General features: G+C 32.1%; 56 protein-coding genes. 41 read left to right on the top strand and 15 right to left on the bottom strand.

Annotated features, from left to right (window positions below; all coding sequences use genetic code 11):
• Window positions 1-225 precede the first annotated feature (225 nt).
• The 4 genes from pcrB to LQ673_RS10860 are packed head-to-tail and all read left to right on the top strand — an operon-like array spanning window position 226 to window position 6,308.
• A complete protein-coding gene (gene pcrB, locus LQ673_RS10875) occupies window positions 226-909 on the top strand; it encodes a heptaprenylglyceryl phosphate synthase (protein WP_191836598.1) in 684 nt (227 codons plus the stop codon).
• Between the two features lie 12 nt (window positions 910-921).
• Window positions 922-3,102: a DNA helicase PcrA gene (gene pcrA, locus LQ673_RS10870; protein ID WP_049320401.1), complete on the top strand. Its 2,181-nt coding sequence runs from the start codon at window positions 922-924 to the stop codon at window positions 3,100-3,102.
• Window positions 3,103-3,105: 3 nt separating this feature from the next.
• Window positions 3,106-5,109 carry an NAD-dependent DNA ligase LigA gene (ligA, locus tag LQ673_RS10865; protein WP_191836597.1) on the top strand — a complete coding sequence of 668 codons (2,004 nt, stop codon included), beginning with the start codon at window positions 3,106-3,108 and terminating at the stop codon, window positions 5,107-5,109.
• An 11-nt stretch (window positions 5,110-5,120) separates the two neighbouring features.
• Window positions 5,121-6,308: a CamS family sex pheromone protein gene (locus tag LQ673_RS10860; protein WP_191836596.1), complete on the top strand. Its 1,188-nt coding sequence runs from the start codon at window positions 5,121-5,123 to the stop codon at window positions 6,306-6,308.
• Between the two features lie 783 nt (window positions 6,309-7,091).
• Here the strand turns inward: LQ673_RS10860 and putP (LQ673_RS10855) are convergent.
• Window positions 7,092-8,624: a sodium/proline symporter PutP gene (gene putP, locus LQ673_RS10855; RefSeq protein ID WP_037590582.1), complete on the bottom strand. Its 1,533-nt coding sequence runs from the start codon at window positions 8,622-8,624 to the stop codon at window positions 7,092-7,094.
• Between the two features lie 241 nt (window positions 8,625-8,865).
• Window positions 8,866-10,395 carry a sodium/proline symporter PutP gene (gene putP, locus LQ673_RS10850; protein ID WP_037590581.1) on the bottom strand — a complete coding sequence of 510 codons (1,530 nt, stop codon included), beginning with the start codon at window positions 10,393-10,395 and terminating at the stop codon, window positions 8,866-8,868.
• A gap of 165 nt (window positions 10,396-10,560) precedes the next feature.
• Here putP (LQ673_RS10850) and gatC point away from each other — a divergent pair, with 165 nt between their 5' ends.
• From gatC to LQ673_RS10800, 10 genes are all read left to right on the top strand, one after another.
• Window positions 10,561-10,860, top strand: coding sequence for an Asp-tRNA(Asn)/Glu-tRNA(Gln) amidotransferase subunit GatC (gene gatC / locus LQ673_RS10845; protein ID WP_025905135.1), 300 nt, complete (start codon window positions 10,561-10,563; stop codon window positions 10,858-10,860).
• Window positions 10,861-10,863: 3 nt separating this feature from the next.
• The gene (gatA, locus tag LQ673_RS10840) at window positions 10,864-12,330 is read left to right on the top strand and encodes an Asp-tRNA(Asn)/Glu-tRNA(Gln) amidotransferase subunit GatA (RefSeq protein WP_037590580.1); all 1,467 of its coding nucleotides are present in this window, start codon (window positions 10,864-10,866) and stop codon (window positions 12,328-12,330) included.
• A 6-nt stretch (window positions 12,331-12,336) separates the two neighbouring features.
• Window positions 12,337-13,764, top strand: coding sequence for an Asp-tRNA(Asn)/Glu-tRNA(Gln) amidotransferase subunit GatB (gene gatB, locus LQ673_RS10835; RefSeq protein ID WP_037590579.1), 1,428 nt, complete (start codon window positions 12,337-12,339; stop codon window positions 13,762-13,764).
• Between the two features lie 472 nt (window positions 13,765-14,236).
• Window positions 14,237-15,688 (top strand): helicase HerA-like domain-containing protein, encoded by a 1,452-nt coding sequence (locus tag LQ673_RS10830; protein ID WP_191835826.1) that lies wholly within the window; start codon window positions 14,237-14,239, stop codon window positions 15,686-15,688.
• A 71-nt stretch (window positions 15,689-15,759) separates the two neighbouring features.
• The gene (locus tag LQ673_RS10825; RefSeq protein WP_025905139.1) at window positions 15,760-16,725 is read left to right on the top strand and encodes a diacylglycerol kinase; all 966 of its coding nucleotides are present in this window, start codon (window positions 15,760-15,762) and stop codon (window positions 16,723-16,725) included.
• Window positions 16,726-16,785: 60 nt separating this feature from the next.
• Window positions 16,786-18,159 carry a 23S rRNA (uracil(1939)-C(5))-methyltransferase RlmD gene (rlmD, locus tag LQ673_RS10820; RefSeq protein ID WP_239705793.1) on the top strand — a complete coding sequence of 458 codons (1,374 nt, stop codon included), beginning with the start codon at window positions 16,786-16,788 and terminating at the stop codon, window positions 18,157-18,159.
• 106 nt (window positions 18,160-18,265) lie between these two features.
• Complete coding sequence (locus tag LQ673_RS10815; protein WP_191835828.1) at window positions 18,266-19,390, top strand: PQQ-dependent sugar dehydrogenase; 1,125 nt, start codon at window positions 18,266-18,268, stop codon at window positions 19,388-19,390.
• 95 nt (window positions 19,391-19,485) lie between these two features.
• Window positions 19,486-20,031: a DUF3267 domain-containing protein gene (locus tag LQ673_RS10810; RefSeq protein WP_037590444.1), complete on the top strand. Its 546-nt coding sequence runs from the start codon at window positions 19,486-19,488 to the stop codon at window positions 20,029-20,031.
• 69 nt (window positions 20,032-20,100) lie between these two features.
• The gene (dinB, locus tag LQ673_RS10805) at window positions 20,101-21,168 is read left to right on the top strand and encodes a DNA polymerase IV (protein WP_191835829.1); all 1,068 of its coding nucleotides are present in this window, start codon (window positions 20,101-20,103) and stop codon (window positions 21,166-21,168) included.
• Between the two features lie 118 nt (window positions 21,169-21,286).
• A complete protein-coding gene (locus LQ673_RS10800) occupies window positions 21,287-21,502 on the top strand; it encodes a hypothetical protein (RefSeq protein WP_025905144.1) in 216 nt (71 codons plus the stop codon).
• A 49-nt stretch (window positions 21,503-21,551) separates the two neighbouring features.
• On the opposite strand, the gene LQ673_RS10795 is transcribed toward LQ673_RS10800, so the two are convergent.
• Both LQ673_RS10795 and LQ673_RS10790 read right to left on the bottom strand, forming a co-directional pair.
• Window positions 21,552-22,106 carry a 3'-5' exonuclease gene (locus LQ673_RS10795; RefSeq protein ID WP_126477100.1) on the bottom strand — a complete coding sequence of 185 codons (555 nt, stop codon included), beginning with the start codon at window positions 22,104-22,106 and terminating at the stop codon, window positions 21,552-21,554.
• 142 nt (window positions 22,107-22,248) lie between these two features.
• A complete protein-coding gene (locus LQ673_RS10790; RefSeq protein ID WP_025905146.1) occupies window positions 22,249-22,755 on the bottom strand; it encodes a ferritin in 507 nt (168 codons plus the stop codon).
• Window positions 22,756-22,901: 146 nt separating this feature from the next.
• Between LQ673_RS10790 and murT the strand changes: the two genes are divergently transcribed.
• Window positions 22,902-24,212, top strand: a complete 1,311-nt coding sequence (gene murT, locus LQ673_RS10785) for a lipid II isoglutaminyl synthase subunit MurT (protein WP_191835830.1) — start codon at window positions 22,902-22,904, stop codon at window positions 24,210-24,212.
• Window positions 24,212-24,934 (top strand): lipid II isoglutaminyl synthase subunit GatD, encoded by a 723-nt coding sequence (gene gatD / locus LQ673_RS10780; RefSeq protein ID WP_037590448.1) that lies wholly within the window; start codon window positions 24,212-24,214, stop codon window positions 24,932-24,934. Before murT ends, gatD begins: the two co-directional genes overlap by 1 nt.
• Before the next feature lie 58 nt (window positions 24,935-24,992).
• Here the strand turns inward: gatD and LQ673_RS10775 are convergent, their stop codons facing one another.
• Window positions 24,993-25,988 carry an FUSC family protein gene (locus LQ673_RS10775; protein WP_191835831.1) on the bottom strand — a complete coding sequence of 332 codons (996 nt, stop codon included), beginning with the start codon at window positions 25,986-25,988 and terminating at the stop codon, window positions 24,993-24,995.
• Window positions 25,989-26,085: 97 nt separating this feature from the next.
• Here LQ673_RS10775 and map point away from each other — a divergent pair, with 97 nt between their 5' ends.
• The 5 genes from map to LQ673_RS10750 all read left to right on the top strand — a co-directional run bounded on the left by map (window position 26,086) and on the right by LQ673_RS10750 (window position 29,782).
• Complete coding sequence (gene map / locus LQ673_RS10770) at window positions 26,086-26,841, top strand: type I methionyl aminopeptidase (protein WP_025905150.1); 756 nt, start codon at window positions 26,086-26,088, stop codon at window positions 26,839-26,841.
• 145 nt (window positions 26,842-26,986) lie between these two features.
• Window positions 26,987-27,397, top strand: coding sequence for a hypothetical protein (locus tag LQ673_RS10765; RefSeq protein ID WP_224658943.1), 411 nt, complete (start codon window positions 26,987-26,989; stop codon window positions 27,395-27,397).
• A 15-nt stretch (window positions 27,398-27,412) separates the two neighbouring features.
• Complete coding sequence (gene liaF / locus LQ673_RS10760; protein ID WP_191835832.1) at window positions 27,413-28,123, top strand: cell wall-active antibiotics response protein LiaF; 711 nt, start codon at window positions 27,413-27,415, stop codon at window positions 28,121-28,123.
• Window positions 28,120-29,163: a sensor histidine kinase gene (locus LQ673_RS10755; protein ID WP_037590451.1), complete on the top strand. Its 1,044-nt coding sequence runs from the start codon at window positions 28,120-28,122 to the stop codon at window positions 29,161-29,163. The genes liaF and LQ673_RS10755 overlap by 4 nt, the downstream gene beginning before the upstream one ends.
• A complete protein-coding gene (locus LQ673_RS10750; protein WP_025905154.1) occupies window positions 29,153-29,782 on the top strand; it encodes a response regulator transcription factor in 630 nt (209 codons plus the stop codon). Before LQ673_RS10755 ends, LQ673_RS10750 begins: the two co-directional genes overlap by 11 nt.
• 39 nt (window positions 29,783-29,821) lie before the next feature.
• Here LQ673_RS10750 and LQ673_RS10745 read toward each other — a convergent pair whose 3' ends face one another.
• The 4 genes from LQ673_RS10745 to LQ673_RS10730 all read right to left on the bottom strand — a co-directional run bounded on the left by LQ673_RS10745 (window position 29,822) and on the right by LQ673_RS10730 (window position 32,342).
• Entirely contained in the window at window positions 29,822-30,391 is a 570-nt protein-coding gene (locus LQ673_RS10745) for a beta-class carbonic anhydrase (protein ID WP_037590452.1), read from the bottom strand.
• The gene (locus tag LQ673_RS10740; protein WP_025905156.1) at window positions 30,375-31,442 is read right to left on the bottom strand and encodes a YihY/virulence factor BrkB family protein; all 1,068 of its coding nucleotides are present in this window, start codon (window positions 31,440-31,442) and stop codon (window positions 30,375-30,377) included. The genes LQ673_RS10745 and LQ673_RS10740 overlap by 17 nt, the downstream gene beginning before the upstream one ends.
• Before the next feature lie 72 nt (window positions 31,443-31,514).
• The gene (locus LQ673_RS10735) at window positions 31,515-31,814 is read right to left on the bottom strand and encodes a YtxH domain-containing protein (protein ID WP_025905157.1); all 300 of its coding nucleotides are present in this window, start codon (window positions 31,812-31,814) and stop codon (window positions 31,515-31,517) included.
• 162 nt (window positions 31,815-31,976) lie between these two features.
• Entirely contained in the window at window positions 31,977-32,342 is a 366-nt protein-coding gene (locus tag LQ673_RS10730; protein WP_025905158.1) for a PH domain-containing protein, read from the bottom strand.
• A gap of 137 nt (window positions 32,343-32,479) precedes the next feature.
• On the opposite strand from LQ673_RS10730, the gene LQ673_RS10725 reads away from it, so the two are divergent.
• The 4 genes from LQ673_RS10725 to LQ673_RS10710 all read left to right on the top strand — a co-directional run bounded on the left by LQ673_RS10725 (window position 32,480) and on the right by LQ673_RS10710 (window position 34,774).
• A complete protein-coding gene (locus LQ673_RS10725; RefSeq protein ID WP_025905159.1) occupies window positions 32,480-32,683 on the top strand; it encodes a DUF1128 family protein in 204 nt (67 codons plus the stop codon).
• An 18-nt stretch (window positions 32,684-32,701) separates the two neighbouring features.
• On the top strand, window positions 32,702-33,931 hold the full coding sequence (locus LQ673_RS10720; protein WP_126477098.1) for an aminopeptidase: 1,230 nt from the start codon (window positions 32,702-32,704) through the stop codon (window positions 33,929-33,931).
• A 77-nt stretch (window positions 33,932-34,008) separates the two neighbouring features.
• Window positions 34,009-34,188 (top strand): hypothetical protein, encoded by a 180-nt coding sequence (locus LQ673_RS10715; RefSeq protein WP_037590455.1) that lies wholly within the window; start codon window positions 34,009-34,011, stop codon window positions 34,186-34,188.
• 73 nt (window positions 34,189-34,261) lie between these two features.
• Window positions 34,262-34,774 carry an acyl-CoA thioesterase gene (locus tag LQ673_RS10710; protein ID WP_037590456.1) on the top strand — a complete coding sequence of 171 codons (513 nt, stop codon included), beginning with the start codon at window positions 34,262-34,264 and terminating at the stop codon, window positions 34,772-34,774.
• Window positions 34,775-34,823: 49 nt separating this feature from the next.
• On the opposite strand, the gene yfkAB is transcribed toward LQ673_RS10710, so the two are convergent.
• A complete protein-coding gene (gene yfkAB / locus LQ673_RS10705) occupies window positions 34,824-35,951 on the bottom strand; it encodes a radical SAM/CxCxxxxC motif protein YfkAB (protein ID WP_025905632.1) in 1,128 nt (375 codons plus the stop codon).
• Between the two features lie 136 nt (window positions 35,952-36,087).
• Between yfkAB and LQ673_RS10700 the strand changes: the two genes are divergently transcribed.
• The 4 genes from LQ673_RS10700 (at window position 36,088) to LQ673_RS10685 (ending at window position 39,180) form a co-directional block, all read left to right on the top strand.
• Window positions 36,088-36,249, top strand: a complete 162-nt coding sequence (locus LQ673_RS10700) for an SE1561 family protein (protein ID WP_049320382.1) — start codon at window positions 36,088-36,090, stop codon at window positions 36,247-36,249.
• Between the two features lie 12 nt (window positions 36,250-36,261).
• Complete coding sequence (rlmD, locus tag LQ673_RS10695; protein ID WP_126477096.1) at window positions 36,262-37,623, top strand: 23S rRNA (uracil(1939)-C(5))-methyltransferase RlmD; 1,362 nt, start codon at window positions 36,262-36,264, stop codon at window positions 37,621-37,623.
• A 65-nt stretch (window positions 37,624-37,688) separates the two neighbouring features.
• Window positions 37,689-38,204: a type 1 glutamine amidotransferase domain-containing protein gene (locus tag LQ673_RS10690; RefSeq protein WP_025905630.1), complete on the top strand. Its 516-nt coding sequence runs from the start codon at window positions 37,689-37,691 to the stop codon at window positions 38,202-38,204.
• A gap of 91 nt (window positions 38,205-38,295) precedes the next feature.
• On the top strand, window positions 38,296-39,180 hold the full coding sequence (locus LQ673_RS10685; RefSeq protein ID WP_191835833.1) for a nuclease-related domain-containing protein: 885 nt from the start codon (window positions 38,296-38,298) through the stop codon (window positions 39,178-39,180).
• A gap of 540 nt (window positions 39,181-39,720) precedes the next feature.
• On the opposite strand, the gene LQ673_RS10680 is transcribed toward LQ673_RS10685, so the two are convergent.
• The gene (locus LQ673_RS10680) at window positions 39,721-41,454 is read right to left on the bottom strand and encodes a pyruvate oxidase (RefSeq protein WP_191835834.1); all 1,734 of its coding nucleotides are present in this window, start codon (window positions 41,452-41,454) and stop codon (window positions 39,721-39,723) included.
• A 161-nt stretch (window positions 41,455-41,615) separates the two neighbouring features.
• Between LQ673_RS10680 and sgtB the strand changes: the two genes are divergently transcribed.
• The 5 genes from sgtB (at window position 41,616) to LQ673_RS10655 (ending at window position 45,967) form a co-directional block, all read left to right on the top strand.
• On the top strand, window positions 41,616-42,431 hold the full coding sequence (gene sgtB, locus LQ673_RS10675; RefSeq protein ID WP_126477093.1) for a monofunctional peptidoglycan glycosyltransferase SgtB: 816 nt from the start codon (window positions 41,616-41,618) through the stop codon (window positions 42,429-42,431).
• A gap of 82 nt (window positions 42,432-42,513) precedes the next feature.
• The gene (recX, locus tag LQ673_RS10670; protein WP_126477092.1) at window positions 42,514-43,317 is read left to right on the top strand and encodes a recombination regulator RecX; all 804 of its coding nucleotides are present in this window, start codon (window positions 42,514-42,516) and stop codon (window positions 43,315-43,317) included.
• Window positions 43,310-43,627 (top strand): YfhH family protein, encoded by a 318-nt coding sequence (locus tag LQ673_RS10665; protein WP_126477091.1) that lies wholly within the window; start codon window positions 43,310-43,312, stop codon window positions 43,625-43,627. Before recX ends, LQ673_RS10665 begins: the two co-directional genes overlap by 8 nt.
• Window positions 43,628-43,639: 12 nt before the next feature.
• Window positions 43,640-45,187 carry an ABC transporter ATP-binding protein gene (locus LQ673_RS10660; RefSeq protein WP_025905624.1) on the top strand — a complete coding sequence of 516 codons (1,548 nt, stop codon included), beginning with the start codon at window positions 43,640-43,642 and terminating at the stop codon, window positions 45,185-45,187.
• A 9-nt stretch (window positions 45,188-45,196) separates the two neighbouring features.
• A complete protein-coding gene (locus tag LQ673_RS10655) occupies window positions 45,197-45,967 on the top strand; it encodes an ABC transporter permease (protein ID WP_058611102.1) in 771 nt (256 codons plus the stop codon).
• Between the two features lie 48 nt (window positions 45,968-46,015).
• Here LQ673_RS10655 and LQ673_RS10650 read toward each other — a convergent pair whose 3' ends face one another.
• Window positions 46,016-46,990 carry a metal-dependent hydrolase gene (locus tag LQ673_RS10650; protein ID WP_025907185.1) on the bottom strand — a complete coding sequence of 325 codons (975 nt, stop codon included), beginning with the start codon at window positions 46,988-46,990 and terminating at the stop codon, window positions 46,016-46,018.
• Between the two features lie 93 nt (window positions 46,991-47,083).
• On the opposite strand from LQ673_RS10650, the gene mutY reads away from it, so the two are divergent.
• The 4 genes from mutY (at window position 47,084) to LQ673_RS10630 (ending at window position 52,203) form a co-directional block, all read left to right on the top strand.
• The gene (gene mutY, locus LQ673_RS10645; protein ID WP_159315341.1) at window positions 47,084-48,115 is read left to right on the top strand and encodes an A/G-specific adenine glycosylase; all 1,032 of its coding nucleotides are present in this window, start codon (window positions 47,084-47,086) and stop codon (window positions 48,113-48,115) included.
• Between the two features lie 79 nt (window positions 48,116-48,194).
• Window positions 48,195-48,743: a nucleoside tri-diphosphate phosphatase gene (ntdP, locus tag LQ673_RS10640; RefSeq protein WP_025907189.1), complete on the top strand. Its 549-nt coding sequence runs from the start codon at window positions 48,195-48,197 to the stop codon at window positions 48,741-48,743.
• Window positions 48,744-48,810: 67 nt separating this feature from the next.
• Window positions 48,811-50,550, top strand: coding sequence for an ABC transporter ATP-binding protein (locus LQ673_RS10635; RefSeq protein ID WP_037590537.1), 1,740 nt, complete (start codon window positions 48,811-48,813; stop codon window positions 50,548-50,550).
• A gap of 66 nt (window positions 50,551-50,616) precedes the next feature.
• On the top strand, window positions 50,617-52,203 hold the full coding sequence (locus LQ673_RS10630; RefSeq protein ID WP_191835836.1) for an FMN-binding glutamate synthase family protein: 1,587 nt from the start codon (window positions 50,617-50,619) through the stop codon (window positions 52,201-52,203).
• 36 nt (window positions 52,204-52,239) lie between these two features.
• On the opposite strand, the gene LQ673_RS10625 is transcribed toward LQ673_RS10630, so the two are convergent.
• Window positions 52,240-53,334: an FUSC family protein gene (locus LQ673_RS10625; protein ID WP_191835837.1), complete on the bottom strand. Its 1,095-nt coding sequence runs from the start codon at window positions 53,332-53,334 to the stop codon at window positions 52,240-52,242.
• 95 nt (window positions 53,335-53,429) lie between these two features.
• Entirely contained in the window at window positions 53,430-54,716 is a 1,287-nt protein-coding gene (locus tag LQ673_RS10620) for a glutamate-1-semialdehyde 2,1-aminomutase (protein ID WP_191835838.1), read from the bottom strand.
• Window positions 54,717-54,800: 84 nt separating this feature from the next.
• On the opposite strand from LQ673_RS10620, the gene bcp reads away from it, so the two are divergent.
• From bcp to perR, 3 genes are all read left to right on the top strand, one after another.
• The gene (bcp, locus tag LQ673_RS10615; protein ID WP_037590541.1) at window positions 54,801-55,259 is read left to right on the top strand and encodes a thioredoxin-dependent thiol peroxidase; all 459 of its coding nucleotides are present in this window, start codon (window positions 54,801-54,803) and stop codon (window positions 55,257-55,259) included.
• Between the two features lie 5 nt (window positions 55,260-55,264).
• Window positions 55,265-56,218, top strand: coding sequence for a phosphoglycerate dehydrogenase (locus LQ673_RS10610; RefSeq protein ID WP_191835839.1), 954 nt, complete (start codon window positions 55,265-55,267; stop codon window positions 56,216-56,218).
• Window positions 56,219-56,296: 78 nt separating this feature from the next.
• Entirely contained in the window at window positions 56,297-56,749 is a 453-nt protein-coding gene (gene perR / locus LQ673_RS10605; RefSeq protein ID WP_025907200.1) for a peroxide-responsive transcriptional repressor PerR, read from the top strand.
• A gap of 25 nt (window positions 56,750-56,774) precedes the next feature.
• Here perR and LQ673_RS10600 read toward each other — a convergent pair whose 3' ends face one another.
• The gene (locus LQ673_RS10600; RefSeq protein ID WP_037590543.1) at window positions 56,775-57,215 is read right to left on the bottom strand and encodes a YgzB family protein; all 441 of its coding nucleotides are present in this window, start codon (window positions 57,213-57,215) and stop codon (window positions 56,775-56,777) included.
• Window positions 57,216-57,671: the final 456 nt, after the last annotated feature.

The raw sequence follows: 57,671 nt of genomic DNA, 5'->3' as shown, positions 1-57,671 counted from the left end.
CAAGAGATCGACTAAGTCGTGGCTTAAGTGGTGAATAAAGCCAAGAGATAGCTAAACTCACACCTCAAAACTTCACAAACATACATCTTCACCTTAACCGTAATTCAAACATCGTAAGAAGCGAAATTTTTCGCTTCTTTTTTTATGATAATTGTCCTATTTCATTTCGGAATTTAATCTTAAAAATGCTATAATTAATCTTATGATAATTAAAGGAGTTTAAGTATGTACGATATAAATTTGTGGAGTCACGTATTTAAATTAGATCCAGCGAAATCTATATCAGATGAGGACTTAATGAAAATATGTGAATCTGGTACGGATGCTATTATAATTGGCGGTACTGATAATGTTACGGAAGATAATGTACTAAATTTAATGAGTAGAATTAGACGTTATCCGCTACCTTGCGCACTTGAAATTTCTAATATTGAAAGTGTTGTGCCTGGTTTTGATTTTTATTTTGTACCGAGTGTTTTAAATAGTAATAATGTTGACTTCCATAATGGCCTGCTTCAAAAAGCCGTTAAGGAATATGGCTATATGATGGATTTTGATGAAATTTTCTTAGAAGGCTATGTTGTCATGAATGAAGACAGTAAAGTAGCGCAATTGACAGGCGCGAATACAGATTTAGATGAAGACGATTTAATCAGTTATGCAAGAATGGTGGATAAACTTTATCATTTACCTATTTTTTATTTAGAATACAGTGGTAAGTATGGAAAAGTGGAAGAGATTAAAGCTGTTAAAGAACATTTAGAAAACGCCCGACTTATTTATGGTGGCGGTATAGATAATTTAGAAAAAGCGAAAGAAATGGCAGAATATGCTGACATAATTGTAGTCGGTAATGCCATTTATGAAGATTTGAAAAAAGCTTTACAAACAGTAAAAGTAAAACAATAAAGGAAGGTTTTTATGAACGCATTGTTAGATAGAATGAATGACGAACAGAAACAAGCAGTCAAAACAACTCAAGGGCCATTACTGATTATGGCAGGTGCAGGTAGTGGTAAAACGAGAGTATTAACGCACAGAATTGCGTATTTATTAGATGAGAAAGATGTTTCTCCTTATAATGTTTTGGCAATTACATTTACTAATAAAGCAGCTAAAGAGATGAAAGAAAGAATTAGCCATTTAGTTGGTCCTGAAGCTGAAAGTATTTGGATATCTACATTCCACTCAATGTGTGTAAGAATCTTAAGAAGAGACATTGACCGTATTGGAATTGAAAGAAACTTTACAATTATAGATCCGACTGACCAAAAATCAGTGATTAAAGAAATATTGAAAAAGCAAAATATAGATAGTAAAAAATATGACCCAAGAACATTTATTGGTGCGATTTCTAATTTAAAAAATGAATTAAAAACAGCAGAAGATGCTGAAAAAGAAGCTAGTGATTTTCATGCCAATATGGTTGCTAGTGTATACAAAGGCTACCAAGAAAAATTACTTAGAAATCACGCATTGGACTTTGATGATTTAATCATGATGACGATTCAATTATTTAATAGAGTGCCTGAAGTATTGGAGTACTACCAAAATAAATTCCAATATATTCATGTCGACGAATATCAAGATACTAACAAAGCACAATATACGCTCGTTAATTTATTAGCAAGTAAATTTGAAAATATATGTGTCGTAGGTGACTCTGACCAATCTATTTATGGTTGGAGAGGTGCAGACATTAAAAATATTTTATCATTTGAAGAAGACTATCCAAATGCACAAACAATTTTCTTGGAGCGTAACTATAGATCAACTAAGACGATTTTAACTGCAGCAAACGAAGTGATTCGTAATAATGCTGAACGTAAACCTAAAGCATTATGGACGGATAATAACTCAGGCGAAAAGATAAAATATTATGAAGCGACAACTGAAAGAGATGAAGCAGAATATGTCATCCGTCAAATATTAAAGAAAAAACAAGAAGGCTATAAAAACCAAGATATAGCTGTGTTATATCGAACAAATGCGCAATCACGTGTACTTGAAGAAACGTTCTTGAAATCTAATATTCCTTATACAATGGTTGGCGGAACAAAGTTCTATGACAGAAAAGAAATTAAAGACATTTTGAGTTATTTAAGATTAATTTCAAATAGTAATGATGATATTAGTTTTGAAAGAATCATTAACGTACCTAAAAGAGGTATTGGACCGACATCAGTTCAAAAAATTGCTCAATATGCAGCGATGAATCAATTGAGTTACTTTGATGCATTAGGAGAAGTTGATTTTATCGGTTTATCTAAAAAAGTTACTGAAGAAGGCGCAGCATTTTATGAGATGATGAACAACTTTATGCAACAACAAGAGTTCTTATCAGTAACTGAAATTGTAGAACAAATACTAGAAAAATCTGGTTATAGACGTATGTTAGAGAACGAACAAACGATTGAATCACAAAGTAGACTTGAGAATATTGATGAGTTCTTATCAGTACCAAGAGACTATGAGAAAAACACACCAGTTGAAGAGCAATCATTGATGAACTTCTTAACAGATTTATCACTCGTTGCAGATGTTGATGATGCAGATTTAGAAGCCGGTGTAACATTGATGACAATGCACTCAGCGAAAGGTCTAGAGTTCAAAGTTGTATTTATCATTGGTATGGAGGAAAGTATTTTTCCACACTTTAGAAGTCTTCAATCAGGTGAAGAACATGAAATGGAAGAAGAACGCCGAATTGCATATGTGGCTATTACGAGAGCCGAAGAAGAGTTACACTTATCTCATGCGACAACTCGTACATTGTTTGGTAGATCTCAAGCGAACTTAAAATCAAGATTTTTAAAAGAAATTCCAGAAGATTTACTGGATGGCGTGAAACCAAAAACATCATTCAAGCAAAAACAAACATCAACACCTAAACGTAGTTTTGCAGGGCGTATGAATACGAAGCAGAAACCAGAAACATCATGGAATGTTGGGGATAAAGTAACTCATAAATCATGGGGTGAAGGAATGGTAAGTGCTGTGAATGATAAAAATGGTTCTGTTGAATTAGATATCATTTTCAAAAAAGAAGGACCAAAACGTCTATTAGCGCAATTTGCACCTATTGAGAAGAAAGGGGAGTAAACTATGGAAGATTTAAAATCAAGAGTTAATGAACTTCATCAATTGTTACATCGTTATAACCATGAATATCATGTGTTAGATAATCCAACTGTTCCGGACAGTGAATATGATCAATTATTGCATGAGTTAATCTCTATAGAAGAAAAGCACCCTGAACTAAAAACGGACGATTCACCAACAGTTAGAGTTGGTGGACCACCGTTATCTCAATTTGAAAAAATTAATCATGACACACCTATGTTGTCATTAGGTAATGCTTTTAATGAAGAAGATTTAAGAAGATTTGATCAAAGAGTTAGAGAAAAAGTAGACAATGTTCGCTACACTTGTGAATTAAAAATTGATGGCTTAGCGGTATCGTTAAAGTATGTAAACGGACGATTTGTTCAAGGATTAACGCGTGGAGATGGTACAACTGGTGAGAATATCACTGAAAATTTAAAAACGATCCATGCGATTCCTTTAACAATTAAAGAACCTCTTTCTATTGAAGTTCGTGGTGAAGCATATATGCCAAGAAAATCTTTTGTTTCTTTAAATGAACAAAAAGAACAAAATGGTGAACAACTATTTGCTAACCCTAGAAATGCCGCTGCTGGTTCATTAAGACAGCTTGATTCAAAATTAACTGCTAAAAGAAAGCTCGATATTTTCTTATATAGTGTTAATGACTTAACTGAAATAGAAGCGGATAGTCAATCAGAGGCATTAAATAATTTAGATGAACTTGGCTTTAAGACAAATAAAGAAAGAGAAACATTTGATGATATAGAAGGTGTATTATCTTTTATAAGTAAGTGGACTGAACAACGCAATAATTTATCATATGATATAGATGGTATTGTCATTAAAGTTGACGATTTAAGTCAGCAAGAAGAACTTGGATTTACTCAGAAATCACCAAGATGGGCAATTGCGTATAAGTTCCCAGCTGAAGAAGTCTTAACTACATTAACAGATATTGAATTAAGTATAGGTAGAACGGGTGTTGTGACGCCAACAGCGATATTAGAGCCTGTTAAAGTGGCAGGAACTACTGTTTCTCGTGCATCATTACATAACGAAGACTTAATCCATGAAAAAGATATCCGTATAGGGGATAAAGTTGTCATCAAAAAAGCAGGTGACATTATACCTGAAGTCGTTAAAAGTATTGCTGAAGAAAGAAGCGAAGATAGTGAAGTTTATCATATGCCAACACACTGTCCAAGTTGTGAGCATGAATTGGTTAGAATAGAAGGCGAAGTTGCTTTAAGATGTATTAACCCTAAATGTTCTGCTCAATTAGTAGAAGGTATGATTCATTTCGTATCACGACAAGCAATGAATATTGACGGTTTAGGAGATAAAATCATCGAGCAACTTTATCAAAATGATAAAATTAAAGACGTTGCGGATTTATATTATTTAACTAAAGATGATTTACTACCATTGGAAAGAATGGGCGAGAAGAAAGTTCATAAATTATTAACAGCAATCGAAGCTTCTAAAGAAAAATCACTTGAACATTTATTATTTGGTTTAGGTGTGAGACATTTAGGTACGAAAGCAAGTCGTGTAATAGCTGAAAAATATGAAACAATTGATCGTTTATTCGAAGTAACGATAGAAGATTTAACTGAAATTCCAGATGTTGGGCATAAGATGGCTCAATCACTTGTTACGTATATGGAAAATGATGATATAAAAGTATTAATCGATAAACTTAAACAGAAAAATGTTAACATGACTTATACAGGTATTAAGCAATCTGAAATCGAAGGTCATCCAGATTTTACTGGAAAAACATTCGTCTTAACTGGTAAAATGACAGAGATGACAAGACCTGAAGCAACAAAAGTAATCCAATCATTAGGTGCAAAAGTAACAGGAAGTGTCACTAAAAATACAGATGTTGTTATTGCTGGTGAAGATGCTGGATCCAAACTTGAAAAAGCTGAAAAATTAAATATAGAAGTTTGGTCAGAAGAAGATTGGTTAAACAAATATCGTAATATCAATGAATAGAGGTTAAAGATATGAAAAAAGGATTTCTTATTTTAGCGTCTGTAATATTGCTTACAGCATGTTCATCAGATACTACTCAAAAAGATAATCAAGATAAATCGGATAAAGAAAAAGAGCAAACAAAGCAAATTTCTACAGGTATGCAAATTTCCAGTGATTATTATCGAACATTACTACCTTTTAAAGTAAGTGCTGCTAGAGGATTAACTCAAGATAATATGATTTCTAGTTATAACAGTGAAGCATTTGAAAGTGGATTGTTAGATATAAGTAAACAAACATTTTCACCTGATGATTACTTATACAGAGATGGCCAATTCTTAGATAAAGATACTGTGAGGGCATATTTAGCACCTAAATTTACTAAAGCAGAAATCAAAGATATGAGTGATGATGAAAAAGAACAAAATAATGCTAGAGAAAACTTAGGATTGAATCCAACTCATAATGGAGAAACAGATCCTGAAAAAATAGCTGAGAATTCACCTACATATTTATCACATATCATCGAACAAGATTACTTCACAGAAAGTGATGCTAAAAAACAAAAGATTTCTGGTATGACGATTGGTTTAGCAATGAATAGTGAATATGTTTACCAAAAAGAAGAATATGGTGAAACATATACGAAGAAACTTGATAACAAAGAAGTAGAGAAAAAAGGTAAAGAAATGGCTGAAGAAATCCTTTCACGACTTCGTGTAAGAGATGACCTTAAAAATATTCCAATTAACTTTGGTATCTTTATACAGTCTGGAGAAGGTGACATCAAACCAGGTAAATTTGTTTCTTATGCTTCTAGTGAAGGCGGTAAGCGTAACGTTAAAAGTTGGGAAAAAATGAATCAAAAATATGTCACAATCCCATCAAACGATGCAGCAGATTTAGATGAAAATTTAAATTCTAATTTTGAACAGTTCAATCAAGACTTACAAAAATACTTCCCGAACTTTACACAATCAGTAGGAACAGGTAAATTTGATGACGATAAACTGACAGAACTAGAAATAAAAGTACCACTTGATTATTATGGAAAAGCAGAAGTAATTGGTGTGACTCAGTACGTAGCAGACCTATCTCAAAAATACTTTAAAGGTATAGATGATTTAGAAATCTCTATCGTAGACGGAGAAGAACCACAAGCATTAATTACGAAGACTAAAGACGATGACGAACCACAAATTCATATTTATAAATAATTAAAAAGAGAGTCTGGAACAGAGGAATGTTCCAGACTCTTTTCGTATTTTCGGAAATATGGGCCTGAACATTGCAAGTGGGGTGTGACAAGCAATGTTCAGGAGCTCGAATTTATCAAGACTGCCCAAACAAGATAAATATGAGCCCTGTATTTATCAAGATTGACCAAACAAGATAAATATGAGCCCTGTATTTATCAAGACTGCCCAAACAAGATAAATATGAGCCCTGTATTTATCAAGATTGGCCAAACAAGATAAATATGAGCTCTGTATTTATCAAGACTTACGAAACAAGATAAATAGAAGGTCTGTATTTATCAAGACTAGCGAAACAAGATAAATATGAGCTTCGTATTTATCAAGACTAGCGAAACAAGATAAATATGAGCTCTGTATTTATCAAGACTGGCCAAACAAGATAAATATGAGCTCTGTATTTATCAAGACTGGCCAAACAAGATAAATATGAGCTTCGTATTTATCAAGACTAGCGAAACAAGATAAATATGAGCTTCGTATTTATCAAGACAGGCCAAACAAGATAAATATGAGCCTCCTATATTGCTAGACTGTCCAAACAAGCAACATAGAACGCCCATATATTGCAAGACTGTCCAAACAAGCAACATAGATCGCCCATATATTGCAAGACTCCCTAAACAAGCAACATAGAAGCTCCCTATGTTGCAAGACTCCCTAAACAAGCAACATAGCCCCCAATGTTACAGCTATTTTTCCATAAAAAAGACTGGCACATTATATGTACCAGTCTCTTCCATATTAATCTTCTTTTAAGATACGTTTCATACGATCTAAGTTATCAATAACTTCTTTGTCTGGCTTTTTAGTAAATGAACTTACAATAACTGTAACGACGATGTTTGTGAAGAATCCTGGGATAATTTCGTATAATTCGAAAATACCGCCATGACTTTTCATCATAATCCAGAATAGTACGACGATTGAAGACGTAACCATACCTGCGATTGCACCGTTTTTCGTTAAGCCTTTCCAGTATAATGACATTAATACAAGTGGTCCAAATGCTGCACCGAATCCTGCCCAAGCATTACCTACAAGGTTAAGGATAGTGTCGTTTGGAGTCCAAGCAAGTAATATTGCCACAACTGCTACAGCTAATACTGCAAATCTACCTACCATAACAAATTCTTTATCTCTATCTGGTTCATAACCACGTTTTTTAGTTATGATTTTATAGAAGTCTTGTGTTAAAGCACTTGATGTAACGAGTAATTGAGATGAAATTGTACTCATAATAGCTGCTAAAATTGCTGCTAAGAAGAACCCGCCAACTAATGGGTGGAATAACACTTGACTCATTAAGATGAAGATTGTTTCTGGGTTATCAATTGTTTGGCTCGTGTCATGAATGTATGCAATACCAGTTAAACCAACTAAACATGCACCTAATAATGAAACTGCCATCCAACCGATACCGAATCTTCTTGCTGTTGGTAATTGTTTATGTGATTTAATAGACATAAATCTTACAATAATATGTGGTTGTCCAAAATAACCAAGTCCCCATGCAATTAATCCTATGATACTTACAACTGAAGTTCCTTTAAACCAATCTAAGTTTGTTGGTTTAACTTCTGCTACAGTGTGGAAAGTATCTAACCCGTTTAAAGTTAATAATGCTGCGATAGGTACCATAACCATCGCTATTAACATGATCACACCTTGGAAGAAGTCTGTTAGAGAAACAGCTAAATATCCTCCGAAGAATGTATATATTACAACGATACCAGCAGTTAAGATAATACCAAGACGATAATCCATACCAAATGCACTTTCGAATAAAGTACCGCCTGAAACCATACCAACTGAAGTATATAGTGTAAAGAATACTACAATGATAATACCTGAAATAATTTTTAAAGCATGTGTATTATCTGCAACACGTTTCTCGAAGAAGTCTGGAATGGTAATAGCATTTCCAGTATGTTCAGTATATACACGTAATTTCGGTGCTACTAATATGTAATTTAACCATGCACCTACTGTTAAACCGATAGCAAGCCAAGTTGCTGATAATCCAATACTGTAAACTTCACCAGGAAGTCCCATAATCATCCAACCACTCATATCGGATGCACCAGCGGATAATGCTGTTACATAAGGACCTATACTACGGCCACCTAACATGTACTCATCTAAATTGCTTGTTGATTGTTTATAAGCATAATAACCAATTGCTAATAGAACAACAAAATAGACTATAATCATGAAATAAGTTTGCCAGCCTGAAGCAACTCCAGTGCTCGCATCAATTTGTCCTAAAATAAACATATTCCCGCTCCTTTATTTAAATATTTTAAAGTTGCACGTTGACCATTATACACAAATGAAATAATAATCAAAGGGTAAAAAGTAAATTATCCGTATATTCAGTTTATCATTTATATAGAATGATGTCACAATTTGTTCATATTTAATATTGCTCTATGCCTTGCGGTGTAAATGTTTACAAAGGATATGCATATGACTTATTTTGCTCATAAAATTACGATGTAAACTTTTTTAAAAATTTTTAGCTTTTTAAAATTTGTTCCATGTCGTCAAACTTTTTAAGGTCATATTCAACAGGTGGTTTCGTCATTAAACTCACAATAACTGTTACAATCATACTTGAAATAAATCCAGGTATGATTTCGTAAAATTCAAAAATGCCACCATGATCTTTCATGAGTATCCAGAAAATAACGACTAATGAACCAGTCAAAATTCCTGCAATCGCGCCGTATTTAGTTAGACGTTTCCAATATAGTGATAATAATACTAAAGGTCCAAATGCTGCACCGAATCCAGCCCAAGCATTACCAACTAAATTTAAAATTGTATCATTTGGATTCCACGCGATATACATCGCAACGATTGATACAAGTAAAACAGATAAGCGTCCTACAAGAACGAATTCCTTTTCATGACTTTTATCTTGTAACGTTTTTCTGCGCAATAACATGTAAAAGTCTTGCGTTAATGCACTAGATGTTACAAGAAGCTGTGAAGAAATTGTACTCATAATCGCAGCTAAAATTGCTGCTAAGAAGAACCCTGCAATGAGTGGATGGAATAAAATTTGACTCATCACGATAAAGATTGTTTCTGGGTTTTTAACTTCTATATTAGTGTGTTCAACAAAAGCAATACCAATTAATCCTGTCATACAAGCACCTAATAAAGAAATTGCCATCCATGAAATACCAATTCTACGCGCTCTAGGCATTAGTTTATGCGTTTTGATAGACATAAAACGTACTATAATATGTGGTTGACCGAAGTAACCTAATCCCCAAGCGAGTAAACTGATGATACCAACTGTTGTTGTACCTTTGAACCAATCTAAATTCGTAGGCTTTAAATCACCAACTTCACTAAACGTGTCTAGACCATTTAACTTTAACAACGCAACGATAGGTACTAATACCAATGCTAAGATCATAATGACACCTTGGAAGAAGTCCGTTAATGATACAGCTAAATAACCGCCGAAAAGTGTATACAAAATAACAATACTAGCGGCTATAAATAAACCGACATGGTAATCTAGTCCAAATGCACTATTAAATAGTACGCCACCAGCTACCATTCCAGAATGTGTGTATAACGTAAAGAATACAACGATAACTAATCCTGAAATAACTTTAACGATTCTTGTATGATCTGATAATCTTTTTTCGAAAAAGTCAGGTAAAGTAATAGCGTTATCAGTCAGTTCAGTATAAATTCTCAAACGTGATGCAACGAGTATGTAATTAAGCCAAGCACCTATTGTAAGACCAATCGCAATCCAAGTTGCTGATAGACCAATACTATATACAGATCCCGGCAAGCCCATAATCATCCAACCACTCATGTCTGAAGCACCTGCTGATAGGGCAGTAACAAGTGCACCTAAATCTCTGCCGCCTAACATATATTCATCAAGCGTACTTGTCGAACGTTTGTAAGCATAAAATCCAATTGCTAATAAAATGGCAAAATAAATAGCAATCATGACGTATGTTTCCCAAGAAGTTTCGACTTTAACATTCTTAAAAGTATTTCCAAGTATAAACATGAAAAACCACCTCTCACTCATTGACATAAAATTCAGAAAAAATTCTGATAATTTATTATACACAATGTATGCGCTTTCATGTAGTTAATTTTTAATAACTTTAGATTTTTATATGAAAATTTGTTAAAATTATATGATGTTAGATTAACTAAGGAGGCGTCGCACATGACGAAGGTAACATCTGAGCAAGTTGAACATGTTGCTAATTTAGCTAGACTTGAAGTTTCACAAGACGAAGTCAATGAATTCACACAATCTTTAGAAAAGATCTTAAATTTTGCAGGACAATTAGATGAAGTTGATACTGAAAATGTTGAACCAACATTCCACGTATTAGACTTACAAAATGTTCTAAGAGAAGATAAGAGTGAATCAGGAATTCCTCAAGAACAAGCATTACTTAATGCGAAAGAAAAAGAAGCGGGGCAATTTAAAGTTCCAGCAATTATGAACGAGGAGGACTAAAGCATGACAATTCGTTATGAAACAATTGAACGTTTATCAGAAATGATTAAAAATAATGAAATTAAGCCATCTGAAATTGTTAGAGATATTTTTGATGCGATAGAAGCAGACGACGCAAATATTAAAGCATTCTTAGCTTTAGATAAAGAACAAGCAATTAAAAAAGCTGAAGAACAAGATAAATTACAAGCTGAAGGTAAAATGGAAGGTAAGTTATTTGGTATTCCAATGGGTATCAAAGACAATATTATTACTGAAGGTGTAGAAACTACATGTGCAAGTAAAATGTTAGAAGGCTTTATTCCTATATATGAATCAACAGTTATGAATAAATTAAATGCTGAAAATGGTATTTTAGTTGGTAAACTTAACATGGATGAATTTGCTATGGGTGGTTCAAATGAGAACTCTTATTTCAAGACAACTGTTAATCCATTTGACCATAAAGCCGTACCAGGTGGTTCATCAGGTGGTTCAGCAGCAGCTGTTGCAGCAAGCTTAGTACCATTTGCATTAGGTTCAGATACTGGTGGTTCAATCCGTCAACCAGCATCATACTGTGGTGTTGTTGGTATGAAACCTACATATGGTCGTGTATCTCGTTTTGGTCTAGTAGCATTTGCTTCTTCATTAGATCAAATTGGACCTATTACACGTAATGTTAAAGATAATGCGTTAATCTTAGAAACGATTTCTGGACATGACGCACAAGATTCAACAAGTGCACCGATTGAAGATGTAGACTTTACGTCTGAAATTGGTAAAGATATTAAAGGCTTAAAAGTAGCTGTTCCAGAAGAATTCATTGGATCTGGTGTATCTGAAGAAGTTAAGAACTCAGTAAATGAAGCGGTTAAAACTTTAGAATCTTTAGGTGCTACAGTTGATCGCGTATCATTACCAAATACTAAATACGGTGTAGCAAGTTACTATATCATTGCATCTTCTGAAGCATCAGCTAACTTAGCAAGATTTGATGGTATCCGTTATGGTTATCATTCAAAATCAGCAAATACACTAGAAGAACTATACAAAAAATCTCGTGGTGAAGGCTTTGGAGATGAAGTTAAACGTCGTATTATGCTTGGAACGTTCGCATTAAGTTCAGGTTATTACGATGCTTACTACAAAAAAGCTCAAAAAGTTCGTACATTAATCAAACAAGACTTCGAAAAAGTATTTGAAGATTATGATGTTATCGTAGGACCAACTGCACCAACGACAGCATTCAATATTGGTGAACAAATTGATGATCCATTAACAATGTACGCTAATGATATTTTAACGATTCCAGTTAACTTAGCAGGTGTACCATCAATCTCTATTCCTTGTGGTAAATCAAATGGTCGTCCAATTGGTTTACAAATTGTTGGTAAACCATTCGATGAAAAAACAATATACAAAGTTGCTTATCAATATGAAACACAATATAACTTACATGATGACTATAAAACTTTACAAGGAGTGTGAAACTGAATGCATTTTGAAACAATTATCGGCTTAGAAGTTCACGTCGAATTAAAAACAGAATCAAAAATGTTTTCACCATCACCCGCTCATTTCGGTGCGGAACCTAATACAAATACAAACGTTATTGACTTAGCATACCCAGGCGTATTACCAGTTGTAAACAAGACAGCTGTTGATTGGGCTATGCGTGCAGCAATGGCATTAAATATGGATATAGCGAAAGAATCTAAATTTGATAGAAAAAACTATTTCTACCCAGATAATCCAAAAGCTTATCAAATTTCTCAATTCGATCAACCAATTGGTGAAAATGGTTGGATTGATATTGAAGTAGATGGAGAAACTAAACGTATTGGTATCACACGTTTACACATGGAAGAAGATGCAGGGAAATTAACACATAAAGATGGATATTCTTTAGTTGATTTAAACCGTCAAGGAACACCTTTGATTGAAATCGTTTCTGAACCTGATATTCGTTCTCCTAAAGAAGCATATGCATACTTAGAAAAATTACGTGCAATTATTCAATATACAGGCGTATCAGATTGTAAAATGGAAGAAGGTTCATTACGTTGTGATGCCAACATTTCATTACGCCCATATGGTCAAGAAGAATTCGGTACAAAAGCAGAGCTTAAAAACTTAAACTCATTTAACTATGTACGTAAAGGTCTTGAACATGAAGAAAAACGCCAAGCAGAAGTATTATTAGCTGGTGGAGAAATTTTACAAGAAACACGTCGTTTCAACGAATCAACTGGCGAAACAATTTTAATGCGTGTTAAAGAAGGTTCAGATGACTATCGTTACTTTCCAGAGCCAGACTTAGTACCATTATACGTTGATGATGAGTGGAAAGAACGTGTACGTCAAACAATCCCAGATTTACCAGACGTACGTAAAGAACGTTATGTTAATGAATTAGGATTACCAGCTTATGATGCACATGTATTAACATTAACTAAAGAAATGTCAGATTTCTTTGAAGCAGCAATTGAACATGGTGCAGACGTTAAGTTAACATCTAACTGGTTAATGGGTGGCGTTAATGAATACTTAAATAAAAATCAAATCGAATTACAAGATACTGCATTAACTCCAGAAAACTTAGCAGGTATGATTAAACTTATTGAAGATGGTACAATGAGTAGTAAAATTGCTAAGAAAGTATTCCCTGAATTAGCTGAAAACGGTGGAGACGCACATCAAATTATGAAAGACAAAGGTCTTGTACAAATATCTGATGAAGCAACACTATTAGGATTTGTTACAGAAGCATTAGACAACAATCCACAATCAGTAGAAGACTTTAAAAATGGTAAAGGCAAAGCGATGGGCTTCTTAGTAGGTCAGATTATGAAAATTTCAAAAGGCCAAGCAAACCCACAAATCGTGAACCAATTACTAAAATCAGAATTAGAAAAAAGATAATAAATATTATGAAAATCTCGTCACAGAGTGAAGTACTCGTGACGAGATTTTTTTGTTGAATGAGATGTTGGCGTGGCTGTTAGGGACAGAATTCTGAGAAATGTCCGTAAGAGGTGCTGTTAGGGACAGAATTCCGAGAAATGTCCGTAAGAGTTGTTGTTAGGGACAGAATTCCGAGAAATGTCCGTAAGAGTCGTTGTTAGGGACAGAATTCTGAGAAATGTCCGTAAGAGTCGTTGTTAGAGACAGAATTCCGAGAAATGTCCGTAAGAGAGCGCCCACATAACTACCAGAATTCGAAATAATGGAAGTTAGCGCCCACATAACTACCACAATTCCGAATTATGAAAGATACACCTCCATTAATTCTTGTTCTTATTAAATTGCAAATTCTATATCTAATTACTTGCATGGTTGGTGTGTTGAAGTACAATAGTATTAAATCATAATGACGATGGAGGCGTAATTACATATGACGCAAATTAAAATAGCTAAAAATGAAAATGAAATCAATTTAGAATTAGGCCAAGCTAATAGACATGGTTTGATTGCTGGTGCTACTGGTACTGGTAAAACAATTACTTTAAAAGTATTGGCTGAACAATTTTCTAAAGCTGGTGTACCAGTCTTTATGTCAGATGTTAAAGGGGACATCTCAAGTATTGCAGAAGCTGGCTCTATCAATGATAAGATTCAAGAACGTATTGATATGATGAAAATTGATGATTACAAAAATAATGCTTTTCCTGTAACGTTGTTTGATGTATTTCAAAAAACGGGCGTACCTGTTCGTACAACGATCACAGAAATGGGTCCGCTATTAATCGGTAAATTATTAGATTTAAATAATACTCAATTAGGTGTATTAGATATTGTATTTAAAGTTGCTGATGAAAGTGGTCTGCTTCTGATTGATATGAAAGATTTTAAAGCACTTTTAAAAGAAATTAATGAAAATAGAGCAGAGTATGCTGAAAAGTACGGTAATATTTCTTCTGCATCAATTGGTGCAATTCAACGTGCATTATTACGATTAGAATCTGAAGGTGCTGAAACATTCTTCGGAGAACCTGCGTTACAATTAGAAGATTTTATTAAGTTTGATGAATCAGGCAGAGGTATGATTAATGTACTTGATGCATCTGTTTTATATCAAAAGCCTAAATTATACGCAACATTCTTATTATGGTTATTATCTGAACTATTTGAGAGTCTTCCAGAAGTAGGCGATCCTGAAAAACCAAAAATTGTATTCTTCTTTGATGAAGCCCATCTTTTATTTAATGACAGCTCTAAAGAGTTAATTGAAAAAGTTGAACAAGTAGTACGTTTAATCCGTTCTAAAGGTGTAGGTATTTATTTCGTAACTCAAAATCCAATTGATATTCCAGAATCTGTCCTTGGACAACTAGGTAATAGAGTACAACATGCACTTAGAAGTTACACACCTAAAGATCAAAAAGCGATTAAAAGTGCTGCACAAACTTTCCGTCAAAATGAAAGTTTCGATACTGCTCAAGTAATCGGAGAATTGAAAACTGGGGAAGCGTTGATTTCATTCTTAAATGATGAAGGCCAACCGAATGTTGTTGAACGTGCATTTATTCGTCCGCCTGAAAGTAAAATTGGTGTAATCGATGAATCTGTTAAAAAAGATTTAATTGATAATGCACCATTAAATGAAACATATAAAGAAACATTTGATCGTGAAAGTGCATATGAAATGTTACAAAATAAAATTGAAAAGCAACCTGAAGAAGAACCAAAAACTAAGAAATCAACGTCAACTAAGAAAGAAACAACATCTAAGAAGAAAGAAAAACCTTCACAATTCCAAAAAGAAACATCTAAATTCTTATCAACAGTTGGAAGACAAATTGGTAGAGAAATCGTACGTAATATATTTGGAACGAAAAGACGTTAATTATTTTTTGCTTTCTTATATTTAGTATATGCTTTAATATAAAGATATAAGAATATACAAGAGGGATCATAATGAAGAAAAAAGCTAGAATCATTTACAATCCAACATCAGGAAGAGAATTATTTAAAAGAGCATTACCTGATGTATTAATTAAGTTAGAACAGGCTGGTTATGAGACAAGCGCTCATGCTACAACAAGTGCTGGAGATGCGACACATGCTGCTAGGGAAGCTCTAAAATATGATTATGATGTAATCATTGCTGCTGGTGGAGATGGTACTTTAAATGAAGTTATCAATGGTATAGCAGAAGCAAAGAAGCGACCTAAACTAGGGTTAATTCCTATGGGGACAGTTAACGATTTTGGTAGAGCACTTCTTATTCCAAACAATATAATGGAAGCTGTAGATACAATCATTAAAGGCGATCTTGTACCTGTAGATGTTGGTAAAATGAACAATCGCTATTTTATTAATATTGCTGGTGGCGGTAAAATAACAGAAGTTTCTTATGAAGCGCCAAGTAAATTGAAAACAATGGTTGGACCACTCGCTTATTACATTAAAGGCTTAGAGATGTTACCACAAATTAAAGCGACTGATATACGTATCGAATATGATGGTAATGTATTCCAAGGCGAAGCGATGATGTTTTTAATTGGCTTAACGAATTCAATAGGTGGCTTTGAAAAGCTTGTACCAGATGCTGATATTAATGATGGTAATTTTACTTTGCTTATATTAGAAAAAGTGAATATAGCAGAACTTGGACATATTATGACATTGGCTTCTAGAGGTGATCATATCAATCATCCGAAAGTTCATTACACTAAAGCTAAAACAATTAATGTCTCATCATTTGAGCAAATTCAATTAAATGTTGATGGTGAATTTGGTGGCGTATTACCTGCTAATTTCTTAAACTTAAAACAACATATACAAGTCTTTTCTAAACTTGAAAGGGTTAAGAGAGAGCACGGAATTGAAACAGTAGAAAGAGAACGAGAAAGACTACACGAAGAACAAACAGAAGAATAAATACATAGGGACATTATTTTGTCCCTTTTTTCTATGTTTATCGTGAAAGAGGGAGTTAATATGGCAGGAGTCGTAAATAAGAATGAAATATATACTGGAGAGGTTATCGATTTTACACATGAAGGGCATGGTGTTGTCAAATTCGATCGTTATCCAATTTTCGTACCAAATGCAATTAAAGATGAAACCATTTCATTTAAAGTCATCAAAGTGAAAAAGCAATTTGCTATTGGTAAATTAATCTCCATTGAAGAAGCATCAAAGGACAGAATTGAACCACCATGTGAATATTATAAAGTTTGTGGTGGATGTCAACTTCAACATTTAAGTTACAATGCGCAATTAGAAATGAAAAATGAACAAGTGATTAATCTATTCAAGAGAAAATCACATTTTGAAGATACAATCATTCACGACACAGTTGGTATGGAGAATCCGTGGCATTATCGTAATAAATCTCAAATACCAGTCGGGAAAAATAAATCTGGTGAAATTGAACTAGGATTCTATAGACAAAGAAGTCACGATATCGTGAATATAGATCATTGTATGATTCAAGATGAAAAGCATGATTTAATTATGAAGAAACTTAAGCAACTTTTAGATGAAACAAACATCAGTATTTATAATGAACAAAAACATAAAGGTGAATTAAGACATATCATCTTGAGAACTGGTTATTATACTGGAGAAACAATGGTTATATTCGTGACGAATAGTAAACAACTTAGCCATAAAAATAAAATAATTGATTTTATACAAACAGAATTTGAAAATGTGGTCAGCATTAAACATAATATTAATTTAGAAAAATCAAATGTTATTATGGGACATACGTCACATACTTTATACGGGAAAGATACAATTACAGATAAACTTTCTGAATATGAATTTAAAATATCCGACACTTCTTTCTATCAAATCAATCCAACACAAACAGAAAAACTTTATCATAAAGCACTAGAATATGCACAATTAGATGGAGAAGAAACAGTCATAGATGCGTATTGTGGTATTGGGACAATAGGTTCATACATGTCACAAAAAGCAAAACACGTTTATGGCGTGGAAGTCGTAGAACAAGCTATAGAAAACGCAAAAGAAAATGCGCAAATCAACCATATAGACAACGCGACATGGGAAGCAGGAAAAGCAGAAGAGATCATCTTAAAATGGCAACAAGAAGGTGTTAAACCAGAAGTTGTAATGGTCGATCCACCAAGAAAAGGATGCGATCAAACATTTATTGAAACATTAATCGAATTATCACCAAAAAGAATCGTGTATATTTCCTGTAACCCAGCAACACAGGTGAGAGATGTAGAATTGTTGAAAAATAGCGGTTATCAACTAAAAGAAATCACACCAGTGGATATGTTTCCACATACAACACACGTCGAAACAGTAGCTTTAATCGAAAAAATAAGAGAATAGAATTCACCAAAAACCCAAGCCAACTTATACGTTGGCTTGGGTTTTTGAGCGTTATGTTTGTGTGAAAGTGTTTACAACTGTATAAATAATGTAAGGAGGGTTGTTTATGAAGCGACTAATGATCAGTGCAATTTCGGCTAGTTTTATTTTATCTGCTTGTGGTAATGATTCGCGTGATGAAACTGAAGATAAAGATAAGCAAACTCAGAATGAAATGGAACATGAACAGAGTCAGTCAGATGACAACCAAGAACGTAAAGAAACTAAAGGTATTGAAACGGTAGCTCAAGGTTTAGATACACCGTGGAGTATTGCGAAATCAGATGATGTGTTTTATTTATCAGAACGTCCTGGCAAAATTATTAAAATTGATGGCAATAAAAAGACTGAGCAACAAGTAGATTTAGATAAGGAAGTTTCTACTGCTGCTGAAGCGGGTTTATTAGGATTCGTTCTTGCACCTGATTTTAAAGATTCTCAAGAAGCATATGCGTATTACACATATGAAGATAATGGCCAGTTTAATCGTATCGTAAAATTAAAATTAGAAAATGATACGTGGAAAGAAGAAGAGGTATTAATTGATAAAATACCGAGTGGTCAATATCATCATGGTGGTCGGTTGAAAATTGGACCGGATGATAAATTATACGCGACAACTGGAGATGCTTCAGACGAACAAAATGCGCAAGATAAAGATTCATTAGGTGGTAAAATCTTAAGAATTAATCTTGATGGTAGTAAGCCTAAAGATAATCCGATGTCTAATTCATATGTTTATAGTTACGGTCACAGAAATCCACAAGGACTTGTATGGACACCAGATGGACAGATGTTTGCGAGTGAACATGGTAATCAAGCTAATGATGAAATAAATGAGATTAAAAAAGGGCATAATTACGGTTGGCCAGTGATTGAAGGTAATGAAGAAAATAATAATATGGAAACCCCGATATTTACTTCAGGATCAGATGATACTTGGGCACCTTCAGGCATCGCATTTAAAGATGGGATCATTTATTCTGCTGCATTGCGTGGAGAAGGTATTATGAAATTTGATGTAGAAAAAGATGAAATGAAAAAAGTGGCGACTAAATATGGAAGAATTAGAGATGTTTACATTGTAAATAATGATTTATATTTTGTAAGTAACAATACAGATGGTAGGGGTAATCCATCTAAAAACGATGATAAGATGTATAAAGTTTCACTAAGTCAATTAAATTCATAATTCAAACCGAGCATAAAATCATTAGTATAAATTGAATTTATATTTTATAATCATTATGTAAAGGTTATTAAGAAATGGTTTCACGGGGGTATTGGATGCTTAAAATTGACTTAGTTAACAATATATCTGTATTAAAAAGGTTAGCACTTTTACAATTTGTTTTATTTCTTTCATTAATATTAATTAGTTTTAAGTTAATTGCGAATATCATATATATTTATGAAGAAGGCTTTGTAAGAAATATTATAGTCGGGTTAGTTGGTTTAATTATATTAGTGTTTATCCATGAGTTAATACACGGTATTTGTTTTAAAATATTTAACCCAAAGGGAAAAGTTAAATATGGATATATGAAAGGCATGTTTTATGCAACGATGCCAAATGCTATTTTTACAAGAAAACAATTTTATATCATATTATTAGCACCATTTGTTTTAATTAGTATAGGATTATTAATTGTATTATTATGGCTTCAAGTCACTTCTATTATTTATGTATTTGCTTTTCATGGTGCTGCATGTATCGGTGATTTTTACATGGCGCAAGTGATTTATAGTAATAAACAGATGAATTATGTAGAAGATACAGAAGTAGGCATTAATTTATTTACGGATAATAAAGACGTTCAATCAACAAGTTAAAAAGATTTTTGATATAATATATAGGAATTTGGGCAACCAACTTCCTATTTTTTTGTAGAGGTGTTTAGAATGGAACGGCGAATCATTCACATTGATATGGATGCTTTCTTTGCTCAAGTAGAAATAAGAGATAATCCAAAATTAAAAGGAAAACCAGTGATTATAGGTGGACGTGCTTCAGGTAGAGGGGTTGTTTCGACAGCTAGTTATGAAGCTCGTAAATTTGGTGTTCATTCAGCTATGCCCATGGCTCAAGCACATCAACTTTGTCCGGATGGTTATTATGTACGCCCAAGAATTAACTATTATCGAGAAGTGTCGAATGATATAATGGCAATTTTTAAAAGTTATACAGATATTGTTGAACCATTATCGTTAGATGAAGCTTATTTAGACGTTACTGAACTTGTGAGAAAAGACTTACCTGCGTCAACGATTGCACAATACATTCAAAGAGATATTTATGATAAGACGCATCTTACTTCTTCAGCAGGCGTTTCTTATAATAAATTTTTAGCAAAGCTCGCAAGCGGTATGAATAAACCGAGTGGTCGGACTGTAATAGATTATGAGAATGTACATGATTTGTTGATGTCGTTGCCAATAGGAGATTTCGCGGGTATTGGAAAAGTAACCGAAGAAAAGATGAAATCATTGGGAATCAATAGTGGTAAAGATTTATACGCATATGACCAAATGGAATTGATTCAATTATTCGGTAAACGTGGTGTAAGCTTTTATAATAAAGTACGCGGTATTGATCATTCACCAGTGAAACCAACACGTGTTAGAAAATCAATCGGTCGAGAAACAACATTTGAAACAGATCAAAATGATGATGACTTTATACTTAATACGATTAGAAAATTGAGTACGGAAGTTGCCAATAGAGCTGATAAACATGAACTAGCAGGACGAACGATAACAGTTAAACTTAAGACACATAACTTTGAAACATTATCTAAACAAACAAGTAGTCATACACCAGTCTATGACGAAGTTGAAATATATAATATAGCATATGATTTATATAATTCATTAAAAGATCCGGTTACTTCTATACGTTTAGTAGGTGTATCAATCGGGAATTTAGTTTCGAGAACGTATCGCAATTTAACAATATATGATTTTATTTAAACCGATTTACTTGATATCATCATGTATCCTTAGTATTCTGAATATTGTTGAATGCGCGTTTCGACTAAATGAGAAGTGGGTATTTATTAATACTTATAATAAGAAAGTAGAGATTGATATGAAATTTAAATTTTCAATTATTGCAATTACAGTATTATTAATCATTTTATTTATTAAAAGTTCCATTGAAACAGGTACATTCGATATTATCAAATTACTAGGTATTATTGCGATAGCAATATTATTATTCTGGGTTGATAGAAAGTTAGAAAGACCTGTTAATAAAGCGAGTTTAAAAAGAGACATAAAAAAAGAATTCCAACACAAAGAGTAAATAAAAAAAAGCTTCTAGGATGCGTCATGATATCCTAGAAGCTTTTTATTTATACATATTTTTTATCGGTTAATGTTTTGCCGTAAATATCTAATACAGCATCTAAGTCTGGATAATGTTTTAACAATCGATACGTAATAATCGCACATGCTTTAGCATCATTTAACGCATGATGGTGACCTTTAAAATCAATATTATAATAATCCATCATTGGCGCAAGTCCATATCTATGATTGTTGACTGTTTTTCTAGCTAGTATACATGAACAAAAATACGTTAATTCAGGAATTTCGATTTGGTGTTTAATGAGTGATTTAAACAATACAGTCATATCAAATTTAGCATTATGTGCTACAACAGGTAGTGTACCGATGAAATCCATCATATATGGAAACACGACATCGAAAGTAGGTGAATTTGTCACATCAGAAGGTTTAATTTTATGAATTTTAATATTTATATTTGAAAAATAATCTTCGGGATTCACTAATGTATAAAAAGTTTCTGTAATTTGATGATCAATTACTTTGACCATTCCGACAGAGCAAATACTTTCCGGACTTCCATTTGCTGTTTCAAAATCAAGTGCTACAAATGAAGACATGCCATCACTTCCTTTAGAAAGTTATTATAAACATTTGTTGGAATAATGTAAATGATGATGGTATGTAGATAGAATGAATAAAGACCATCTGCCATGAATAGTTCATGGAGATGGTCTTGTTTAAGTATTGTAAGACTATAAATTATTCAGCATCTTCATCGAAGTGACGAGAAGCTAAATCTTTTTCATAGATAAATAATGCGTTATTGTCTTCTTGAATTCTTTCTAAGTAGTCAATATGTGTTTCAAACATAGACTCTTCTTCAACTTGCTCATCTAAGAACCAGTTTAAGAATGAAATTGTAGCAAAGTCTTTTTCTTCTTTAGCAATTTCAGATAAATTATAGAATCGACGTGTAACATCTTGTTCTTGAGCTAATCCATCTTTAAATGTTTCTAATAAAGAACTGAATTCAGTCTTAGGTGCATCTAAAGCTGTGAAAATAGCTTTTTCACCACGATCGTTAATATAGTCATATATTTTCATACCATGGAAACGTTCTTCTTTAGCTTGTTGAATATAGAAGTTTGCAAATCCATCGTAACTCTTATCTGCACAATAAGCTGCCATTGCCATATATGCATGTGCTGCGTAAAATTCATGATTCAACTGATTGTTTAAAGCATCTAAAATATTTTTAGATAACATAGAAATCTTCCCTTCTATAATAATTTTAACTTACATTTTTATTATACAATAACAACAAAATGAAACCAATGATTTGATACAGTTAAACACTTTTTTTAAAGCTTTTGAACGTGGTATAATGATGTGACAGAACAAGGAGGTAACGTATGAAGAAGTATGTTGCGAAAAATATAGCAAAGCTAGCTCGATATGCTAGTAGAAAAGTAGGTAAACAAGGTACGGATCTTCCGGGACAAATAGCTCGAAAAATAGACCCGCTTATTTTAAGAAAGTTAGCAAATGAAGTAGATGAAATCGTGATGATTAGTGGTACGAACGGTAAAACGACGACATCGAACTTAATAGGTTATACATTAAAGAAGAACAATATTGAAATTATACATAATACTGAAGGTGCCAATATGGCAGCTGGGATTACTTCAAGCTTTATTGTTCAATCTAATAAAAATACTAAAATTGCTGTTATAGAAATAGACGAGGGTTCTATACCAAGAGTGTTAAAAGAAATGACACCTTCTATGATGGTAGTGACAAACTTCTTTAGAGACCAAATGGATAGATTTGGTGAAATCGATACGATGGTAGATAATATTGCCAACTCAATCAAAGATAAAGGTATTAAACTGTTATTGAATGCAGACGATCCTTTCGTTAGTCGTTTGAAAATAGCAAGTGATGACATCGTATATTATGGTATGCAAAAAGGGATACATGAATTTGAACAAAGTACAATGGTTGAAAGTAAATATTGTCCTAATTGTGGTAGATTATTAAATTATAGTCATATACATTACAACCAAATTGGTCATTATACATGTGAATGTGGATTCAATAGAGCGACTCCACAATATGAAGTGACAGCATTTAAACAGGAACCATTTATACATGTCGGCTTAAATGATGCACATTTTGATATGAAGATTGCTGGTGATTTTAATGTATTTAATGTCATTGCAGCTTATTCAGTATTAAGAGAATTAGGTTTAAATGATCAATCTATTAAAGCTGGATTTGAAACATATACTTCTGATAATGGGCGTATGCAATACTATAGAAATAGTAAAAAAGAAGCGCTTATTAACTTAGCTAAAAACCCTGCAGGTCTGAATGCAAGTTTATCTGTTGGTGAACAAATTGATGGAGAAAAAGTTTATTTAATCAGTTTGAATGATAATGGTGCAGATGGAAGAGATATTTCATGGATTTATGATGCAGACTTTGAGAAATTATCTAGACAGAATATCAAAGCCATCATCTGTACAGGACAAAGAGCTGAAGAATTAGCATTAAGATTGAAATATGCTGAAGTTGAAGTGGAAGTTATTATAGAACATTCAATAGAAAAGGCAACGGAACTATCAATGACATACAATCAGTTTACAGTTGCAATTCCAAACTATACATCTTTATCACCAATGCATCGAACATTGAATAAAGCCTTCAAGGAGGAAGCGTAATGTCATCAATAAAAATATTTCATTTTATGCCAGATAAATTAAATTTATACGGCGATATTGGCAATATCATTGCACTGAAACAACGTGCAAAATGGCGTAATATAGAAGTAGAAGTAATAGATATAACAGATACTGATCAATTAAGTTTAGATGATTGTGACATTTTCTTTATAGGCGGTGGAAGTGATAGAGAACAAAGTTTAGCAACAGAACAATTAAAGAAAATTAAAACACAACTCAAAGATGCAATTGAAGACGGTATGCCAACCTTAACAATATGTGGAGGCTATCAATTTTTAGGATCTGAGTATGTAACACCTGATGGAACAAGATTAGAAGGTTTAAACATTCTTGATATTTATACAGAATCTAAGAAAGACCGTCTAATCGGTGATATTGTAATTGAATCAGAAACATTTGGACAAATTGTCGGTTTCGAGAATCATGGTGGAAGAACATATCACGAATATCCTACATTAGGTAAAGTCGTTGATGGTTATGGTAATAATGATACAGATAAAAAAGAAGGTATCCATTATAAAAATTTATTGGGAACATATTTACATGGACCAATATTACCTAAAAACCACGAAATCACCGATTACTTATTAAAACAAGCATGTATCCGAAAAGGTATAACATTCGAACCAGAACAACTAGACAATACAGTTGAAGAAGCGGCAAAACAAGCTATTATTAAACGATTGTTAAAAGCAAAATAATAAAAAGCGGCTGGGACATAAATTAATGTCTCAGCCGCTTTTTAATATTTTAGCTTAGTTATTTTGTTAATCTTGAATATCTATCGTTTAAAATTTTATTAATCATGAGTATTTCATAAATAATGTGACTTTTGATTTGGTTTTCATCAAATTCGTTCAGCCCTTTAACACTATTTTTTAAAGTGGATGCTGCATTTTTTTGTTTTTTATATTCATTTTCTTTTATTAAGTGTTCATAGGATTTGATGAAATTTGAGATTGCTGTGCGTTCTTTTTCGGTAAAGACGATGTGCGTATTCTCTGGTAAATATACTAGGTTTAATAAATGTGCGTTTAGTAGTCGGTTAATGTGATATTTCATTTCGACTTTTCTAATATGAGATTTAGATTCTTTCTTTGCTCTATGGTAATCGTATTCTTCTTTTTGGTATTTGATAAGTTGTTCAATTTTAGTGGCTTGTTGTTGTAATGTTGATACTTTTTTCATGGATAGGGCAGATTCATATTCACCTAGTAAGAGTTCTTTAAGTCTAGATATGTATATTTCTAAAATACTTTGATCCATTTTATGATTGATGTCTTCTATTTGATTTATATATTTAGGTGGCAAAATAATAAAATTGACGATGCCTGCTGTTGCAAGTCCAATTGTAGTCGTCGCTAATCGTGATACGAAATTATATACAAATGCTTCATGGATAACAGGAACCATTGCAACAGCTGTAATGGCAGCTACTAACATACCATCAAATAATTTAAGCTTATAACAAACTAAAATTGTGACGGTTGCTGCTAATGAATAACTTAAAGGTGATTCTCCAAAGAAGTATGTACTAATAACGGCAATAAATGCACCAAGTATTGAAGCGGGGAACCTAACAAATGCTTTCTTTAAGGATGCTTTAGCTGTAGGTTCAATTGTCACAATAGATGTGATAACCGCAAATATAGGATTTAAATTTAAAGACATACATATTAAAGCAGTTAAAAAAGTTGCTAATCCAGTTTTAATAATTCTTGCACCGATAATTCGAGATAACCAATTTTCTTTCATATTCAAAACTCCGAAATCATTTTTTTATAGTATAACATGCATTTTCTGATATAATGATAAACGACAAAAAAATTTTAAAAGAAAGAACGGGATTTAAATGATAATTCAAAACAATGAAGAACTTGAAGGCCTAAAAGAAATAGGTAAAATTTGTGCAATAATTCGTGATGAGTTAAAAGAAGCAACTAAACCCGGAATTACAACTAAAGAATTAGATAACATCGCAAAGGAAAGATTTGAAGAGTTAGAAGCAGAATCAGCACCTATTGCAGAGTATGATTTTCCTGGTTACACATGTATAAGTGTAAATGAAGAGGTTGCGCACGGTATACCTGGTAAACGTGTGATTAACGAAGGCGATCTTGTAAATATAGACGTTTCTGCTCGTAAAAATGGCTATTATGCAGATACAGGTATTTCATTTGTTGTTGGTAATGCAGATGATCCGAAAAAACAATTAGTAGTAGATGTAGCAGCTATGGCTTTTGAAGAAGCAATGAAGAAAGTTAAGCCAGGCGCTAAATTATCTCAAATAGGTAGAGCAGTAAATGCAACAGCACGTAAAAATGGCTTAAAAGTTATTAAAAACTTAACTGGTCATGGTGTTGGACGTTCATTACACGATTCACCACAACATGTTATGAACTATTATGATCCATTAGAAAAACAATTGCTTAAAGAAGGTATGGTACTTGCAGTAGAACCATTTATCTCATCTAATGCAACAATCGTTAGCGACGGTAAAAATGATTGGGCATTTGAAACGAAAGATAAAAGTTTCGTCGCTCAAATTGAGCACACAATTGTTGTAACAAAAGAAGGACCATTATTATTAACTAAATTAGAAGACTAAAAATATAAGAGGAGTGGATAGAATTGATTAAACATACAAGATTCTATACTACTCCTTTTTATTTTCCTAAGACTAAGGTCCTATTGAAAATTCAATCCTAGGTCCATTTTTAGATTTGAAATAACATTTTATAATAGAGTCTAATATGACAGAAGTAGGTGATTCTATGTTTAATGTTGTTTCAGATCAATTAAAGCAATTAATTCTTGTTTCTTATTATGAAAGTTTAGATACATGTGCTAAGCGCTTAGATGTTAAAATTAAAGCTATGAAGCAGTACTTAACGTATCTTGAACAAAAACGTTGTCAATTAAGTAAATTAATTGATAAATATACTTTAGAATTAGACAATAAGTATATGGACAAGATTGAAGATTTTAAAATTAAATGTGCTAAAAAATTAGAAGATCATGATTTACAATGGTTACAAAAGCAAATTAATATGTTAGAAAGTGAATTAGCGAAAATTGACGAAGCTATGAAAAGTACTTTAGATAAAATTGCTGATACGATAGCTGAGCGTACGATGCTTACTCAGATGAATTCACTTCTCTAAAAAAGGAGTGGTATGTTGAAGAATAAATTTATATCAACGGAATTGTTGATCGTATTATCTGTATTGATTTTGTTATCAAACATTTACTATATTTTCTTTGAGAAAATAGGCTTATTACTCGTTGTTGTAATGGGTACGATATTTATATATGTAGGATATTTATATTTTCATAAATTACGGGGATTAATTATATTTTGGATAGGCGCCATTTTAATGATTTATGCATTACTTTCTAATCCATATATGCTTGCCATTTTATTTTTATTCTTAGTATTTTTAGTTATTAGATATCTTATATATCGTAAGAAACCATTAAGAGTAGAACATGTCGATCAAACGTCCAATGAAAATATTAACGAATCATTTATAAAACAGCGATGGTTCTCACCACAAAAGACACCACACTATATTTATAAATGGGAAGATATACAAATTCAACAAGCAATTGGAGATATTGAATTAGATTTATCTTTAGCTGCTAATTTATCTGAGCATAATGTTATTGTCGTGAGACAGTATATTGGAAAGACGCAAATTATTGTTCCTTATAATTACCATGTACATGTACATATAACTGCTTTATATGGCAGATTATATATGAATGATCAAGTGTATAGAGTGAAAAATGAAACGGTACATTATGAGGAAAATAGTCATAAAAATTCATTTAAAGTTAATATATTCTTCTCAACATTTATGGGAGATGTTGAGGTGATTTATCGATGAATAACTACACGAGAATTATAGGTTCAATGCTTATTCTTGTTTATACAATTGTCGGCATTTTATTTTTCTTAGATCGAATTTTTATTAATATTATATATTTTCAAGGTTTATTTTACACACAAATATTAGGTGTACCAGCATTCCTGTTTATCAATATTGTAGTGATTTTACTATGTATCATAATAGGGACTGCAGTAGCTTACAAAATTAATCAACAGCACCATTGGATTAAAGAACAAATCGAAAGATCTTTTCAAGGAGAAATGTTAGGTGTGAATCACCATGAAATTGATTTGCACAAAGAAACTTTAGAAATTTATCAAACATTAATTCCGTTGCATGAAGAACTATACACGTTGAGATTAAAGTCTCAACAAATAATTAATGAATCGTATCAAATGCAAGATTCTGTCGTTAAAAAAATCATAGAAGATGAACGACAAAGATTAGCAAGAGAATTACATGACTCTGTAAGTCAGCAATTATTTGCGGCAAGTATGATGTTATCTGCAATTAAATCATCAGAATTAAAAGAGCCATTAGCTAAACAAGTAGACTTATTAGAAAAAATGATACAAGATTCGCAATTAGAAATGCGTGCTTTATTATTACATTTAAGACCTTTAGGATTAAAAAATAAATCCCTTGGTGAAGGTATTAAAGATTTAGTAGTCGACTTGAAACAAAAAATACCAATGAAAGTTGTTTATGATATAGAAGATATAGAAATAGCCAAAGGTACGGAAGACCATCTGTTCCGTATAACTCAAGAAGCCATATCTAATACGTTACGTCATTCTAAAGGTACAAAAGTTTCAATAGAGTTAATAGATACGAATGATTATGTTATATTACGTATACAAGATGACGGTGTAGGTTTTGACACATCTAAAAGAGATCCACAGAGTTATGGGCTAAATACAATGAATGAACGTGCATTAGAAATTGGAGCCACTCTCAATATTATTTCAATGCCTGAATCGGGAACGCGTATTGAAGTTAAGGTACCAAATAATAAGGAGGAACAATATGACAATTAGAGTATTATTTGTAGATGATCATGAAATGGTTCGAATCGGAATCTCTAGTTATTTATCTACACAAGAAGATATTTCCGTTATAGGGGAAGCAGCATCAGGAAGAGAAGGTATTGAAAAAGCTGAAGAATTAGAACCCGATGTCATTTTAATGGATTTAGTGATGGATGATATGAATGGTATAGAAGCAACACAACATATAAAAAAGCATCAACCAAGTGTTAAAATCGTCATGTTAACAAGTTTCATTGAAGATAATGAAGTCTACCAAGCCTTAGATGCAGGTGTTGATAGTTATATATTAAAGACGACTTCTGCGGATGATATCGCAAATGCGATACGTAAGACGTACAATAAAGAGTCTATTTTTGAACCAGAAGTACTTGTAAAAATGAGAAATAGAATGAACCAGAAAGCTGAATTATTCGAAATGTTGACTGAACGAGAAATGGAAATATTATTATTAATCGCTAAAGGTTATTCAAACCAAGAAATAGCAAGTGCCTCACATATTACAATTAAGACAGTTAAAACGCACGTTAGCAATATATTAAGTAAATTAGAAGTACAAGATAGAACACAGGCTGTTATATATGCCTTTCAACATAACTTAATATCATAAAAAAAGAAGTTGAGCTTCCAGAAAGGAGCTCAACTTCTTTTATTTAGTATATTCATATCCATTTTGAATCACTTCTAAATCACCATTATGTGGATCAATTACGAGTCCATGTATCGGAACAGATTGATCAAATAATGGATGGTTATATACTTTTTGTATATTTGTTTGAACATTTTCAGTTACATCATCAAATCCTCTTAAGAATTGATGAATATTAATACCTGAATGTTCGATTGTATTTAGTGTATCATCTGTGATACCACGGCTTTTCATTGTATCTATTACTGAATCAACATCTAAATTCCCCATACCACAGTCTTTATGACCCATGATAATGATTTCTTCAGCGCCAAGTGCATAAATCGCTACTAATAAACTTCGCATTGTAGAACCATATGGATGAGAAATAGTTGCGCCAGCGTTTTTAACAACTTTGATGTCGCCATTTTTAAAGCCTAATGCACGCGTAGAAAGTTCTGTTAATCGCGTATCCATACACGTGAGCAATACTGCTTTAGCGTTAGGTGTCTTTGTTGTTATGAGATTTTCATATTCCTTATTTTCTATAAAAGCTGCATTATATTCTAAAATATCATTCAATAGAGGCATTAGTCATATCACCGTTTTCTGTTAAGTTATTAAATGCTTGTTCTTCTGGTGATCCATTTTTAAGCATTTTCTTCTGATGTAGTACTGCGTTTATTTCTGCACCGATGATAATAATTAATCCAGTTAAGAATAACCAAATCATCAATACGATAATACCTCCGATACTACCGTATGTTTTAGAGTAGTTAGCGAAATTATTAACATATACACCAAATAAAGCACTTGAACCTAACCATGCAATTGTTGTAAAAGCTGCACCAGGAACAACTGATAATAATTTAATTTTAATGTTTGGTGCAAGTGTATAAAGTGTGATGAACACGATAAACGTCACAATTAATGGTAATACGACTTTTATTAAACTAAATATCCAACGTAATTCAGATTCTAATCCTAAAGGACCAAATAATAAATTGCCGATTTGTTGACCAAATATAGGTAGTGCTATTGCAATACCGAATACAACAACCATAATAACTGTGAAGAAGACACTCATGATTTTAAGTATGATAGCATTTCTTCCATCTTCAACATCATAAGCGACATTAAATGCGTTCATTAAAGCAGTCATACCATTTGATGCAGACCATAATGCTGCGATTAAACCGAATGAGAATAAGCCACCACTAGCATTATTCATAACGTCATCAATTATCCCAGTAATTAACTTTGCCGTATCGCCAGGTGCATTTTCTGATATCATATTTGTAATTGTATCAGGGTTGACTTGGAATAACGGTATCAACGTTAACACAAATATTAGAGTAGGGAATAACGCAAGTAAGAAATAGTATGAAAGCTGTGCTGCAAGTCCTGTAGCATTATCCTTACCGATTCTGTAAATTAAAGTTGATAAAATATTACCGTCTTTCGTAAATTTAGCTGGCTTATTAATCTTTGAAACATAAAATATTTGGTTATCTTTCTTTGCTGTCTTAGATTCAAATTTTTGTGGTGGAATATAATATTCTTTCTTAATAGACTTTTTTTGTTCGTCTTTAAAGTTTTTAGCTTGTTCTAAAAATTTTGAGCTCGATTTATCATTTCCCATATAAATTCTCCTAATTTAATATGATGTTAAAAAAGACTAGGTTAGATGAATAAGCCTAGTCTTTAATATAAATTATGAATGGTTTGAACCTGAGATTTGTCTTTGATTCTTTTTCTCAATGAATGTATCTTTAGCATCCATAATTGATTGCTCTAATTCTGGATTTTTACGACGAATTTCTTCGATTACATCTTTCCAGTATAGAACTTCATCTTTAATTTGATCTAATTTAGAAGGTTCTCTTGAAGTGTTGCCTTCTTTAATGTTTTGTACTTGGTTTGATAATGATTGGCGAGTGTTTTTATCAGCTAATGCAATAATTGCGCCAATTGTACCACCTATTAAAATAGCAGGAACTAATTTGTTTTGCATAATGTTTTTCCCCTTTCAAGAATATAACTTTAAATTAACATTGACCTACATATCATATCACATATGAATCTCAAATTAGAGAATATAGGCGTTAATATATGTTATAAATATCACTAATGTTGTTTATTCCCATAAATTTAGAGATATAAACACAATTGTAGTTTATAATAGTGCATTAGACAATAGCTTTTCAAAAGGCATAATATCTAAATTTCTGCCTATTTTAATTTTAAAATGCCCAGCTCTCGTCCATAATGTGATTTCACCGTTTAAATCAAGTAGTTTACCAGCATTCTCAGTAGACCACATCAGTATAATGTTATAAGGTATAGAGTAAGTTTCTATTTTCTTACCGGTGATACCTTGCATATCACGAATGATAATTCGTTTGTTTGTAAATACTGCAGTATCTCTAAATGTCTTAAAAGCACTATAAGCTTCTTCGCCATCAACGAGGTATTGCGAAATATTATCTGGTACTGCAACTTGTTCGAAAAGCGTCCATGAAAGTATATCTTGAACAGCCACTAGAATCACTCCTCACCTTATAATTCATGTTTATTGTATAAAATATTCATATAAATTGTAAAGTGAATATATAAGTTTGATAGTTTTAATTATAATTACTTTTTGCTAAACTAAATTTTGAAAGGATGATAAAAAATATGACTGAATCAATAGAACAAATGGTAGATGATTTAAAAGGCAAGCTACGATTAGTAAATACAAGTGTATTGAATAAAGATGCAATACCTGAAGAAAAGAAAGAAGAATTGAAAGAAATACATACTATGGTCATGTCTAGAAAAAACATTTCAGCTAGTGAAATGACAGCTATTACACAAGCTTTAGGTGACCTTAGAAAATAAACAAAGGTGGTTAAACAAATGGGTTATGAAAAACAGCTTCAAAAATATGCAGAGTTATTAGTTAAAGTTGGTTTGAATGTTCAGGAAAAAGAACCTGTATATATTCAAGCTTCAATTGATGCAAGTGAATTTGTACATTTAGTTGTTGAGGAAGCATACAAAATAGGGGCAGAAGATGTAAAAGTTAGTTACAAAGATGATAGAATTGCACAGCTTAAATATCAATATGAACCTGAATCATTTTTTGAGAATGTTAAACAATATGATATTGATGAAAAAATGGATTATTTAGATAGAAAAGCAGCGTTCTTATCAATTGTTTCATCTAGTCCAGATAGTTTGAAAGATGCTGATCCTAACAAGATCCGCAAATCTATGGCGGCAAACGGAAAAGCATTTAAAGACTATATGGTTGCTGTTCAAAGTGATCGTATGAGTTGGTGTGTTGCTTCATATCCATCAGTTGGTTGGGCTAAAATGATGTTCCCTGAATTAAGTGATGATGAAGCGGTCAATAAATTACTTGAAACAATTTTAAAAACAGTACGAGTTGATCAAGAAGACCCAGTGAAAGCTTGGGAAGAACATGATCACTTATTACATGAAAAAGCGGATTATTTAAATAACAAAAAATATAAAGCATTGCATTACAAATCAGAAGGTACTGACTTAACAATTGAATTACCAAACGGTCAATATTGGTCTGGTGCTAGTTCTGTAAACTCAAAAGGCAACAGCTTTGTAGCGAATATGCCTACTGAAGAAGTATTTACTGCACCACATAAAAATGGTGTTAACGGAACAGTAAGTAATACATTACCTTTAAGCTATTCAGGTAATATTATTGATGACTTTACTTTAACATTTAAAGATGGTGAAGTAGTAGATTATAAAGCTGGTGTTGGTGAAGAAATTTTGAAATCGATTCTTGAAACAGATGAAGGTTCAAAACGACTAGGTGAGGTAGCATTAGTACCTGTTGATTCACCAATTTCTAACATGAACACGTTATTCTATAATACATTATTTGATGAAAATGCCTCTTGTCATATTGCATTAGGATCTGCGTATGCATTTTGTATTGAAGGTGGCAAAGATATGTCAGCTGAACAATTAGCTGAAAATGGTTTAAATGATTCAACAACACATGTTGACTTTATGATTGGTAGCAAAGATTTATCAATTGATGGCATTTTAGAAAATGGTGAGAAAGAACCAGTATTTAGAGATGGTAATTGGGCATTTTAAAAGATAGCCATTTAAGAATACATCATGTATAATAAAGATAAATAAAGTCTTTATAGCCATTCAAAGGAGGGGATATCATGAGTACACCAATGGAATGGAGTGTAATGATCGCATTTGTGTTCGCAATTTTTGCATTTGGCGGCGCATTAATGATGTATCTTGTTCAAACATTCGATAGTAGAGAGTCTGTACGAATTGATACTGCTGAAGAAGCACTAGAGAAGAAAGTCTTTGATGATGAGGAACATTATCATTAATAACAATGTATAGCCAGGGAAACCTGGCTATTTTTTTCAATAAAAATAAGCAAAAATCGAACGGGGTTATAATATGAAAACGAAGAAACCAATGAAAGAATCAAGAAGTGTCAAATCCATACAAATCTTTCCAGAGGACACTAATCACCACAATACGATGTTTGGTGGTAAATTAATGGCGGAAATTGATGAAATCGCAGCAATCGCGGCGATGAGACATAGTGGGAATTCAGTTGTAACAGCATCTACGGATTCAGTAGACTTCTTACAACCAATCGGAACGGGTGAAGTGATATCGTTAGTTTCATTTGTCACTTATGCAGGTAAATCATCTATGGAGATTTGTGTAAAAGTCATTAGTGAAGACAATATTAATCAAAAGAAACATTTAGCAGCGTATAGCTTTTTAACATTTGTAGCTTTAGATAAAGAAGGGAACAAAGCAGAAGTTCCAGCAATTTATCCAGAAACAGATGATGAAAAATGGTTCTATGAAAGTGCGCAAGATAGAGTGAAATTACGCCAAGAAAGAAGAAAAGAAAGCAAGAAAACATTAGACTTCATGTCTACAAAACTATATATCTAATTTAAATAAAGGGCTAGGACAACAATCGTTATCCTAGCCCTTTATTATATTATTGATTCATTCTTAATTCGTTTGCTTTAAAGTCAACATCTTTATAGTACATATCTTTTACGAGTAGATTTGGACCTAAACATCTCACTTTAGGACAGTGACAGTTAAGTGATTTTGCTAAAGATGAATTCATCCATGTTTGATAAACATCTTCAAGTTTATCTTGTTTGATATTTGCGATAGATCCCGTTTCATCGCCGAAGTCTGTAACGATTACATCTCCAGAAAATACATTTACGTTTAATCTGCTTCTTCCATCTGGATCATTTCTTAAACTTACATTTTTAGATGATTTTAATCTAGATAATAAGTTCTGGTCAGATTCATTCATGAAACAAGGGTAAAAAGGTAACGTTCCAAATAACATCCATGTGTCTTCATCTCTAAAGTCTAAAATCTCATGAATAGTATCTTTCATTTCATCTAAACTCATAATATTTAACTGACTCGCAAAGTCAGAAGGGTACATAGGATGTATTTCATGACGACTACATTTCATATCATGAACAATTTCATTATGGATTTTTTGTAAATAAGGTTTAGTACTTTTATTTAACATCGTTTCAGCAGATACAAACATACCTTGTTCTGATAGTGTGGCAGAGTTTTGAATCATTTGTTCGTATAGACGATATCTTGCTTTTAAAGGTGGTTTCTTGTCCATTACATGGAAACCAACTTCACTGAATTCATCTATTGTTCCCCAGTTGTGTGAAATATGCATAACATCAATATACTCAGCAATTTCTAAATAACGGTCAAGTGGTAACGTTAAATTAGAATTCATTTGCGTGTAAATGCCTCGTTTGTGTGCATATTTTAATAAAGGAACGACAGTTTCTCGAATTGATTTTTTACTGAACATTGGTTCTCCGCCAGTAATTGAGATTGTTTTTAAATGAGGAACTTCATCAAGTCTCTTTAAAATTAAATCCATCGGTAATGTGTCAGGGTCTCGTAATTGTAACGTATAACCTACTGCACAATGTGCACAACGCATGTTACAGAGTGTAGTCGTTGTAAATTCTATATTACTCAGTTGTAATGAACCATGTTCATCTATATCGTTATAGGCTTCCCACGGGTCGTTTTTTATTGAAATAGGACTTTTCAAGTCGTATATCATGATATATCCTTCTTTCTGATTTTTTTCCTATCTATGAGCGTAACACTTGTTATCAAATTTTCCAATACTGATTTATGATTGTTTTTATACTTGTTATCATTCATAATAATATTATTAAAAATAAAGGAGTATTAAAATGAGTAAAAAAACATCACTTAATGAAATCAAACAAAGGTTATCAGACTTTTTAGATGAAATGGAAGCAATGAATCCTGAAGATATGGAAGTATCTGATGTAGATGAATGGATTGCTTTGCTTGATGAACTTGAGAAAAAAGTTCAAGCTATGCATGATTAACGGTGAGCATAGATGAATGTTTCAGTAAAAGTAGGACAGAAGTTTCCTTTAACGATCAAACGATTAGGTATTAATGGTGAAGGTATTGGCTATTATAAGAAGAAGATAACATTTGTAGAAGGTTTATTGCCGGGAGAGGTTGGACTTGTCCAAGTTGTAAAAGCGAAACCAAATTTTATCGAAGCGAAAGTAGTCAAAATCCGTGAACGTAGTAAAGAAAGGGTTAAACCTAAATGTAAAGTTTATGATATTTGTGGTGGATGCCAACTGCAACATTTAAATTATGATGCGCAACTTTTATTCAAATCACAAATTGTAAAAGATGCGTTAACTAAATATGCGAAAAATATCCCAACAAAAATTGTAAAACCTACAATCGGTATGGATAATCCTTGGGGATACCGTAATAAAAATCAATTTCCTGTTCAGAAGAAGGGAAATCAACTCATTGCAGGCCTTTATGAAAAAGACAGTCATCAATTAATTGATATTAAAAAATGTCCAGTTCAAGACAAACGTACAATTCAAGTTACGAATGAACTGAGAAATATTTTGATGAATTTAAAAGTTAAAGTATGTAGAAATCCAAATAAAGAACAAGGGCTAAGATATATTGTTACGAGAGTAGCAAAACATAGTCAACAAATACAAGTTACGTTAGTTTGTACGGACGATCAATTGAAGTATAATAAGTCTCTTATTGATCAAATCATGAATTTGTCTTTCGTGGAAAGTTTATCCATCAATATTAATAAAGAGAAGACATCACGAGTACTTGGCAATCAAACGATTCATGTAAGTGGTAAACAACAAATTACAGAAACGCTTGGTCAATACTATTATGATTTATCGCCAGATTCATTTTTCCAATTAAATCCGGAACAAGCTACAAAAATGTACGGTGAAATTGAAGCTCAAGCGAATTTAACAGGTAATGAATCAGTTGTAGATGCATTTTGTGGAACAGGTACAATTGGTATTTGGCTTTCTAAAAATGCGAAAGAAGTAAGAGGTATGGATATCATTAAAGAAGGTATTGATGACGCCAAGAAAAATGCTGAACTCAATAATCGTCATAATGTACACTATGAAGTTGGTGATGCATATAAAGTTATGGATAAATGGATTAAAGAAGGTTTTAAACCAGACGTGATAACAGTTGATCCGCCAAGAACAGGATTAGGTATTAAAGCTGTTGAACTTATTAAATCCGTTCATCCAAAAACATTTGTGTATACAAGTTGTAATCCATCAACTTTAGCTAAAGATTTAGCACACTTATCTAAAAAATACAAAGTCGTAAGCATGCAACCTATTGATATGTTTCCACAAACAGCACAAGTAGAAGTCGTAGCAAAATTAGTTGCAAAATAAGTTTAAAACCTTTCAAAAGTGGTATATAAATATTAGACATACTATGAAAGGAAGAGATTGATATTATGAGTAAAAAAGTAGCAGCAGTTGTAACAGATTTATTCGAGGACGTTGAATTAACAAGTCCACAAAAAGCATTAACTGATGCTGGACATGAAGTTGTTATTATTGGTGAAGAAAAAGGTAAAGAAATCACTGGTAAAAAAGGCGAAAAAGTTACAGTAGAAGTTGGTATTGATGAAGCAAATGCTGCAGATTATGATGCAGTCTTAATTCCTGGCGGATTTTCACCAGATTTATTACGTGGAGATGAACAAGGACGTTTTGGCGAATTTGTTAAACATTTCGTACAAAATGAAAAACCTTCATTTGCAATTTGCCACGGACCTCAATTATTAATTGATACAGATTTATTAAATGGCAGAACTGTTACTAGTTTCTTGTCAGTTAGAAAAGACTTACAAAATGCAGGTGCAAAAGTCGTTGACGAATCTGTAGTCGTTGACAATGGCATCGTCACAAGTCGAACTCCAGACGACTTAGAAGACTTTAACCGTGAATCACTTGCATTGCTTCAATAGATGCTTTGATGAGCCACTCACTTTTATAGTGAGTGGTTTTTTTGTGCAGGCTATTATATAATTTTTTTATAATATGTAAGGAGCGTGGTTTATGGAAAGTAAGTATGATACAAAGTATTTTCAGTCATTAATAGGGCGCGCTGAATTAACCGAAAATATTTTGAAATCAATTCAAAATAAATCAAGTGGAAACGATGGCGAAAACTATTTTAGTGCTATTTTAAATTGTGATACGGATATCGTATATTTGAATGACTTTCAATTTACTTACAATAGTCAAGTTCAAATAGATACAATCGTCATCGATGATTATGCAATATATTTATTCGAGATAAAGAATTATAAAGGCATTTATTATTTAGAAGACACGTTGTTAAAAAATAATTTTGGAAGTACATTTACCTCACCGTTCATACAAATGGAACGAGCTAGAAATGAATTCAATAAACTATGTCACTATTTAGAAATTGGTAAACCCGTCATTTCAAAATTAGTCTTTACCAATCCTTACTTTAACTTCAAAAATAGAAACCTACTAAAAGATCAAGTTATCTTACCCTCAGAATTAGGCTCCATTACCCAACTTTTTAAAAATCAAAATCAATCAGAAAATATAAGAATTAAACAGAAACTATTATCAGTAAGAAATTCATTTGATGCACAATACAATAAAAGTGTGACAATACCGTTTGAACAAATCAAGCCAGGTATCAAATGTCCTAGATGTCATCGCATGTTCACAGTAAAAATTGAACAAGACAAACAGAAATGTACATGCCAATATTGTGAGTCCGTCATGGATAAAAAGTATCTTTATGAATATAATTTGCAAGAACTGTATTATTTAAAACAAGAGCCATTCACTATCACCGAAGCAGTATGGTGGTTAGGAGGGAATAGTATTACTACAATTCGAAGAGTATGTGAACAAAACTTTAAAAGTATAGGTAAAAGATATAAGAAATACTATATTTAGAATTAGATGAGTTAGCTAATTACCAGAATTCCGAATAATGGTAGTAAGAGCGTTCTAATTACCAGAATTCAGAATAATGGAAGTTACAGCATTCTAATTACCAGAATTCCGAATAGTGGAAGTTACAGCATTCTAATTACCAGAATTCAGAATAATGGTAGTAAGAGCATTCTAATTACCAGAATTCAGAATAATGGTAGTAAGAGCATTCTAATTACCAGAATTCAGAATAGTGGAAGTTACAGCATTCTAATTACCAGAATTCCGAATAGTGGTAGTAAGAGTATTCTAATTACCAGAATTCGAAATAATGGAAGTTACAGTGTTCTAATTACCAGAATTCAGAATAGTGGAAGTTCAGAGTTCTAATTAATACAATTTCAAAAAATGTCCCTAACATCCGTTAACAACCTCCATCACAATCTACAAAATTCCACATCTCAGCGCGCTATTTTAAAATTTTTATTGAAAATACTTAAATTTAACCCAACAGAAAAAGCAGTGAAGTTCTTCATAAACTTCACTGCTTCTTTATTTTTATTAGAAGAATCTTCTTATTAGTGTTTTGAGTGGTGGCATTTTTTCGAGTCTGTTTTCTTCTAATGCTGTTCTAATTTCGAATTTTGCATATCCTTTTGCTTCGTCCCATATAATTTTACCTGGTAATGGAGCAGCATCTGAATCTACTTTTACGTTAACAACTACAGGTTTATTCGCATTTTTAGCTTTTTCAAGTGTAGGGGCGATGTCTTCTACATCTACGACATTATAGCCTATACCGCCACAACTATCTGCAAATTTAGCGAAGTCGATATCGCCTAAATCAATAGCATATTCTAACTCACCAGCTGCTTGTTGTTCGTATTTTATGAAAGCTAATTCTTGGTTATTCAGTACGACGACGATAATAGGTAGTTTATATTGTACCGCTGTAACGAAGTCTTGCATAACCATCGCAAATCCTCCGTCACCTGTAATAGCAATTGCTTGCTTATCTGGATTTGCGACTTTACTTGCTATCGCTCCTGGTAATGCACAGCCCATCGTGCCTAACCAAGATGACGTGATAAATTTATGATTGTGACCGAGTTGTAAATATCGTGTGCTCCATACTGTTGAAGTTCCGACGTCAACTGAAAATACTGTGTCATCTGTTGAAATTTTTTCTATTTCAGACATTAATAATTCTGGTCTGATTGGTTTGCTGTCATTATTTCTATCTTCTTCTAACCATCTGTTCCATGCTTTCATATTTTCTTGGCATGCTTTTAAGAATTTACGGCCGGTAACTTTTTCAGACGCTTCTGTTAATGCAGCTAATACATTTTTTGTATCGCCTATTAAGCCTACATCAACATTAAAACGTTTGCCGATATTTGTTTGATTAATATCAATTTGGATACATGGTATATCTTTATCAGGTAAATAATCTACATATGGATAATTCGTACCAACTAAAATTAATAAATCAGCATCTTTAGACGCTTCAAATGCTGGTTTAGTACCGATTTTACCTAAGTTACCCATGAAATTAGGATGTTTATCTGGTATGATACCTTTTGCTGGTAATGTAATTAAACCAGGTGCATCGATATGAGCTAAGAAGTTAAGTAATTCTTCCTTAGCATCTTTAGCACCAACACCAGTTAGGACGACCGGTTTTTCACTTTTATTTATAAGTTCTGCAGCTTTTTTAACATCTTCATCTTTAGCGTAAGTTACTGCATTTTCAAATTTATAAGTTTCTCTAGGGACATTGTCTTCAATTTTCTCACCTAGAACATCACTTGGAATCGTTAATACTGCAACGCCTTTTTTAGCATATGCAGTTTTGATAGCTTCATCTACAATTTCATGTACATTTTCAGCTGATTCTAATTGTTTATTATAAACAGCTACATCTTCGAAAAGGGCTGTTAAGTTAACTTCTTGGAAGAATTTCGTGCCCAATAATTTCGAATCTGTTTGACCTGCTAAAACGAGCATAGGGACATTATCCATTTTAGCGTCATACATACCATTTAACATATGTATTGCGCCCGGACCACCAATACTTAATGCTACTGCTATTTTGCCTGTTAATTTGGCATAACTACTAGCAGCTAAAGTTGCAACTTCTTCGTGTCTTACATCATAGAATTTAATATTATCTTCTTCTGTTTTAAGTGCATCTACGACTTTATCTATTGAATCACCAGGTATGCCATATACGTGGTCAATTTGCCAATTCTTTAAGACTTGTACGAGTGCTTTGTTTGCTTTAATTTTTGCCATATAAAATTCCTCCTTATCGTTATCTATACCCAAATACGCTAAAAGTTATACTTATAAATAAGACTCAGGACTGATTTTGTTGTTTTTCAGTAAAAAGAAGTGTTTAAATTCATTATTACAAGCTATAATGATGTAAGAAATATGAATAAGGGAGAATACAGATGGGGCTATTTAAGAATAAGAAGAATGAAATACCACAACCTAATTCAGAAGAAGTTCAATATAGAAGATATCAACATTATTATCAAGAACCTGTACAGCCGAGAAAGAGAAAAAGAATTTCAAAGCTATTTGGTCTTGTAACAATACTTATTATACTAGCGATTACTTTTTATTTAGCAGTTATGTATATGTGGTCAAGAACATCTGATGTTGATGATTTAGTAAAAATTGAAGATAAACAATCTTATGTTCAAGTTGAAGATATGCCTGATTATACTAAAAATGCTTTTGTAGCAGTTGAAGATAAACGATTTTATGATCATGATGGAATTGACTTAAGAGGTGTATCACGTGCGCTTGCTGTAAGTTTGAAAAATGGTGAACTAACGCAAGGTGGAAGTACGATTACGCAACAAGTCGTTAAAAACTATTTCTATACGAATGAAACGCAACTCACAAGAAAAGTGAAAGAGATGTTTGTGGCGAAACGTGTTGAAGATAAATATAGTAAGAATGATATTTTGAGTTATTATGTCAATAATATCTATTTTGGTCAAAATAATTATACGATAGAAGAAGCGGCAAATTATTACTTCGGTGCGACAGTCGATAAAAATAATCCAAACCTTCCTCAAGTAACGGTATTACAAAGTGCAATTTTAGCTAGTGTCGTAAATGCACCATCCAATTTTGATATTAATAATATTAGTGATAGTTATATGACACGTATCAAAACAACGCTTGAAAAAATGAAACAACAGAATTATATTACTGAATCAGAGTATACTGAAGCTATAAATGAATTAAATCAATAATAAACACACTGAGTTAAGAGATTAAACTTTTAAACTCAGTGTGTTTTATTGTATCCTATATATATGTGTGGAGGGATGTAAAATGCTTAAAATAACTAAACTTGAAGTACAAAAGAAAAACAAAGAACGTTTAAATTTATTTATTAATAATGAATTTGAAATGGGTATTGATCAAGCAACATACATCTACTTTAATTTAAGAAAAGATTTAGAAATTACGAAAAGTAAATTACAAGAAATTAAGGACTACGATCAATATAGACAGGCACTTAATCAAGCGATTGTCTATTTATCACATAAAAAGCGTACGAAATATGAAGTAGAAAAATATTTAACAGACAAAGAATATGGCAGTGACTTAATTGATAGAGTGATAGAGTATTGTCAATCTAATAAATACATAGACCATAAAGATTATATTGAAAGTTTAAAAAACACCATTTTAAAAACAACGGATAAAGGTCCTGACCATTTTGAAAGAATAGCAAAAGAAAAAGGTATAGAACAAGATTTAGTTTACGAATTCAAAGAAAAGTTTGAAATGGAAATGGCAGAAGAACGAATTCCGAACATCGCCAAGAAGATTATGCAAAAAAAGAAACAACCTCCTAACCGTTTAAAGCAAACGATTGTCCAAACACTTCAACAAAGAGGCTATGCTTTTTCATTAATCAATGAACATCTAACAGATTTGAATATTGAACCGACATCTGATGATGTTGAAAATATTTTGATGAAAGATTTGGAAAAGGTATATAATAAATATCAAAAGAAATATAATGGATATGAACTTAAGTCACATGTTATTCAAGCACTCGTAAGAAAAGGGTATACATTTGAAATGATTAATGACAAATTAGTAGAAAGTGGTATTGTAGATGAATAATGATAAAAAATTTGTTGAAATGACAGACTATGAACTTAAAAACGCAATTGCTGAATATCGCGAAAAGATGAGAAAATCAGAAATGATGGGTATACTAAATGAATATGAAGTATATAAGAGAAAAGCGCTCATAGCAGAAAGTTACCTTGTCGACACTTCAAAAATAGAAGTCGGTAAAGTATATGGCTTAATAGGTGACACACCTAGTTACTTTAAAGTAGAACGCATTAATGGTGTATTTGCTTGGGGATTTAGATTAAAAGGATCAAAAATTGAAGAAGGCATTCCTGTAAGTCTTCTACAACTATAATGGTGGTGCAGAATGACACAGCAAATATTACTGAGAGTTGTTAACGCAACTAAATATTATTATATAAGTAAAGAACAGAATAAATTCAAATCATTATTTAAGTTAAAGCACCTTAATAAAGACATTGTACTTAAAAATGTTACCGTGCATCTTTATAGAGGCGAAGTGCTGGGCATTATCGGCGATGATCAGTCTGGTAAAGAAATGATCAGTAAATTAATGATTAAAGAAGTTGCACCTAATTTAGGTAAAGTAACAAATCATGCACAAACATTTTTAGCGGATGTTAGACATAAAGCTGATGATCATCAAACATTAAATGAAATGATTATTCGTACTTTGAGTTTATCCGGTGTAGAAATTAGAGACATTACGACGATTCAAAGACAAATATTAAGCTTTGCCAAATTATCGGATAAAGCTTCAAAGACGTGCCAAGATATTAATGAAGCAGAATATGCGCAGTTGTTAGTTAGTATAGCCAAATATATGAGACCTACCGTTGCAATTTTTACGAACATCATTCAATACTTAGACGAATCATTTCAGAAGAAGTTCCATGAATTTTTAAATGAACAAAAAGAATACGATCGTGCAGCTGTTGTTATTGATGACCATATACACTCAATTGAGAAAATGAGTAACTATCTTATCTGGCTAACTTATGGTCAAGTTAGAAAAGAAGGTACCGTTAAAGAAGTATTAGGTCATTACCGAGAATATCATAAGAAATATAACCAAATTCAAGATAAAGACCAAAAAGAACTTTACGATCTTAAATGGAAGATGGCTCAACAAGAACTTCCTATAGCGCACGGCGAAGGTTATAAAAGAATGCGTAAATATCAATACGGTAGAGTGCCGAAATCTATTGAGAAAATGATATTTTATGGCTTAACATTTATCTTTGGTGCTACATTAGCAGCGCTATTTATGTTTATAGGTGTGGGTAGCTCGCCTACAGAAAAAGAAGTTACATCAAAACAGGTCATCACAACAAATAGTGAACCAAAATACATAGATAAGTCAGCTTATGTCCTATCGCTGAAACATGATACAGAACTCACACCTTCATCCAAAGGCTCAAAGTTGAAATTACCTCAGTATAGTTTTGTAGATGTAACAGGTGAAAATCAATCTAATTATAGACTTGAAGTAGATGACAAGACTTATATCTCTAAGAAGAATAACTTGTACTTTTTCAATCCGGCAGGACTATATGAAGACGTTGATTGGTCAGATTTAGAAGATTATGTTGATGATAGTTATTTAAATTATATAGATTTTTATAACAGCTTTATGCATAAATCACATAAGAAAGTTTCTGAGACCATTACAGCTGATAAAGCAAACCGATTTAATGAACAAATGGAAGGCCAAAAAGTACATATGGTTTTCGACAGTGATAATCAACTAACTGGTTTTACATTTGATATGAAAAACAAAGCTAAATTAGTTAAGAAATATAATATTTCAAGTGACACTTGGGTAGTTAAATCAAGAGATGGCTTTATGATAGCAGACTTAGCAGAAAACAAATGGATTTTTATTCAATTATAGGAGGTCAATATGAACGAATTATTTGAACAACATATTAAACATTTTCCACATATGCTTAAATATTGCTTCTATGAAGTTAAAACTCATTATAAATATTATGTATCTGCTTTTGCTATCATGTTAGTATTATTGATCTTCACATATTTGAAGTTATGGATTACTGATGCGATAGATGTACAACAATCAACGTCTTATTATAAATTGATTGGCTTTTTCGCTTACATGTGGGTCTTTTTATCACTTTTCAATTCTGAAAAGACAGTCAGAAAGCAAGGAGCACTTTATAATAGATTATCAGTACCGTACTATGTTGGTGCTTCTTCACAAGTATTTTTAACGATGATTATGTTCTTGATTGTTGTAACACTTACTGGTATAGTTTCAACATTTTCGACATCAAATTTAATCGAAATTAATCATTTAGGATTTTTCTATTATTTAGTGATGGCATACATATTACTTGTACCAGTAGCATCTATTATCGGCGTGTTTGGTAAATATGTATATTCTGCAAGGTTTATCGTTTTCGGATTATTGATTGTATTATTATTTGTCGTACCGATATTGTATGTACCTAATAATATGTATGCAGTTTGGGTCAATGTCTTAAAACTCAATCCATTATTCTATATTATTAATGGGTTCCAACAATCAATGGTGTTAGGTAACGCATCCGTTACGAATTTGCCATATCATATTCTGTTCTATTTTGAAGTAGCATTTATCTATTTAGCTTGGATCAATATTAATAAAGCTTATAAAACTGAATACTTTAAATAAAAAAATTAAGGCTGAGATGATTTAATCGTCTCAGCCTTAATTGTATTTCTAAGCTTCAAGTTTTTTCATTAATTTTTCTTCGGTAAATACCCAACCGATATATGAGTTTGTCACTTTCATATCATCATCTAAATGTAGTATAGCTACAAATGGGTAATGACCATTCTTCAAATATCTTAAATCAATAAATCTTAGTTCTGTTGTTTTTTTATCTATTCTTGTAACTTCCCATCGATAAATAGAACTGAAACTTAAGAAAGATCTTAAATTCTCATCATATTTAGCATAAGCCATTATATGGTCATTCGGGAATGCTTGTCTTTTGAATACATCATTAAATGCTACGTTACGACCATAACTACGTCCAACATAATCATGTGTTTCAGTTTGAATGGCAATACGCCATTCCATAAAACGTATTGTCGGTGCAACAAATATTTTAACGGGATTATCTTCTTGTTGTATTTGTTTTAAAGCTTGGTCTTTTATCGCTTTTTGTAATATGAATCGCACAATATAATAGAATATTAACAAGAAGTATAATGTACCAAAAGCAATGCCAGCATTAACACCGAGTGTCCAGAACAGTATGGCAACTAAGTGTGCTACAAAAATAATGGGGTCAAACGTATTAATAATACTTAATTGAATCCATTTATTAGATATCGGTCTAAGCGCCTGTGTACCATATGAATTAAAAATATCTACAAAAACATGAAAGAATACGGCAAATTGCGTCCATAACCAAATATGCAAGACATCTACTCCTGGAAAGATAACGAATATTAGAAACGTTAATATTAAAGGCCATAATAATGTAAAAGGTATTGAATGAGTGATACCTCTATGGTTTTTAACATATATCGCATTATTTTTTAATTTTAATACTGTATCAATATCAGGTATTTGTGATCCAACCATTATACCAGTTGCCACTGCAGCAAATGTAGGTGTAACATGTGGATCTAATGTTGCAAGACCAGTTAACGCAACACCCATAACAACGTGTGTACCAGTATCCATAAAAATCACCACTTTACTTTAATCTATATGATATATATTATATAGCATATGCATAGTAATCTGAAAGCAATTCACAAGAAAGTAGTGTCATAAATGATAGAAACGAAACAATTTAAAGACGATTTGCTTAATTGGTTTCATAAAAATAAACGACAAATGCCGTGGAGAGAAACATCAAATCCATATTATATTTGGTTAAGTGAAGTAATGTTGCAACAAACACAAGTTAATACTGTTCGACCATATTACAAAGCATTTATTGAGCGTTTTCCAACTATAGAAAGTTTGAGTGAAGCAAACGAAGAAGATGTACTTAAATATTGGGAGGGTTTAGGTTATTATTCTAGGGTTAGAAATTTTCAAGAAGCGGTTAAAGAAGTTCACCATAGTTATCACGGAGTAGTACCAGATAACCCTGATGATTTTAAAAAGTTAAAAGGTGTCGGCCCATATACAAATGCAGCAGTTATGAGTATCGTGCATAATCATCCGATACCAGCAGTTGATGGCAATGTGTTAAGAGTGTGGAGTAGATTGACTGGTAATGACAGTGATATAGCTGCACCGAAGACGAAAAAATTATATGAAGATGAATTACAGCCATTTGTAGAAGAACATTCTGGAGATTTTAATCAAGCAATGATGGAATTAGGAGCAACCATTTGTACACCTAAAAAGACTTTGTGTATTATGTGCCCTGTTCAAAAACATTGTTATGCTTTTGCTAATGGTATAGTGGATGAATTACCGGTTAAAAAGAAAAAAATAAAGAAAAAGACAATTGATTTTAACGTATTATATATCACGAATCGTTCTGGAGAGATATTAGTACGCCAAAGAGATACGAAATTATTAAATGGCATGTGGGAGTTTCCAATGTTTGAGGCTGATGAAAGTATACACAGCATTGAAGAAACTTTAGATGCAGTTATAGATATTGATCAAACACCTGAATATACTACTAAGCATGTTTTTACACATATGACATGGAATATGAATGTATACCGTGCGCATACTCAAAAAAGTGATTTTGATTACCCATATAAATGGATTAAAAAAGAAGAAAAAGAACAGTTATCATTTTCAACATCTATGAGTAAGATTTTTAATCAACTCAATGGATAATGATAAGAAACATAATTTTAGCTTATTTATTTAAATATGATATAATAACTTGGTAAATATTTAAAAGGTGGTGTGGAACATGGTCAAAGAATCCATACCAAAAGAAGGCCAAGTAATTAAAATACAAAGTTATAAACATGATGGTAATATACATCGTGTGTGGTCTGAAACAACAATTCTTAAAGGTACGAGTCATGTTATTATCGGTGGGAATAATCGTACACTCGTAACAGAAAGTGATGGTAGAACTTGGGTAACAAGGGAACCAGCGATTGTTTATTTCCATTCAGAATATTGGTTTAACGTCATTTGTATGTTCCGCGAAGACGGTGTTTATTATTATTGTAATTTATCATCACCATTTGTTTGTGATGAAGAAGCGATTAAATATATCGATTATGATTTAGACATTAAAGTTTATCCAAGCGGCAAATATCATTTGTTGGATGAAGATGAGTATAAACAACATATGAAACAAATGAATTATCCTAAAGACATTGATGTAATACTTAGAAGAAATGTTGATATTCTACAACAATGGATTGAACGCAAGAAAGGACCATTTGCGCCAGACTTTATTAAAGTTTGGCAAGAAAGATTTCATTCAATTGATAGACGTAATTCTTGAGAATGAAAATATCACAGCCTAGCTAAAGCTAGGCTGTTTCGTTTGGACTAAGATTGGGGGAACAATAATGATTAAAAGGTATTTACAATTTGTAAAACCATACAAGTGGCATATTGTAGGTACGATTATCATTGGAATTTTAAAATTTGGTATCCCGTTATTACTTCCATTACTGATTAAATATGTAATCGATGATGTCATTAATAATGGTGCACTATCAATTGGACAAAAAACAGAAAAATTAACATATGCAATGTTAATTATGGGATTCATATTTGTTGTACTAAGACCACCTATAGAATACTTCAGACAATATTTAGCACAATGGACATCTAATAAAATTCTGTATGATATTCGTAAAAAATTATACACACATTTACAGGCATTAAGCTCAAGATTTTATGCTAATAATAAAGCAGGGGAAGTTATATCACGCGTGATTAATGACGTTGAACAAACTAAAGACTTTATCCTTACAGGACTTATGAACGTTTGGTTAGATTTAGTGACTATCGTCATCGCATTAAGTATTATGTTTGTTTTAGATATTAAATTAACATTTACAGCAATTGCGATTTTCCCAGTATTTATATTTAGTATTTATTACTTCTTCGGAAAATTACGTAGTTTAACGAGAAGAAGATCGCAAAGTTTAGCAGAACTTCAAGGATTTCTTCATGAACGTGTTTCAGGGATGTCTGTTATTAAAAGTTTTGCTATTGAAAAAAATGAAGAAAAACGATTTGATAAAAGAAACCAAAACTTCTTAACTAAAGCAACTGATCATACGAAATGGAATGCTAAATCATTTGCAGTTATTAATACAGTTACAGATATTGGTCCATTATTAGTAGTAGGTATCGGTGGTTTTCTTGTTATTCAAGGGAATTTAACTGTTGGGACATTAGCAGCATTTGTAGCATATCTTGAACAGTTATACGGACCTTTAAGAAGATTGGTTTCATCATCTACAACTTTAACGCAAAGTATCGCTTCAATGGACAGAGTATTTCATTTGTTTGATGAAAAATATGATGTCAAAAATGAAGATGACGCACAAGACATTGTCATTAAAGAAGGGCACATTACGTTTGATGACGTATCATTTAAATATAATGATTATGAAGATGAAGTGCTTAAACATATTAATTTAGATATTAATAAAGGTGAAACCGTCGCATTTGTAGGTATGAGTGGTGGCGGTAAATCGACACTTATTAGTTTACTGCCTAGATTCTATGATGTGACAAAAGGTAGTATTAGTATTGATAATCATAACGTTAAAGATTTCACAACTGAAAGTCTCAGAAATCAAGTAGGTATGGTTGAACAAGATAATATTTTATTCTCTGATTCTATTAAAGAAAATATTTTATTAGGTAAACCGGATGCATCTGATGAAGAAGTTATAGAGGCTAGTAAAAAAGCGAATGCACATGACTTTATTATGTCATTGCCAAATGGTTATGATACAGAGGTCGGCGAACGTGGTGTAAAATTATCAGGTGGACAAAAACAAAGAGTTTCTATTGCAAGAATATTCTTGAATAACCCTCCTGTATTAGTACTTGATGAAGCGACGAGTGCACTTGATTTAGAAAGTGAAAAAATTATTCAAGATGCACTTGAAATATTAAGTACTGAAAGAACGACTTTAATAGTTGCACATAGATTATCAACAATTACACATGCGGATAAAATAGTTGTTATTCAAAATGGACAAATTGAAGAAGTTGGTTCACACAAAGAATTAATGGCAGCACAAGGAAGTTATTACAACTTATATAATATTCAATCATTCGGGTAAAATTACAACACCCCCTCATTCTATGCTATTATTAATTTAATAGAGATAGACTGAGGGGGAATTTTTATGACTTTTTTAAGCATACTACAATTGATTGTGAATATTTTATTCTTTGTCATCATTATTGGTGGTATTATTGCCTGTATTTCTTTGTATGTTATAGATAAAAGGCAAAAGCATCATAGTGTATTAAGAAATTACCCGGTACTTGGTAGAGTGAGATACTTTTTAGAAAGTATAGGACCAGAACTTAGACAGTACTTAATATTAAATGACAATGCTGGAAAACCATTTTCAAGAAAGCAATATTTAAATATCGTCATGCCAGGTAAATATAAAAATAGAATCGAAAGTTTTGGATCGTTGAGAAAATTTGAAGAGCCAGGATTTTATTTACAAAATACAATGTTTCCAGTGGACCATGATGAATTAGAAATTAACCAAGATGAACAAATGTCTACTTTTATTTATGAAATTTCTAATGAAGGACTTTTTGATCGTAAAGAAGAACAGAAACAAAAAGATGTTGATCCATATAAATTAACAACAGATAACCAGATAATTATAGGTGGTGACTTAAAACATCCATTTATCGTTAATAGATTGGTTGGACAATCAGGTATGAGTTATGGTGCACTAGGTAAAAATGCGATTACTGCATTGTCAAAAGGATTAGGCAGAAGCGGTTCATGGATGAATACAGGAGAAGGAGGATTAAGTGATCATCATTTAAGTGGAGAATGTGATATCATCTTTCAAATAGGACCAGGTTTATTTGGTGTTCGAGATAAAGAAGGTAATTTCGATGAGAAAGAATTTATTGAAAAAGCCAATATGAAACAAGTTAAGGCATTTGAATTAAAGTTAGCGCAAGGTGCCAAAACGAGAGGTGGACATATTGAAGGAGCAAAAGTAACAGAAGAAATTGCTGAAATTAGAAATGTAACGCCTTTTGAAACAGTTAACTCACCTAATAGATTTGAGTTTCTTCATAATAATAAAGAGTTGTTACAATTTGTTCAGAAGTTAAGAGAACTATCTGACAAACCAGTTGGCATAAAAATAGTTGTCGGAAACATAAATGATTTAAAGAAATTAATACATGAAATGGTATCATCAAACATTATTCCTGATTTTATTACTGTCGATGGTGGAGAAGGTGGAACAGGTGCGACTTATCAAGAACTTGTAGATACTGTTGGTTTGCCATTATTTTCAGCATTACCAATATTAGATGTTGAACTTAAAAAATTTAAAATAAGAGATAAAGTGAAAGTATTTGCATCTGGAAAACTTATCACACCTGATCAAATTGCTATTGCTTTAGCGTTAGGTGCAGATCTCGTTAATGTAGCAAGAAGTTTAATGATTAATGTAGGTTGTATTATGGCTCAACAATGTCATACAAATAATTGCCCTGTAGGTGTAGCTACTACAGATCCAAAAAAAGAATCTGCTTTAGTTGTATCAGAAAAAGAATACAGAGTTTCAAATTATATTGTGAGTTTACATGAAGGGTTATTTAATTTAGCTGCTGCAGTAGGTGTGAAAAGTCCTAATCAAATAAATGAAAACCATTTATTATATAGAAGTGCTAATGGAAATGTCATGAATGTTAATCAATATAAAAAATCCATATATAAAGAGAATTAAAAATAGACCTGAACAGATAACTGTTCAGGTCTATTTTTATAAATCAAAATCTTCATCTTCAATTTGAATGTCGCTATCTTCTGGATGGTATTTGAAATAACTAGAAGATAATTTGTCTAAATGTAAAATAGTCGCTTTATAATCTAACATAGCTGAAATAACTTGCATGACGTTCTCAATATAGTAATCTTCTTGATCAGGATTTTCCATAATATCTTTAATGAATATTTCCATTAAATCTTCTTTATAAGGTTCTACTAAATAATCAGGAACTTGATCAATTTCGTGTTTAGCTTTTTGTGATATCCTTACTAATATTTGTTCATGCTGCGCCATCAGTTCATCCAGTTCAAACTTCATTTGTACTTTGAGATCATCATTTAAGTTATGAATATCGTTTTCGTAACGATTCATTTTTCTTAAAACTTCGTATGCTCTGCGTGTTGATGCAATAATCTCTTTGAAAAGAATCTTCTTACGCATTTGACTAAAAGCTTGTTTCTTTGTGTAGGCTCTTTCTTCTTTATAATATAAATAAAATTGTTCAAGCTTTACGATACGTGTTCTGATTGTTTCTAAATCTTGCTTTACGTAGTTAAATTCAGTTGTACCATTTAACACTAATCTAAACCATTTAAATATATCAGTAGAAATATTGAGTGAGTTATAATACATTTTAGTTTCGAATTTCGGTGGTAAAAACGTAAAGTTAACAAGGAAAGCACTTAAAACACCAATCATAACTAAGACGAAACGATAGAATGCAGAGATATAGAAATCTCCTTCATGATGTCCAAGTATGATTAAAGCTGTAACAACTGCTAAGTTAGAAACATGTTGTAGATTAAATTTGTAAAGTATTGAAATAATGATAATCGCTGTTAAACCGATAAATACAACATTGTTACCAAATATAGAGAATATGGTAACAGCTGTAATCGCACCAATCACATTACCTTGAAATTGTTCTACAATCGTTTTGAACGAACGATAGACACTTGGTTGCATGGCGACCATTGCAGCAACACCAGCTATTGATGTTATCATTGCTGGTCCTGGCAGTAAATTAGCTATAAATATTGCTAGGACAATCGCGATACCAGTTTTAAATATTCTTGCCCCAAATTTCATAAAACCATTCCTTTTTGTTTTTAAAACAGGGTTGTAACAAATATCACAAGCCTAGTATATATTGGTTATACAACGTTTTGGCTAACTTTTCAAGTTTATAATTGAGAGAAAGCGTAATCAACTGCATTTAATGTTTGACTTATGTCTTCTTCAGTATGTTCAGTTGTTAAGAACCATGCTTCATATTTAGAAGGTGCTAAATTAATACCTTGATTTAACATTAACTTAAAGAATTTTGCGAACTGTTCACCGTCAGTATTTTCCGCTTGAACATAATTTTCAACTTTTTCGTCTGTAAAGTAAAGAGTTAAAGCACCTTTGATTCGATTAACTGTTGCTTTAACGTTATGTTTTTTAATTAATTCCAATAAACCTTCTTCTAATTGTTGACCTAATTGATCCAATTTATCGTAAACACCAGGTTGTTCCAATATTTCTAATAAAGCAATTCCAGCTCTCATAGAAAGTGGGTTACCCGCCATTGTACCTGCTTGGTATGCTGGACCAAGTGGTGCAACATGTTCCATGATTTCTTGACGTCCTCCGTATGCACCGATTGGTAAGCCGCCTCCAATAACTTTACCAAATGCAGTTAAGTCAGGATAAACGCCTAATAAATCTTGTGCAGCACCGTAATGGAATCTAAATGCTGTAATAACTTCATCATAAATCACTAAACCACCGTATTGATGTGTTACTTCATTTACTGCTTCTAAAAAGCCTTCTTTAGGCTCAACCATACCGAAGTTTCCGACGATTGGTTCTACTAATACACCAGCAACTTGATCGCCCCAATGTTCCATAGCTTCTTTAAATGAATCTATATCATTAAAAGGAACTGTAATAACTTCTTGCGCTACACTTTTCGGTACACCAGCAGAATCAGGTGTGCCAAGTTGAGATGGACCACTTCCTGCAGCAACAAGCACTAAGTCAGAATGTCCGTGATAACATCCAGCGAATTTAATGATTTTATCTCGCTTAGTATATGCACGTGCAACTCTAATAGTTGTCATAACAGCTTCAGTACCTGAGTTTACAAATCTGATTTTTTCTAGCGATGGAATAGCGTTACGTAGTTTTTTAGCAAACGTAATTTCATATTCAGTAGGTGTACCGAATAATACACCATCTTCAGCTGCAGCTTTAATGGCTTCTGTTATATGTGGATGTGCATGTCCAGCTATGATTGGTCCATATGCTTGAAGATAGTCAATATATTTATTACCATCAACATCGTAAAAATACGCACCTTTACCTTTTTGCATAACTACAGGAGCGCCACCACCTACAGCTTTATATGAACGAGATGGTGAATTGACACCACCAAGAATATATTCATTTGAAAGTGTTTGTAAGTACTCACTTTTTGTAAATTCCATATTATCAACCTCTTTTAATTTAATTATTTTCATTTATATCGTATCATAAAATTAAACATCTATCGTTTATAAGGAGTGTAAAATATGATACAAATTGGTGAAAAATTTCCGGATTTCAAGTTGAAAAATCAAAATGGTGAATTAATTAGTAATGAGGACTTAAAGGGATCTAAAGTCGTTGTTTATTTTTACCCTAGAGATAATACACCGACATGTACGACAGAAGCATGTGATTTTAGAGATAATTTAGAAGATTTTAATGAATTAAATACGAAAGTTTATGGTATTAGTGGAGATAGTGAAAAGAAACATGCTAATTTTTCTAATAAACATAATTTGAATTTTGATTTACTAGTAGATGAAGATTATAAGCTTTCTGAAGAAGTAGGCGTATATCAATTGAAGAAATCATTTGGTAAAGAATCAATGGGGATCGTTAGAACGACTTTTGTGTTAGATGAAGAAGGTACTGTCATACATAAAATTGACAAAGTAAAAGTTAAAACTCAAATTGAAGACTTAAAAAACTTTATAAAGGAATGATATAAATGAAAGTCGTTACTTTAATGAGGCTAAAAGAACAAGAAGAGAGACTAAAAGAAACATTTCCTAATGTAGATTTTAAATTTTATAAACATCCGAATGAAGCACGTGATGAAGATTTAGAAGATGTTGATGTATTAGTTAGTTATCATGGAGAAGTGAATCCTTCATTTTTAGATAAATGTAAGAATATCAAACTAATCGCATGGTTTGCTACAGGGGTGAATCAATTACCTCTAGGTTACATTCAAGATAGAGGAATTAAATTGACTAATGCAAGAGGGGTACATGCCATTCAAATCGCTGAATTTATTTTTGCATATATTCTAAATGATATTAAACTATTTAGTACTTCATATGAGTCTCAAAAGAAACGTGAATTTAATCATAAGCTTAAACCTGATTCAATAAATGAAAAGACTATTCTATTTTTAGGTACAGGCAAGATTCCGCAAAGAACTGCTGAAGTTGCTAAAGTATTTAATATGAAGGTTATTGGTATAAATACAACTGGACATGATGTTCCTGGGTTTGATGAAGTTTATTCTATAGAAGAAAGACGTCATGTATATCATAAAGCTGACTTTGTTGTGAATGTATTACCTGAAACAGAAGATACGATACATTTATTACAGAAAGAAGACTTTAAACTTATGAATGAAGATACACATTTTATAAATGTAGGTAGAGGTACTGTCGTATCAGAAAGTGTCTTATATGAAGCCTTGGATAATAAAGAAATTAGATATGCATCTTTAGATGTATTTGAAGAGGAACCATTACCTGAAAACTCTAGACTATATGATTTAGATAATGTGTTTATCACAGCTCATATTACAGGTAATGATCTTAACAATTTAAAGAGAAGTACAGATATTCTAATTGAAAATCTCAAACATATTGAAAATGATGAGTCAGATAAGTTAATAAACATTGTTAACTCAGAAGCGGGATACTGATTAATTGTTTGACAAAATGCTACTAAAAGGGATATATTATAAATAATAATCATTATAAATTAGAAGGTGGGTGTAAGGATGCAACAAAATATTGAGAATGTTGAACATATGTTAGACGATGCAATTGGTACTTTAAGAAGTACTGGTGTTCGAATTACACCACAACGTCAATCGATACTTCAATATTTAATCGAAACAGATAGTCATCCTACTGCTGATGAAATTTATCAGTCACTTTCACCACAATTTCCAAATATGAGTGTTGCTACAGTTTATAATAACTTAAAAGTTTTTAAAGAAACTGGGCTTGTTAAAGAATTAACATACGGTGACGCTTCAAGTCGTTTTGATTTTGAAACACATAATCACTATCATATTATCTGTGATCAATGTGGTAAGATATCTGATTTTCATTATCCACGATTAGATGAAGTAGAGCAATTGGCACAACATGTCACTAGTTTTTCAGTAACGCACCACAGAATGGAAATATATGGTGTTTGTCCAGAATGTCAAAATAAGAATAAATAAAACAAAAAGCTAAAGGCGGATGCCTTTAGCTTTTTTTCTTTTCTTCAGTATGTTCTTCAGTTTGCTGTTCTTCTAATTTCTTAGATTTGCGCTTATTATTATAATCTTGATTAAAGGCTTTACCCTCTAAATTCTTATCTAATGTAAGAGGTTGATTACAATTAGCACAAATATCTGCTCGTCCTAACATTTTTGTATAATGATCACAGTTTGGACATTGCACTTGTATAGTACGAGAACTCAACATGCCAATCCAAAAGTAAACTATAAATGAAAGACCAAGAGCTAACATTCCTAAAACTAAGAATATACTAAATACAATTTGGCTCTTAAAATAGTAAAAGAAGAATACACCTATGTACATAACAATCATACCTAAGAAGATTAATCCTAATGCAAAAGATCTAATTCTATTTATTTTACTAGTAGGTTTTTTGCGAAATAGCTTCAAATCTATTCCCTCCATACTTATTAATACTGATAAAGTATAGCATAATTTCTATTAAAATATATAGTCCCTAATAAAGCGAAATAATACACAATTTTGTTTATATAAATCGTTGACGTATAGTATATATCTTGATATTATATAAAAGTCGTCAAAACAGACAGACATCGCAAAATAAAACGATTGTTAAAAAGGTTAATAAAGTGTAAATTTAACGCTTGAAATTAACTAAATAACAATGTAATATAAATTATGCAAGTTGATTGAAACGGAAACGACCACTTGAAAAGCTGAGTCAAACCGAACAAAACAAATTATTATTTTTTAAAAATAATACTTGACTTGATATTTAATAACTAGTATAATTGTTTCTTGTAGCGATTAAAATGAACATTGAAAACTGAATGACAATATGTCAACGTTAATTCCAATAATTGAGTACTGAAAGTACTTCAGAGTGATTGGCTTAACCAA

This window comes from Mammaliicoccus sp. O-M54 (assembly GCF_022386035.1).
GTDB lineage: Bacteria > Bacillota > Bacilli > Staphylococcales > Staphylococcaceae > Mammaliicoccus > Mammaliicoccus sciuri_A.
This window is presented reverse-complemented; position numbering and strand designations above follow the sequence as displayed.

What these genes read in the sequence shown, in the direction of transcription:
- pcrB (WP_191836598.1), top strand. Translation starts at nt 226, where the DNA reads ATGTACGATATAAATTTGTGGAGTCACGTATTTAAATTAGATCCAGCG.
- pcrA (WP_049320401.1), top strand. Translation starts at nt 922, where the DNA reads ATGAACGCATTGTTAGATAGAATGAATGACGAACAGAAACAAGCAGTC.
- ligA (WP_191836597.1), top strand. Translation starts at nt 3,106, where the DNA reads ATGGAAGATTTAAAATCAAGAGTTAATGAACTTCATCAATTGTTACAT.
- LQ673_RS10860 (WP_191836596.1), top strand. Translation starts at nt 5,121, where the DNA reads ATGAAAAAAGGATTTCTTATTTTAGCGTCTGTAATATTGCTTACAGCA.
- putP (WP_037590582.1), bottom strand. Translation starts at nt 8,624, where the DNA reads ATGTTTATTTTAGGACAAATTGATGCGAGCACTGGAGTTGCTTCAGGC.
- putP (WP_037590581.1), bottom strand. Translation starts at nt 10,395, where the DNA reads ATGTTTATACTTGGAAATACTTTTAAGAATGTTAAAGTCGAAACTTCT.
- gatC (WP_025905135.1), top strand. Translation starts at nt 10,561, where the DNA reads ATGACGAAGGTAACATCTGAGCAAGTTGAACATGTTGCTAATTTAGCT.
- gatA (WP_037590580.1), top strand. Translation starts at nt 10,864, where the DNA reads ATGACAATTCGTTATGAAACAATTGAACGTTTATCAGAAATGATTAAA.
- gatB (WP_037590579.1), top strand. Translation starts at nt 12,337, where the DNA reads ATGCATTTTGAAACAATTATCGGCTTAGAAGTTCACGTCGAATTAAAA.
- LQ673_RS10830 (WP_191835826.1), top strand. Translation starts at nt 14,237, where the DNA reads ATGACGCAAATTAAAATAGCTAAAAATGAAAATGAAATCAATTTAGAA.
- LQ673_RS10825 (WP_025905139.1), top strand. Translation starts at nt 15,760, where the DNA reads ATGAAGAAAAAAGCTAGAATCATTTACAATCCAACATCAGGAAGAGAA.
- rlmD (WP_239705793.1), top strand. Translation starts at nt 16,786, where the DNA reads ATGGCAGGAGTCGTAAATAAGAATGAAATATATACTGGAGAGGTTATC.
- LQ673_RS10815 (WP_191835828.1), top strand. Translation starts at nt 18,266, where the DNA reads ATGAAGCGACTAATGATCAGTGCAATTTCGGCTAGTTTTATTTTATCT.
- LQ673_RS10810 (WP_037590444.1), top strand. Translation starts at nt 19,486, where the DNA reads ATGCTTAAAATTGACTTAGTTAACAATATATCTGTATTAAAAAGGTTA.
- dinB (WP_191835829.1), top strand. Translation starts at nt 20,101, where the DNA reads ATGGAACGGCGAATCATTCACATTGATATGGATGCTTTCTTTGCTCAA.
- LQ673_RS10800 (WP_025905144.1), top strand. Translation starts at nt 21,287, where the DNA reads ATGAAATTTAAATTTTCAATTATTGCAATTACAGTATTATTAATCATT.
- LQ673_RS10795 (WP_126477100.1), bottom strand. Translation starts at nt 22,106, where the DNA reads ATGTCTTCATTTGTAGCACTTGATTTTGAAACAGCAAATGGAAGTCCG.
- LQ673_RS10790 (WP_025905146.1), bottom strand. Translation starts at nt 22,755, where the DNA reads ATGTTATCTAAAAATATTTTAGATGCTTTAAACAATCAGTTGAATCAT.
- murT (WP_191835830.1), top strand. Translation starts at nt 22,902, where the DNA reads ATGAAGAAGTATGTTGCGAAAAATATAGCAAAGCTAGCTCGATATGCT.
- gatD (WP_037590448.1), top strand. Translation starts at nt 24,212, where the DNA reads ATGTCATCAATAAAAATATTTCATTTTATGCCAGATAAATTAAATTTA.
- LQ673_RS10775 (WP_191835831.1), bottom strand. Translation starts at nt 25,988, where the DNA reads ATGAAAGAAAATTGGTTATCTCGAATTATCGGTGCAAGAATTATTAAA.
- map (WP_025905150.1), top strand. Translation starts at nt 26,086, where the DNA reads ATGATAATTCAAAACAATGAAGAACTTGAAGGCCTAAAAGAAATAGGT.
- LQ673_RS10765 (WP_224658943.1), top strand. Translation starts at nt 26,987, where the DNA reads ATGACAGAAGTAGGTGATTCTATGTTTAATGTTGTTTCAGATCAATTA.
- LQ673_RS10755 (WP_037590451.1), top strand. Translation starts at nt 28,120, where the DNA reads ATGAATAACTACACGAGAATTATAGGTTCAATGCTTATTCTTGTTTAT.
- LQ673_RS10750 (WP_025905154.1), top strand. Translation starts at nt 29,153, where the DNA reads ATGACAATTAGAGTATTATTTGTAGATGATCATGAAATGGTTCGAATC.
- LQ673_RS10745 (WP_037590452.1), bottom strand. Translation starts at nt 30,391, where the DNA reads ATGCCTCTATTGAATGATATTTTAGAATATAATGCAGCTTTTATAGAA.
- LQ673_RS10740 (WP_025905156.1), bottom strand. Translation starts at nt 31,442, where the DNA reads ATGGGAAATGATAAATCGAGCTCAAAATTTTTAGAACAAGCTAAAAAC.
- LQ673_RS10735 (WP_025905157.1), bottom strand. Translation starts at nt 31,814, where the DNA reads ATGCAAAACAAATTAGTTCCTGCTATTTTAATAGGTGGTACAATTGGC.
- LQ673_RS10725 (WP_025905159.1), top strand. Translation starts at nt 32,480, where the DNA reads ATGACTGAATCAATAGAACAAATGGTAGATGATTTAAAAGGCAAGCTA.
- LQ673_RS10720 (WP_126477098.1), top strand. Translation starts at nt 32,702, where the DNA reads ATGGGTTATGAAAAACAGCTTCAAAAATATGCAGAGTTATTAGTTAAA.
- LQ673_RS10715 (WP_037590455.1), top strand. Translation starts at nt 34,009, where the DNA reads ATGAGTACACCAATGGAATGGAGTGTAATGATCGCATTTGTGTTCGCA.
- LQ673_RS10710 (WP_037590456.1), top strand. Translation starts at nt 34,262, where the DNA reads ATGAAAACGAAGAAACCAATGAAAGAATCAAGAAGTGTCAAATCCATA.
- yfkAB (WP_025905632.1), bottom strand. Translation starts at nt 35,951, where the DNA reads ATGATATACGACTTGAAAAGTCCTATTTCAATAAAAAACGACCCGTGG.
- LQ673_RS10700 (WP_049320382.1), top strand. Translation starts at nt 36,088, where the DNA reads ATGAGTAAAAAAACATCACTTAATGAAATCAAACAAAGGTTATCAGAC.
- rlmD (WP_126477096.1), top strand. Translation starts at nt 36,262, where the DNA reads ATGAATGTTTCAGTAAAAGTAGGACAGAAGTTTCCTTTAACGATCAAA.
- LQ673_RS10690 (WP_025905630.1), top strand. Translation starts at nt 37,689, where the DNA reads ATGAGTAAAAAAGTAGCAGCAGTTGTAACAGATTTATTCGAGGACGTT.
- LQ673_RS10685 (WP_191835833.1), top strand. Translation starts at nt 38,296, where the DNA reads ATGGAAAGTAAGTATGATACAAAGTATTTTCAGTCATTAATAGGGCGC.
- LQ673_RS10680 (WP_191835834.1), bottom strand. Translation starts at nt 41,454, where the DNA reads ATGGCAAAAATTAAAGCAAACAAAGCACTCGTACAAGTCTTAAAGAAT.
- sgtB (WP_126477093.1), top strand. Translation starts at nt 41,616, where the DNA reads ATGGGGCTATTTAAGAATAAGAAGAATGAAATACCACAACCTAATTCA.
- recX (WP_126477092.1), top strand. Translation starts at nt 42,514, where the DNA reads ATGCTTAAAATAACTAAACTTGAAGTACAAAAGAAAAACAAAGAACGT.
- LQ673_RS10665 (WP_126477091.1), top strand. Translation starts at nt 43,310, where the DNA reads ATGAATAATGATAAAAAATTTGTTGAAATGACAGACTATGAACTTAAA.
- LQ673_RS10660 (WP_025905624.1), top strand. Translation starts at nt 43,640, where the DNA reads ATGACACAGCAAATATTACTGAGAGTTGTTAACGCAACTAAATATTAT.
- LQ673_RS10655 (WP_058611102.1), top strand. Translation starts at nt 45,197, where the DNA reads ATGAACGAATTATTTGAACAACATATTAAACATTTTCCACATATGCTT.
- LQ673_RS10650 (WP_025907185.1), bottom strand. Translation starts at nt 46,990, where the DNA reads ATGGATACTGGTACACACGTTGTTATGGGTGTTGCGTTAACTGGTCTT.
- mutY (WP_159315341.1), top strand. Translation starts at nt 47,084, where the DNA reads ATGATAGAAACGAAACAATTTAAAGACGATTTGCTTAATTGGTTTCAT.
- ntdP (WP_025907189.1), top strand. Translation starts at nt 48,195, where the DNA reads ATGGTCAAAGAATCCATACCAAAAGAAGGCCAAGTAATTAAAATACAA.
- LQ673_RS10635 (WP_037590537.1), top strand. Translation starts at nt 48,811, where the DNA reads ATGATTAAAAGGTATTTACAATTTGTAAAACCATACAAGTGGCATATT.
- LQ673_RS10630 (WP_191835836.1), top strand. Translation starts at nt 50,617, where the DNA reads ATGACTTTTTTAAGCATACTACAATTGATTGTGAATATTTTATTCTTT.
- LQ673_RS10625 (WP_191835837.1), bottom strand. Translation starts at nt 53,334, where the DNA reads ATGAAATTTGGGGCAAGAATATTTAAAACTGGTATCGCGATTGTCCTA.
- LQ673_RS10620 (WP_191835838.1), bottom strand. Translation starts at nt 54,716, where the DNA reads ATGGAATTTACAAAAAGTGAGTACTTACAAACACTTTCAAATGAATAT.
- bcp (WP_037590541.1), top strand. Translation starts at nt 54,801, where the DNA reads ATGATACAAATTGGTGAAAAATTTCCGGATTTCAAGTTGAAAAATCAA.
- LQ673_RS10610 (WP_191835839.1), top strand. Translation starts at nt 55,265, where the DNA reads ATGAAAGTCGTTACTTTAATGAGGCTAAAAGAACAAGAAGAGAGACTA.
- perR (WP_025907200.1), top strand. Translation starts at nt 56,297, where the DNA reads ATGCAACAAAATATTGAGAATGTTGAACATATGTTAGACGATGCAATT.
- LQ673_RS10600 (WP_037590543.1), bottom strand. Translation starts at nt 57,215, where the DNA reads ATGGAGGGAATAGATTTGAAGCTATTTCGCAAAAAACCTACTAGTAAA.